General features: G+C 65.8%; 46 protein-coding genes (1 of these 46 running past the window's edge). 17 read left to right on the top strand and 29 right to left on the bottom strand.

The window, feature by feature from the left end; all coding sequences use genetic code 11:
* Positions 1-958, bottom strand: partial view of a DUF6541 family protein gene (locus BJG92_RS07045; RefSeq protein ID WP_269461803.1) — the start only. It extends 998 nt beyond the left edge of the window; 958 of the gene's 1,956 nt are visible here — the first part of the coding sequence; its start codon is at positions 956-958; its stop codon lies off the left edge, out of view.
* 241 nt (positions 959-1,199) lie between these two features.
* Between BJG92_RS07045 and BJG92_RS07040 the strand changes: the two genes are divergently transcribed.
* The 6 genes from BJG92_RS07040 to BJG92_RS07015 all read left to right on the top strand — a co-directional run bounded on the left by BJG92_RS07040 (position 1,200) and on the right by BJG92_RS07015 (position 6,066).
* Complete coding sequence (locus tag BJG92_RS07040; protein ID WP_232083312.1) at positions 1,200-2,303, top strand: substrate-binding domain-containing protein; 1,104 nt, start codon at positions 1,200-1,202, stop codon at positions 2,301-2,303.
* A gap of 65 nt (positions 2,304-2,368) precedes the next feature.
* Entirely contained in the window at positions 2,369-3,922 is a 1,554-nt protein-coding gene (locus tag BJG92_RS07035) for a DUF2142 domain-containing protein (protein ID WP_232083311.1), read from the top strand.
* A 135-nt stretch (positions 3,923-4,057) separates the two neighbouring features.
* The gene (locus BJG92_RS07030) at positions 4,058-4,210 is read left to right on the top strand and encodes a hypothetical protein (RefSeq protein WP_232083310.1); all 153 of its coding nucleotides are present in this window, start codon (positions 4,058-4,060) and stop codon (positions 4,208-4,210) included.
* A 142-nt stretch (positions 4,211-4,352) separates the two neighbouring features.
* Complete coding sequence (locus tag BJG92_RS07025) at positions 4,353-4,598, top strand: hypothetical protein (RefSeq protein ID WP_232083309.1); 246 nt, start codon at positions 4,353-4,355, stop codon at positions 4,596-4,598.
* A gap of 226 nt (positions 4,599-4,824) precedes the next feature.
* Positions 4,825-5,319: a hypothetical protein gene (locus tag BJG92_RS07020; RefSeq protein ID WP_232083308.1), complete on the top strand. Its 495-nt coding sequence runs from the start codon at positions 4,825-4,827 to the stop codon at positions 5,317-5,319.
* A gap of 288 nt (positions 5,320-5,607) precedes the next feature.
* Complete coding sequence (locus BJG92_RS07015) at positions 5,608-6,066, top strand: ATP-binding protein (RefSeq protein ID WP_232083307.1); 459 nt, start codon at positions 5,608-5,610, stop codon at positions 6,064-6,066.
* A 465-nt stretch (positions 6,067-6,531) separates the two neighbouring features.
* On the opposite strand, the gene BJG92_RS07010 is transcribed toward BJG92_RS07015, so the two are convergent.
* Positions 6,532-6,960 carry a GtrA family protein gene (locus BJG92_RS07010; RefSeq protein ID WP_232083306.1) on the bottom strand — a complete coding sequence of 143 codons (429 nt, stop codon included), beginning with the start codon at positions 6,958-6,960 and terminating at the stop codon, positions 6,532-6,534.
* 219 nt (positions 6,961-7,179) lie between these two features.
* Between BJG92_RS07010 and BJG92_RS07005 the strand changes: the two genes are divergently transcribed.
* Positions 7,180-8,799, top strand: coding sequence for a DUF2142 domain-containing protein (locus BJG92_RS07005; RefSeq protein ID WP_232083305.1), 1,620 nt, complete (start codon positions 7,180-7,182; stop codon positions 8,797-8,799).
* A 254-nt stretch (positions 8,800-9,053) separates the two neighbouring features.
* Here the strand turns inward: BJG92_RS07005 and BJG92_RS07000 are convergent, their stop codons facing one another.
* The 5 genes from BJG92_RS07000 to glf all read right to left on the bottom strand — a co-directional run bounded on the left by BJG92_RS07000 (position 9,054) and on the right by glf (position 14,914).
* Positions 9,054-9,278: a hypothetical protein gene (locus tag BJG92_RS07000; protein WP_232083304.1), complete on the bottom strand. Its 225-nt coding sequence runs from the start codon at positions 9,276-9,278 to the stop codon at positions 9,054-9,056.
* 836 nt (positions 9,279-10,114) lie between these two features.
* Positions 10,115-10,867 (bottom strand): ABC transporter ATP-binding protein, encoded by a 753-nt coding sequence (locus BJG92_RS06995; RefSeq protein ID WP_232083303.1) that lies wholly within the window; start codon positions 10,865-10,867, stop codon positions 10,115-10,117.
* A gap of 1 nt (position 10,868) precedes the next feature.
* Entirely contained in the window at positions 10,869-11,738 is an 870-nt protein-coding gene (locus BJG92_RS06990) for an ABC transporter permease (RefSeq protein WP_232083302.1), read from the bottom strand.
* On the bottom strand, positions 11,739-13,730 hold the full coding sequence (locus BJG92_RS06985; RefSeq protein ID WP_232083301.1) for a glycosyltransferase: 1,992 nt from the start codon (positions 13,728-13,730) through the stop codon (positions 11,739-11,741).
* The gene (glf, locus tag BJG92_RS06980; protein WP_232083300.1) at positions 13,727-14,914 is read right to left on the bottom strand and encodes a UDP-galactopyranose mutase; all 1,188 of its coding nucleotides are present in this window, start codon (positions 14,912-14,914) and stop codon (positions 13,727-13,729) included. The genes BJG92_RS06985 and glf overlap by 4 nt, the downstream gene beginning before the upstream one ends.
* A 240-nt stretch (positions 14,915-15,154) precedes the next feature.
* On the opposite strand from glf, the gene BJG92_RS06975 reads away from it, so the two are divergent.
* A complete protein-coding gene (locus BJG92_RS06975) occupies positions 15,155-19,141 on the top strand; it encodes an FtsK/SpoIIIE domain-containing protein (protein WP_232083299.1) in 3,987 nt (1,328 codons plus the stop codon).
* Between the two features lie 22 nt (positions 19,142-19,163).
* Here the strand turns inward: BJG92_RS06975 and BJG92_RS06970 are convergent, their stop codons facing one another.
* The gene (locus BJG92_RS06970; protein WP_374199766.1) at positions 19,164-19,730 is read right to left on the bottom strand and encodes a hypothetical protein; all 567 of its coding nucleotides are present in this window, start codon (positions 19,728-19,730) and stop codon (positions 19,164-19,166) included.
* A 239-nt stretch (positions 19,731-19,969) separates the two neighbouring features.
* On the opposite strand from BJG92_RS06970, the gene BJG92_RS06965 reads away from it, so the two are divergent.
* Entirely contained in the window at positions 19,970-20,218 is a 249-nt protein-coding gene (locus BJG92_RS06965; RefSeq protein WP_003804966.1) for a WhiB family transcriptional regulator, read from the top strand.
* Positions 20,219-20,343: 125 nt separating this feature from the next.
* Here BJG92_RS06965 and BJG92_RS06960 read toward each other — a convergent pair whose 3' ends face one another.
* The 4 genes from BJG92_RS06960 to BJG92_RS06945 are packed head-to-tail and all read right to left on the bottom strand — an operon-like array spanning position 20,344 to position 28,794.
* Entirely contained in the window at positions 20,344-21,813 is a 1,470-nt protein-coding gene (locus tag BJG92_RS06960; protein ID WP_232083298.1) for a sensor histidine kinase, read from the bottom strand.
* Positions 21,814-21,853: 40 nt separating this feature from the next.
* The gene (locus BJG92_RS06955) at positions 21,854-26,749 is read right to left on the bottom strand and encodes an NAD-glutamate dehydrogenase (RefSeq protein ID WP_232083297.1); all 4,896 of its coding nucleotides are present in this window, start codon (positions 26,747-26,749) and stop codon (positions 21,854-21,856) included.
* A gap of 60 nt (positions 26,750-26,809) precedes the next feature.
* Positions 26,810-28,153 carry a chromosome partitioning protein gene (locus BJG92_RS06950; RefSeq protein WP_232083296.1) on the bottom strand — a complete coding sequence of 448 codons (1,344 nt, stop codon included), beginning with the start codon at positions 28,151-28,153 and terminating at the stop codon, positions 26,810-26,812.
* Positions 28,150-28,794, bottom strand: coding sequence for a hypothetical protein (locus BJG92_RS06945; RefSeq protein ID WP_232083295.1), 645 nt, complete (start codon positions 28,792-28,794; stop codon positions 28,150-28,152). Before BJG92_RS06945 ends, BJG92_RS06950 begins: the two co-directional genes overlap by 4 nt.
* 150 nt (positions 28,795-28,944) lie before the next feature.
* Here BJG92_RS06945 and BJG92_RS06940 point away from each other — a divergent pair, with 150 nt between their 5' ends.
* Complete coding sequence (locus BJG92_RS06940; protein WP_232083294.1) at positions 28,945-29,160, top strand: helix-turn-helix domain-containing protein; 216 nt, start codon at positions 28,945-28,947, stop codon at positions 29,158-29,160.
* An 83-nt stretch (positions 29,161-29,243) separates the two neighbouring features.
* On the opposite strand, the gene BJG92_RS06935 is transcribed toward BJG92_RS06940, so the two are convergent.
* Positions 29,244-29,816, bottom strand: a complete 573-nt coding sequence (locus BJG92_RS06935; protein ID WP_232083293.1) for a hypothetical protein — start codon at positions 29,814-29,816, stop codon at positions 29,244-29,246.
* Between the two features lie 107 nt (positions 29,817-29,923).
* Between BJG92_RS06935 and BJG92_RS06930 the strand changes: the two genes are divergently transcribed.
* Together BJG92_RS06930 and BJG92_RS06925 are read left to right on the top strand one after the other, a co-directional pair.
* Positions 29,924-30,763, top strand: a complete 840-nt coding sequence (locus BJG92_RS06930) for a LysM peptidoglycan-binding domain-containing protein (RefSeq protein ID WP_232083292.1) — start codon at positions 29,924-29,926, stop codon at positions 30,761-30,763.
* Positions 30,764-30,839: 76 nt separating this feature from the next.
* Positions 30,840-31,328, top strand: a complete 489-nt coding sequence (locus tag BJG92_RS06925; protein ID WP_232083291.1) for an Rv3235 family protein — start codon at positions 30,840-30,842, stop codon at positions 31,326-31,328.
* A 156-nt stretch (positions 31,329-31,484) separates the two neighbouring features.
* Here the strand turns inward: BJG92_RS06925 and secA are convergent, their stop codons facing one another.
* From secA to mtrA, 7 genes are all read right to left on the bottom strand, one after another.
* Positions 31,485-34,223, bottom strand: a complete 2,739-nt coding sequence (gene secA, locus BJG92_RS06920) for a preprotein translocase subunit SecA (protein ID WP_232083290.1) — start codon at positions 34,221-34,223, stop codon at positions 31,485-31,487.
* Between the two features lie 70 nt (positions 34,224-34,293).
* A complete protein-coding gene (locus BJG92_RS06915) occupies positions 34,294-35,547 on the bottom strand; it encodes a winged helix-turn-helix domain-containing protein (protein WP_232083289.1) in 1,254 nt (417 codons plus the stop codon).
* A 32-nt stretch (positions 35,548-35,579) separates the two neighbouring features.
* Entirely contained in the window at positions 35,580-36,311 is a 732-nt protein-coding gene (gene hpf, locus BJG92_RS06910) for a ribosome hibernation-promoting factor, HPF/YfiA family (protein WP_232083288.1), read from the bottom strand.
* 143 nt (positions 36,312-36,454) lie between these two features.
* Positions 36,455-37,513 (bottom strand): ComF family protein, encoded by a 1,059-nt coding sequence (locus tag BJG92_RS06905; protein ID WP_232083287.1) that lies wholly within the window; start codon positions 37,511-37,513, stop codon positions 36,455-36,457.
* Positions 37,514-37,627: 114 nt separating this feature from the next.
* Complete coding sequence (locus BJG92_RS06900; RefSeq protein WP_232083286.1) at positions 37,628-39,343, bottom strand: LpqB family beta-propeller domain-containing protein; 1,716 nt, start codon at positions 39,341-39,343, stop codon at positions 37,628-37,630.
* Positions 39,340-41,109, bottom strand: coding sequence for an MtrAB system histidine kinase MtrB (gene mtrB / locus BJG92_RS06895; protein ID WP_232083343.1), 1,770 nt, complete (start codon positions 41,107-41,109; stop codon positions 39,340-39,342). The genes BJG92_RS06900 and mtrB overlap by 4 nt, the downstream gene beginning before the upstream one ends.
* 250 nt (positions 41,110-41,359) lie before the next feature.
* Positions 41,360-42,034 (bottom strand): MtrAB system response regulator MtrA, encoded by a 675-nt coding sequence (gene mtrA / locus BJG92_RS06890; RefSeq protein ID WP_232083285.1) that lies wholly within the window; start codon positions 42,032-42,034, stop codon positions 41,360-41,362.
* Positions 42,035-42,209: 175 nt separating this feature from the next.
* Between mtrA and BJG92_RS06885 the strand changes: the two genes are divergently transcribed.
* Complete coding sequence (locus BJG92_RS06885; RefSeq protein ID WP_232083284.1) at positions 42,210-42,923, top strand: DUF4166 domain-containing protein; 714 nt, start codon at positions 42,210-42,212, stop codon at positions 42,921-42,923.
* A gap of 3 nt (positions 42,924-42,926) precedes the next feature.
* Here the strand turns inward: BJG92_RS06885 and BJG92_RS06880 are convergent, their stop codons facing one another.
* From BJG92_RS06880 to mnmA, 7 genes are all read right to left on the bottom strand, one after another.
* Entirely contained in the window at positions 42,927-43,970 is a 1,044-nt protein-coding gene (locus tag BJG92_RS06880; RefSeq protein ID WP_232083283.1) for a hypothetical protein, read from the bottom strand.
* Between the two features lie 2 nt (positions 43,971-43,972).
* Positions 43,973-44,422 (bottom strand): chorismate mutase, encoded by a 450-nt coding sequence (locus BJG92_RS06875; protein WP_232083282.1) that lies wholly within the window; start codon positions 44,420-44,422, stop codon positions 43,973-43,975.
* A 169-nt stretch (positions 44,423-44,591) separates the two neighbouring features.
* On the bottom strand, positions 44,592-46,295 hold the full coding sequence (locus tag BJG92_RS06870; protein WP_232083281.1) for an ABC transporter ATP-binding protein: 1,704 nt from the start codon (positions 46,293-46,295) through the stop codon (positions 44,592-44,594).
* Positions 46,292-47,311: an ABC transporter permease gene (locus BJG92_RS06865; RefSeq protein ID WP_232083280.1), complete on the bottom strand. Its 1,020-nt coding sequence runs from the start codon at positions 47,309-47,311 to the stop codon at positions 46,292-46,294. Before BJG92_RS06865 ends, BJG92_RS06870 begins: the two co-directional genes overlap by 4 nt.
* Positions 47,312-47,313: 2 nt before the next feature.
* Complete coding sequence (locus BJG92_RS06860; RefSeq protein ID WP_232083279.1) at positions 47,314-48,405, bottom strand: ABC transporter permease; 1,092 nt, start codon at positions 48,403-48,405, stop codon at positions 47,314-47,316.
* A 131-nt stretch (positions 48,406-48,536) separates the two neighbouring features.
* The gene (locus tag BJG92_RS06855; protein ID WP_232083278.1) at positions 48,537-50,165 is read right to left on the bottom strand and encodes an ABC transporter substrate-binding protein; all 1,629 of its coding nucleotides are present in this window, start codon (positions 50,163-50,165) and stop codon (positions 48,537-48,539) included.
* Between the two features lie 230 nt (positions 50,166-50,395).
* A complete protein-coding gene (gene mnmA, locus BJG92_RS06850; RefSeq protein ID WP_232083277.1) occupies positions 50,396-51,538 on the bottom strand; it encodes a tRNA 2-thiouridine(34) synthase MnmA in 1,143 nt (380 codons plus the stop codon).
* A gap of 172 nt (positions 51,539-51,710) precedes the next feature.
* Here mnmA and BJG92_RS06845 point away from each other — a divergent pair, with 172 nt between their 5' ends.
* Entirely contained in the window at positions 51,711-52,955 is a 1,245-nt protein-coding gene (locus tag BJG92_RS06845; RefSeq protein WP_232083276.1) for an NAD(P)/FAD-dependent oxidoreductase, read from the top strand.
* On the opposite strand, the gene BJG92_RS06840 is transcribed toward BJG92_RS06845, so the two are convergent.
* Positions 52,934-54,199 (bottom strand): cysteine desulfurase family protein, encoded by a 1,266-nt coding sequence (locus tag BJG92_RS06840; protein WP_232083275.1) that lies wholly within the window; start codon positions 54,197-54,199, stop codon positions 52,934-52,936. The two genes, BJG92_RS06845 and BJG92_RS06840, sit on opposite strands and share 22 nt — an antisense overlap.
* A gap of 49 nt (positions 54,200-54,248) precedes the next feature.
* Here BJG92_RS06840 and BJG92_RS06835 point away from each other — a divergent pair, with 49 nt between their 5' ends.
* The gene (locus BJG92_RS06835) at positions 54,249-55,124 is read left to right on the top strand and encodes a DMT family transporter (RefSeq protein WP_232083274.1); all 876 of its coding nucleotides are present in this window, start codon (positions 54,249-54,251) and stop codon (positions 55,122-55,124) included.
* Positions 55,125-55,126: 2 nt separating this feature from the next.
* Here BJG92_RS06835 and BJG92_RS06830 read toward each other — a convergent pair whose 3' ends face one another.
* Positions 55,127-55,837, bottom strand: a complete 711-nt coding sequence (locus BJG92_RS06830) for a transcriptional regulator (protein WP_232083273.1) — start codon at positions 55,835-55,837, stop codon at positions 55,127-55,129.
* Between the two features lie 200 nt (positions 55,838-56,037).
* On the opposite strand from BJG92_RS06830, the gene BJG92_RS06825 reads away from it, so the two are divergent.
* Both BJG92_RS06825 and BJG92_RS06820 read left to right on the top strand, forming a co-directional pair.
* Positions 56,038-57,012, top strand: a complete 975-nt coding sequence (locus BJG92_RS06825; protein ID WP_232083272.1) for a J domain-containing protein — start codon at positions 56,038-56,040, stop codon at positions 57,010-57,012.
* 21 nt (positions 57,013-57,033) lie between these two features.
* Complete coding sequence (locus tag BJG92_RS06820) at positions 57,034-57,501, top strand: tRNA (cytidine(34)-2'-O)-methyltransferase (RefSeq protein WP_232083271.1); 468 nt, start codon at positions 57,034-57,036, stop codon at positions 57,499-57,501.
* The last annotated feature ends 170 nt before the right edge of the window (positions 57,502-57,671 follow it).

Genomic DNA, 57,671 nt, shown 5'->3' with positions numbered 1-57,671 from the left:
CCCCGCGCCGGCGTACGCCCGCACGGAGAGACAACCACCACCGGAATAACGCTGCCGGGGCGAGGAACGCGAGGAGCGCCATGATGGAACTCGGGTGGGCCAGGGCGAGTCCAGGAAGCGTCAGGACTAGCGAGATCAGGGACAGCGCCCTGCCTTCCCCCGGCGCTGTACCGAGGCCCAACGCCTGCAGGCCCAACGCGAACGCAGCCGGGAGGATGCTTATACCCAGGAAATTCGGATAGAGCACGCCAAAATCCACCATCAGGAGCGGGAACGCGCCGAACGCCGCCGAAAGCACAGCTGCAACCCACGTTGCGGCCAGTGTCGGCCCCAGGACGACACGTGCGAGGAAGATGCAGGACAGCGGCCAAACGAGCGCACCGATACAGACATTCACTAGGTTGACGGCAACGGGGATTGGCAGGCCCGTCAGTTGGACCGTCAGGGACGCAATATCGTGCCAGGCCGTCGGGTAGAACCCTCCGCCCGTCATGGCGCCAACAGTGAGCGCAGAGCCAGAGCCGGTGTCCAAAATGTAGCGGATGGCGTTGAGATGGAAAACATTATCGAAAGTCTGCGAGAACGCCTCCGGCGCGCCAAAAGCTCCGACAAGCCGTGAACCGACAGTCACAGCGGCCAAGCCGACCGCGGCGGCCACCGAGAGTGTGACACTCCACTTGACCGGCCAAAGCCGCACGTCCGCGCGACTCCGTCGGAATCCCGGAGGCCGATTCTCGAGCCACCCGCGGCAGATCAACAAGACTCCCACCACACACAGGAACGTGCCCAGCACGACCGGCCAGATCGACCATGGGATTCCGGCGAAATCAGCCAGAACGGCCGACACGGCAATGACAGTGACGGAAAATCCCGGAGCCAGGGCCGCCAGAGCGAATCGCCCCAGACCTGCCGAAACTCCGATCAGCAGACCTGGCCCGAAGAGGATCACGACTGCCATGATGAATTCCGGAACCACAGACCACCAGGACATTCAAACCTTCCGGGAGCGGCCAGCAGCTCCACCTTCATCAGATCAAGGCATCAGTGTGCCAACCGCCTCACGCGTTCCAGCCTTGCATATTCTACGCGACAGCGGAGATTGTCGTGCGGCAGGTAGAGCCCGGATTGCGGTTTGGCTTGTCTAAACCTGACGTGAAGCGCGCGGGGAGTCAGACGAGCCGCATTCAGCCAAGTAGGCTATGAGCGTGCGAAATTCCTGTACCTCCTCCTCCCGTCCTTCGCGAGCTTCGCGTCTCCGGGCTCTATCCGCGGCGAGTGGGCTGGCCATCGTTCTCTCCGCGTGCGCAGGGCAAACACCAGCCGGAACTGTTCAAGGCGCCCTGATCGGCATCGGTACAGTTTCGCAGCAGGGCGCGGTCGCCGCCTGGGCGAAGAGCTGGAAGAACGCTCACTCTGGCGTGTCAATCGCTTATTCCCCGGACGGCGCGGAGGTCGGCAAGACAGCACTGACGAACGGGCTCTCCTACTTCGCCGCCGGAGATGTGGCGCTCGACTCCAGCACGGCGTCCAACGGGCAGTCGGCCTGCGGCCGCGATGGACTCATTTCCGTGCCCGTCGCCGTCGTGCCCGTCGGAGTTGCATTCAACTTAGGTGAGATCCGGTCCCTGCAACTTAATGGATCCCTTCTCTCAGGCATCCTGCAGGGAAAGATCACGAAATGGAACGATCCTGAGCTTGCGGCGGCCAATCCGGGAGTGCCCCTTCCCTCCATTGACGTGGTCCCCATTCTTGAGAAGTCACCCTCGGACGTGACGCGCGCTGTTAACAAATACCTGGCCACCGAGGCGCCGGGTTCGTGGCCTGATTCCAGCGGAAGTGAATGGCCCAGCGGTACGGTCAGGGCCAACGAGGACAAAGTCACCGACGTAGCCCGCAAGGTCGATGACACTCAAGGGGCAATCACGGTCCTCGATACAGCCATAATCGGTTCGCGGTTTTCCGTGGCCCGCCTTCAGTTCGGCGGCGTTTATCAGGATTTCGGAAATGAGTCCACGATGGCGGCGATTGCCGCGGGAGAGACCGTGCAGTCCGTCCCCCGCGTCGTGGAGCAGCGACTCGACGGCAGCAAGGGGTATGCCCTGGCCGTGCTTGAGAACCAATACTTCTGCACCCGGTACGGCAACGATGCCACGGCTAGCCTTGTTCGATCGTGGGGCGAGTCTGTCCTGAGCAGACAGGGCCAGCGGGATGCCGTTGTCTACTCCAGCTCATTGCCGCCAAGCGAACCGACAACCGCGGCGGCCCTGAAGCAGGTCCGGGCCATCACTTCGGACAAAAGGTAGCGGCAATGGCGACGGTTTACATACACAACCAGGACAGAACTCCAGAGATAGAGGGAGGAGAGCCTGTGCCAGCAAGAACGGCCTCCGGTTCTTCGGCGTGGACATTGTTCGGAAAATTGTTCCTGCTGATATTTTCAGCGGTTTCGCTGTGGTCACTTGCAACGCCGCTTATGGCGGTTCCCGACGAGCCCGCGCACACCATCAAGGCCGCCGCTGTGGTCCGCGGCCAAATCACCATTGAAGAAGGAACGTCCTTCGGTCACGGCGTTCACGTACGCGTGCCGGCCTACATCGCCAATCTTCACGCCCAGGACTGCTACAAATTTCGCCCGGACACCGCAGCGAACTGCGCCCCCGTGATCCCCTCAGACGCCAACGACGAAGCCATTGGCGTCACGTCAGCCGGGTCCTATAATCCGATGTATTACTGGATCGTTGGGCTGCCAAGTTTAGTCCTTACCGGACAGCCAGCGTTGTTCGCCATGCGAATTCTCAGTGCCCTGCTGTCGGCAGCGTTCTACTCGGCTGGCTTCACGGCCCTTGCGCAGTTGCGGCAAGCCCGGATTCCCGTGCTCATGGCTAGCCTCGCGGTGACTCCGATGGTTCTCTTCCTCGCCGCGGGCATTAACCCAAATTCCCTCGAGATCGCGGCCACCATGGCGGCGTTCTGCGGCTTCGTCGTCACGCTCGATAACGCCCATCGGGTGAGACACGTTCTGCCCGCAGTAATTACCGTCATTGCGTCGACCATAGTGCTCGCCAACACCCGTCAAGTATCACTGGTCTGGCTGCTTTGCGCATTGATTGCCGGTGTGCTTCTATTCCGGGGTACCGAGATCAAGGCCGCCTTCCGCAGCCGGCTTGTTCTCACCGGGGCGGCCTTCACTGTGCCGGGCGTCTTACTGGGGATCTACTGGATCTACTTAATGCTGCACGCACCCGCCAACTCCGGCGTGGCACCGGAGGGCATCGCCAACCCCCAACCTGGCGTTTCGATCTATCGTGCGTTCCTGACCATGGTGGAGAAAGCCCCCGAGTTCGTCCAGCAGTACATCGGAGTCATGGGTTGGCTTGACACGCCCGTGCCGATGGCCGTCGTCATGTTCTGGAGCACGGTCTTCGTTGTGGCTGTCCTTCTCCCACTGCTCATCAAACCCTTTAAGACCACGCTTGGCGCCTGGGCAGCATTGGCGATGCTCATTGTCGTGCCGGCAATCCTTCAGGCATCCATCTGGAAGTCCATGGGATTCGTCTGGCAAGGAAGATACAACCTGCCACTTGTTGTCGTTCTGCTCATCGCGGTTGGCATGACGGCCCGCAGAGTACATTTCCCTCAGTCGGCCGGCGCCCAAAGTGTTGCCCGTGTTGTCCTCTGGGCCGCTGCATTCTGCCATCTTCTGGCCTTCGCCTTTGTTCTCCGACGCTACGTCGTGGGGACGTTTGGCGGCGGAAACTGGCATGCCATGATCAACGGCGTGCAATGGCAACCGCCGCTTGGCTGGTTCCTACTCACCCTTATGTACCTTGCCGTGGTGGTGACCGCAGCCTCCTGGCTTTTCCGGCTCCTGTTTCCGGGGGCCGTACTGGTACAGCTGCGTCGGACACTGAGCCGTGGCTGATAGCCGGACTTGGCACGGGCAGTCCACCTAGTTGGTAATGCTTTCCCTGTAGTTGGTACTGCGGTCATTTTTACGTGTTCCTCTTGCGAACGGCGACACAGTGGGTGTTGCTGATTCCTGATGGAGGAGGTATCGATGGCGAGCTTCAAGGCGATGATGGCTTCGGTGTTTGAGGGCCGCAACTACGACGAGATTGTGGGCAGGGGTGTTCACGCCGGGACATTCGGTGGTGAAGAAGACCGTGGCGGCCAGGGGCTTGACGGCCTTGCGGGCTGCCTCGATGGGTGAGGCCCAGTGGGCGGACTTGTTCCCTGATGGGCGCCGGAATGTGTCCGGATCCTTTGACCAGCCTGACTTTGCGCAGGCGTTGAAGTCGATGAAGTGCAACAAGCATTTCACGGTGCAGTAGACGTGGCGGAGGTATGTGTGGGTGCCGTCGGGGCAGGGCAAGAAGCACGGGTATTCGCTGTACTCTCAGCTGTTCACGGAGTTCGTGGCCACCCATGATGTCGTGGCTACGCTGCACCACGAGCCGCGCCGGGCACTGCTGGTGGACTGGACTGGGGACTCGCTGCCGGTAACGGATACGGTCACCGGTGAGATCCGCGAGGCCTACCTGTTTGTTGCGTCCTGCCGTTTTCGGGGCCCGTGTTCTGCCAGGGGTTTGGCAACATGAAGCAGAATGGGTGGATCAGCGCGCATGTTCAGGCGTTTGAAGTCTTCGGTGGGGCCCGCCAGATCGTCGTCCCCGATAACCCGACCACGGCTATGCATCGAACCGTCAAGGGTGATGGCGCAGGGCTGTCCACGCCCGGTATCAGGAGCTCGCCGACCACTACTCCACCGCGGTGGTGCCGGCCAGGGTCCGGAAGCCCTGCGACAAGGCCGCGGTGGAATCGCCGGTGAACACCAACAACAAGCGCGTGATTGGCTACCTTGCCGAGGAGCTCTGGACCACTTTCGCGGAGCTGAACGCCGCGATGGAACAGCGGATGGTGGAGATCAACGAGCAGATGCGCCGCGCCGACGGCACGACAAGGTATGAGCGGTTCCTGGCGGAGGAAGCCGGGCCGCTGCCTGCTGAGAGGTTCGATACGGCTGCGTGGAAGCAGTTAAAGCTGACGGAACTACCACGTCACTGCCGATCACCAGCACTACTCGGTGCGCTAACGGCTGACCGGGCAGATTCTGCGGGTGCGCCTGACCAGGGTCACGGTCAACATGTTGATGGCGAGACTTTCGTGTGTGAGCATCCACGCAACGCCGGACGGAAGGGTCAGTACTCCACGCGCGCAGAGCACGCGCCGAAGCAGCGCCAGGACATTGACGGGCTGGTCACGGCAGTGGTTCGTGCACCGGGCAAGGAGTTTCGGGCCGGCGAACACTGCGGTGATTGAGATACTCCTGGACCGCTCTGCTAGGCGCAAGCCTATCTGGACTGCCAGAACATCCTGATGACCCCTGGGCAAGAGCGACAAGCAGCGCCTGGAGGCGGCCTGCCAGGAGATCATCAACCAGCAGGGCTACCCGACCTACACCACGCTCAAACGCATCATGGCGACCGTCACCGGCGACAAGCAACGCACCGGGCCACTGGTTGCACCTGCCCGCCGGGGCGCGGCATCACCCCGGTGAGGATGAAACGATACGCCAACCACGACTGACGGGCGGATCCGACGAACCTGTTGATCATCTCCCCGACCGGAGGCGGCAAAACCTACCTTGCCTGCGCGGTCGGCGTCGCCGCCTGCCACAACGAGCACACGGTTCACTACACGCGGATGGATGTATTGCCACGCCCCCGGTCATCGCCCGGGGGGGACGGAATCGACCACCAAACCATGCTCAACAAGCTCGGCGACGTTGACGTGCTCTTCATCGATGACTTCCTCACCGCTGGTATCGACCCGAATACTGCCAGCGACCTGTTCTCGGTCCTGGCCAACCGTGACCGCCAGCTGCCGACCATCATCGTCAGCCAATCCGGTTGGGCCTACTGGCTGGAAGCCCTGCCCGACAAGGTGGCCGCCGACTCCACCGTGAACCGGCTCGCCAACCAGTCCCGCACTCTCAACCTCGGCGAGGTGGACATGCGACGGCTGCGCAACCAAGAAGCCAAAGCAACCACCGGCGGCTGGGGATAAGCCCTCACTCGACCCGCGGCAACAACGAATACCGGCCGGGTCGTCCAGGCCGACAACCCGGCCGGTACCGGGTCTCCGGAACAGCAGTACCAACTACATGGACGACCCGTACCGAATAGTCCTATCCGCTAATCCGCCTGGAATTCCGCTAAGCCGCCTGGAATCATAGTTTTGATCAGTGGAGGATGGGTCCCGCCTGCAGCCTTGCTACGACGCCCACAGCCGTCTCCTGACTCGAGACTCTCTCGTTGCGAACCTCAGGACCCAAAGTCGACCGCGGAACTGGTTCCGGCTTGTTCTCACTAGTCGAGTCCGGGACGAGGCCCGGCCCGGGCGGGGGGATCTATCGGTGGTGCCCTCGATCCGCCGGTGGCGTGGCGCCAATAGCGGACACTATATAGCGGGCCACCCGCCGAAGGCGTCGGCGATCCGCCAAGGCACGACCGGTGGGGCTTGACGAAGTGCTTAGGGCGCCGGCTTGGCGTCCGGGGCAAGTTCAGTATCCCGGACAGGCTCATGACGGAAAATCCAGTGGCGATAGAGGAGGAAATTCCACCCGGTGGTCAAAACGGTGGCCACAACCTTGCCGATTCCGTAGGCCCAATCCAACCGGTCGAATCCGGTGACGATCAAGTCTGTGACCACCACATTCACGACCACCAGGGCGATGTACTTGGCAGCACTGACCGTCCGGCTGTTCATCGCCCTGAAAGTAAACGACCGTTGAAGGGCAAAGTTGAAGACGAGGCTAGTGAGAAAAGCGATGGGCGTTGCAATCACCAGATCAACATGGAAGCCCTCATGCAGGACTACAAGAAGTCCTAAATCAAGCGCGAAGGACAACACCCCGACGATCAGAAACTTCAGAAACGGGCTGCGGTGGAGAAACTCCATGATCCGTTGGCCCGCCTGCTTTCGGGAGGTCGTCTTTTCGGGGCGGAGTGCCATAGCGTTCGCGGGTCTCTCTTTGCTTCTAGTCATGGAATGCATGGGCAAGCGGGGAAACAGAGTCCATCCCGTCGCAGCTAGTTTACCGTTCAGTGTGTCGCCGCTGGCCAGCTTGGGGCGCATACGGCGGCCATCACCTAGTAACCTGAAGCTACCATGATACCTGTGCCTTCCCTTGTGACTCCCCCTCACCGTGAACAAAACCCCCGCCGGGGCCAGCTGCCCGTTTTCGTCGTCGCGTTTGTGATTTTGGGGCTACTGACAACGATATGGTCTCTGGCTTCCCCGATCATGTCGCTACCCGACGAGCCAGCGCACACGATCAAGGCAGCCGCCGTCGCCCGAGGGCAGTTCAGCGGGGAATCCACGGGCGTCCAGGGTGAACTGCTAAAGGTGCGGGTCCCTGGCTACATCGCCGACATCAGATCACAGCAATGTTACGCTTTCAAGGTATTTGAAACGCCGGCCTGCGCGCCAAAAGTGGACCCAGCGGACCGCGGTCTGACCACCGGAGAAACGAGCGCCGGTAACTACAACCCGGTGTATTACATCCTTGTAGGTCTGCCCTCGCGGGTCATGGGCGGGGAGGGCGCCATCTACACAATGCGCATCATTAGCGGCCTGCTCAACGCCGCAATCCTTGCTTCCGTCTTCGCGGCCGCCTCGGCCTTGCGCCGCCCACGTATGCCCCTAATTGCGGCCGCGGTGGCCACTACGCCTGGCGTGTTGTTCCTTAGCGGGGGTATCAACCCGAACGCATTGGAGATCACTACAGCCGCCGCCGTCTTCATGCATCTGTGCGTCATCCTTGAGGGAGCCGAACACCTAAGGACCGTCCGGTGGAATATCGCGGCTCTGGCCGTTGCGGCTTCCCTCCTTGCCAACACTCGACCGCTTTCCTTACTTTGGCTGGTCCTTGCAGTCGGAGCAGCCACGGCAGCTTTCGGAGTCCGTCGGTTCGTCCTGATCTTAAAGGACAAGTTTGTGTGGCTGGCCGCTGGCGTGACCGCACTTTCCTGCGCATTCGCCCTTTATTGGCTATTGACCGCAAAGAGTTTCGACAGCCTGTTGGCCAGCCCCACTGAGATCGCTCCAGACCAGGCCTTCGCCACCATGCTGGACCGGACATTCAACTACGTCATCGAATATGTTGGCGTCCTTGGCTGGCTTGACACCCCCGCGCCCGCCGCCGTGCAGATGACGTGGGTAATGGCCTTTGGGCTGTTGCTTCTGGTGGGGCTGACATCCCGCCCTGTCAGGGGCCGTTGGGGACTCGCCCTTCTTGTACCCCTAGTCATCGTTCTTCCTGCGGCGCTGCAGGCGTCGACGATTCAGAGCCTCGGCTGGATCTGGCAAGGCCGCTATCTGATGGCCCTTGTGGTAGTGCTGTTACTGGCCGCGGGAGTGGCGGCCCGTTTCATCCCTTTCAGAATCACCCCCTGGAAAAAGTCTGCAGTTCGCTGGTCGCTGGTACTGATGGGGCTGGCCCACCTTTACCTGATGCTCTTCGGATTCCGGCGCTACACGGTCGGCATCATCGAACGGACAAACTGGACTGAGATGTTTGATCCGACGTGGCAGCCACCCTTCACATGGCAGATCCTTACCGTTGCTTATATCGCAGTTCTGGCGGCTGGCGGATTTGTGCTTTACCGCTCGCTCGTCAGTAGCCCAGCGATACTTCGGCGGCGCCCATCGTTGGAAGTCGCCGTTCGGACTGCCCCCGCCGGCGGATCCCGTGTGCCAGAGCCCGTCGATTCTCAGGGCCCCGCCCGTTCCGGTTAATCGAACAGCTGTTCGAGGGCGGCAAGCTACTCGTCGCTCTGACCCGGGATAGACCCATGACGACCGGTGGGTCAGTCGACGTTGTCAAGCAGCATGAAGGCTGCATACTTTCGCAGGAGCCCCCAATACGACTTGCCCGACCCGGTGAACCCCTGCAAGACGACGTTCTGCTAACTGGCCACGAACGAGCAGGTGCCTACCTGGGTCAGCAGCTGCCGGTCAGGACCGCGCTCGTCGAAAAGATCGATGCGGCGCTACTCCGCGTTCGGGTAACGCGGGGATGCCCGCCGGACCAGGCCGGTGACCTTTGAATGAGTGAATAATGAGTAGGCGTCATCAACGACGAGCCGGACGCGATCTTCAAACGGCAAGCTGATACTCAGTGTCTCGACTTGGGTATCGATCGCCTCCAGCAAATCGCCCGCGTTCATCCCGCGCAGCTTGCGTTTGTCGCGGCATCCAGACCGCTCATCGAGCACCTCCGGAGTAGTGGGCGTTGCCCCGCACGTATCCGCCATCATCGCCCTCAGGCTCAGCGGGGACGTGCCTGGTTTTGTCTTGCCCGGTGTCCAGGATCGGCCGCAGGTGGGCGTAGACCGGCGACCGTATTGGCCCGCACAGCGCGAGCTGGCATGCGGCCTCCACTCAGGCCGGGGAGAAACGGCGAGACAGGCGCAGGACCTCCTCGCCGGGGTCGTATCCGGTCTCATCCATCGGCACGGACTCGCAGATCTTGCCGATCGCCGTCACATCGTCGCCGCTGGCAGCAGCGGTGGCTGGTCAGGAGCTTATCGCTGCGACAAAGGTCGACATGCGAGCCGATGTGGGTGAAAGGGACGGAGCAGAAAGGCTTCGCCCAGACCACGTGGCCGTTCCGCCCGACTTCCGCACATAGGTAGGTGCTGATCCCGAACGGCACCGCCGGCAACGGTTGCGACATCGGCTTCTCCTCGGCCGTGACGACGCTCAGCCAGGAGCCCTCCGGCGGCTGCCGGTTGTAGGAGTCGATCTGCCCGAATCCGCTTCCGCGACTGCACCAGGCTCGTAAATCCTCAACCCGGCAACGACCCAAGTGGCGACGTGCGAGACGGTGTTTTCGACACTCGATTTGTCTTTCTGGTGCCTCACTCGGTCCGGCAGTACAGCCGCTGGGTAGTGCGCCGCCATCTCCCGATAAGCGTCGTTGAGCACGACCTAGCCGTCGAGCGGGTGGGAAATCACCCCGGTCTTGAGGTTGTCGGGCACGAGCCGCGGACCGTGAGGCCGACGAAGGTAGACATCTCCGCATGTTCCCACAACCACGAATCCTGCCGAACTAAACCGTCGCTGATCGGCGCCGTAGTTCCCCAACCACCTCGTGCACGTCCCCGTCCATCACAATCTCGCCGTGCTCGAGGAGCACGCCGCGCTCACACACCGTCGCCACCAGATCAAGGTCGTGACTGACCACGAAGAGCGTCTTGCCCTTCTCTGCCAGCTCTTTAATCTTCGCGATGCACTTTCGCTGGAACGGCTCGTCGCCAACGGCTAGGATCTCGTCGATGAGAAAGACCTCAGGATCGGTGTGCACTGCAATGGAAAATGCTAATCGCAGGTACATGCCCGAGGAGTAGAACTTCACTTCGGTGTCGATGAATTCACCGATCTCAGAGAATTCCACGATGGAATCAAACATCTCATCGATCTGTTTTTCCGACATGCCAAGAATGGCACCGTTGAGGTAGACGTTGTCCCGCCCGCTGAGATCGTGGTGGAAGCCGGCGCCAACCTCGATGAGACCGGCGACGCGACCCCGCGTCCGCACCGTGCCGCCGTCGGGCTGCAACACTCCGGAAATCAATTTCAGGAGGGTGGACTTGCCGGAACCGTTAAGGCCGAGCAGTGCGACGGTTTCGCCTTGCTTGACCTCGAGGGACACATGGTTCAGTGCCTGGAACTTCTTCGACAGGTCGCCCTTACGGCCCTTCACCAGCCACACCAGCGCCTCTTTCAAGGAACGGGTATGGCGCAGGACGAACTGTTTGCGGACACCGATACAGCTGATGGCAACGTGGCCGTGCGACGTCATGTCAGAGCTCCTGTGCGAAGTGGACGGAAAGCCGGCGGAACATCAACTGACCAATGAACAAGATGGCGACGGAGATGATCATGGAGACAGGCAGCCAGAAGTTCAGCAGGTCCGGGGGCATGGTATCGCTTACGGGCTGATTCGCCTTCAGCGTCGGTTCCCAGAAGGTCCAGTGGAAAACTTCGACGGCGACTGTCATCGGGTTCAGCATGTAGACCCAGAACCACTCTCCCATGACCCGCTCGACCATGGTCCAGACGTAGAGGACCGGTGAGGCCCAAGTGACAACCATGACGATCATGTCCACGATGTTCTCGGAGTCACGGAAGTAGACGTTGACGGCGCCGAACATCAGGCCAAGACCGGTACCCAGCACCGCCACCATGACGAAGATCAGAATGGCGGCGGCGATCTGCAGGATCGACGGGGTCCAACCCACAAAAAGGCATGCTCCAATCAGCACCAGCAATTGCGGGAGGAAGTGGGCGGCCGAGACCCACACCGTTGCCACCGGAAACAGCTCCCGCGGCAAGTAAATCTTTCGGATGAGGTCGCGGTTGTCAACGATGGACCGGGTGGCATTGGATAGAGATTCCGTGAAGAAGTTGACCAGCACAATGCCCGAAAAAAGGTAGATCGCGTAGTTGGGCGTCCCGCGCTCAAGATTCAGGAAGATGCCCAAGGCGATGAAATAGATCAGGAACTGCATCAGTGGCTTCACATAGGACCACATCAGTCCGAGTACCGATCCTCGGTAGCGGATCTTAATTTCCTTGCGTACCAGCAGCTTCAGCAGGAATCGGTCGCCGTAGACGTCGAGCAGCCCCCTGCCGATTCCGGGTTTGACGAGCTGATCCGATTGTCCGGCCATCTAGTTGCTGTCCTTGGTGTCGGCGTCGAACGTCCATTTCCAGGCTGCCATCGACGTAATCTCGGGAACGGCGTCACGGTACTGCTCGGCCAGCCTGTCCCATTCGCGGTAAAGCCGCAGATGCAGGCGTGTGGCTTCGGCCAGCATCGACTTCAGCATTTTGGGGTCACGCCGGTACCAGGAGGCCCCCGTGCCCTCTGCATTGGACACAATAACGCTGTCGTAGTGCGCAAGCCGGAACCAGCGGTTGTCGCGGTGCGCCAGGAAGCCCTGCGGACGTTCGGCGCTCTCCGGCGCAGGAGTTTTGACTAGCTGACGCGACACTGTCTTGATGCCCCAGGGAACCAGGTCCTTCTTGCGCGGCATCCCGATCGGGGCGCCCCCCATCGGGCCGCGGCCCAACTTCGGTGCAGGGAAGTCGTCGACGTCGTCCTTGAGCTGGGCGTCCGTGTACTGGGATTTGAGAGCATTAATCTCCGGAAGCCTGGACGCCAAGACCTGATGAAGGCCTTCCGGCCCCTTGAAGATGTCTTTTAGCGCCTCGATGCGGCCATGCTCGGTAAAGTACTGCATCGACACAAGGTGCTTGACGTCGGCCTGGACCGATTCCCGCAGCACTCGCCCACCCTTCGGGAACGGGCTGTGAACGAGCGTGGCTATCAGCCTGTTCCGCTCGTGGAAGTAAGACTGCCAGCCGACCATGTCATCTTTGTCGGCCCAAGACACATGCCACACCGCAGCACCCGGCAGCGACACCGTCGCAAACCCGGCTTCCCTCGCACGAAGACCATACTCGGCGTCGTCCCATTTGATGAACAGCGGGAGGGAAAGTCCGATTTCCCCGATCACCTTCGTAGGGATCAGACACATCCACCAGCCGTTGTAGTCAACGTCCACCCGGCGGTGCAACCATGCGGTTTGCCGCAGGTTGGCCACACTAAAGTCGTGACGGAGTTCCATGTCAGCATGAGGCTGTGCCGGGACAAACCGGTAGGGGTCGACGACCTCACCAAAGGTGTGAAGGACACTGCGGTTGTACAAGTCGAACATGTGGCCGCCGACGATGGTCGGCTTGCGGCAGCTGTCGGCAAATCTGAGCAGCCGAACAATGCTCTCAGGCTCGACGACGATGTCGTCGTCGAGCAGCAGGACATAGTCGCTTCCGTTCTCGACGGCCTCATACATTCCGCGGGCAAAGCCGCCGGACCCACCCAAGTTCGCCTGATTGATGACCCGAAGCTTGCCTCCGAGTGACGCTTCAACCTCGGCGAACCCTTCCTGGTCCTCGACCTTCTGCGTGCCCTGGTCCACGATCAGGATTTCCTTGACGTTGCTCAGCACGTCCGGGTTCTCAGCGAGGATTCGGGCATTATTCAGGCAGAAATCCGGCTTGTTCATTGTCGTGATTTCCAGGGTCACCTGGCCGCTTTCACGAGCGGCTTCGTGAGTCTCCCAGTGACCGCTCTGAAGCAGTAGGTCAGTTGAGCTGGCCGCAAGATCAAACCAGTACCAGCCGCCGTCCCCGAACGGCTTGAGCGACAGCTCGAAAACAGACGTGGACTCCCCGTCTACGTGGCGACCATCAACCCGCTGCACGGAGCCCCGGGCATTGGACTTATAGACGGTGACCGCACCGCTGCCACTGGTCTTCACGACCAGTCGGATGTCCCGGACGGAAGTCCACCGGCGCCAGTAGCTCGCCGGAAATGCGTTGAAGTAAGTGCCGAACGAGATCTGCTCGCCGGATCGAACCCGCATGGACTGCCGTGTGAGCAGGTCCTCGAAGCGCGCCTCGCTTCCGCCCGAACTAAACATCTGCAGTTTGTCTTCAGGGAGCTTGGGCGAGCGCGCCAGTTCGTCGTTCTCCCGCAGCCGGATACCGCTGGCGGGACCTGCGTCTACGTAGAGGGGGATGGTGTCCGTCTGGTCGGCGGACGGGAGGATCACCCTCTGAAGAGCGCTCCATGAGGACGACTCTTCATTGGTTGTCACGCGTCCACTCCCCCGCTTTCAATCTTGGCGCCGTCATCAAAATGCGGGCGGATTTGGTTGTCGAACATGGTCAGCGCGGATCCGATGGCCATGTGCATGTCGAGGTACTTGTAGGTACCAAGGCGTCCGCCGAACAGGACGTCCCTCTCGGCCGCAGCCAGGTCGCGGTACTTGAGCAGGCGTTCGCGGTCAGCGGCGGTGTTGATCGGGTAGTAGGGCTCGTCGCCCTTCTCCGCAGCGCGGGAGAACTCGCGCATGATGACGGTCTTGTCCGACTGGTAGCCGCGCTCCGGGTGGAAGTGGCGCGGCTCGATGATGCGGGTGTAGGCCACATCGGCGTCGTTGTAGTTGACCACGGACGTCCCCTGGAAATCGCCGACGTCGAGGACTTCCTGCTCGAAGTCGATGGTGCGCCAGGAGAGGTCGCCCTCGGCGAAATCGAAGTACCGGTCGACGGGTCCAGTGTAGATGACCGGGATATTTCCGACGACCTTGTCCTTGCTGTACTCGTGCGACTCGTCGAAGAAGTCTGTGTTGAGCCGAACCTCGATGTTCGGGTGGTCCGCCATCTTCTCGATCCACGCGGTGTAGCCGTTGGTCGGCAGGCCCTCGTATTTGTCGTTGAAGTAGCGGTTGTCGTAGTTGTAGCGCACCGGGAGCCGGGAAATAATACCCGCGGGCAGGTCCTTGGGATCCGTCTGCCACTGCTTGCCGGTGTAGTGCTTGATGAAAGCCTCGTACAGGGGACGGCCGATGAGCTGGATGCCCTTGTCGTTGAGGTTCTGCGGATCGGTACCGGCAAGCTCGCCGGACTGTTCCTTGATCAGTTCCTGTGCCTCGCCCGGGGTCAGGTTGGCGCGGAAGAACTGGTTGATCGTGGCCAGGTTGATCGGGAGGGAGTAGACCTCGCCCTTGTGGACTCCGTAGACCTTGTGCACGTAGTTGGTGAACGTCGTGAAGCGGTTGACGTACTCCCAGACGCGCTCGTTCGAGGTGTGGAAAAGGTGCGCCCCGTACCGGTGGACTTCGATCCCGGTCCGCTCCTCCTTTTCGCTGTAGGCATTGCCGCCAATGTGGTGGCGGCGGTCGATGACGACGACCTTCAAGCCCAGCTCAGTGGCGGCCTGTTCTGCGATTGTCAGGCCGAAAAAGCCCGACCCTACGATAACGAGGTCAGCGGTCACAAAATCTCCTGGTTCGAATGTGGGCAGCGCAACGTTGTCCATTGTCTGCTGTTCTAGCCTACCCGAGACGGGGCGCGGACCGGCGAATCGAGACTCGGGGCAGGACGCCGGAAAGGCTGAATTCCGCGCGACCCCGCGGCCTCAGCGCGGTTGTCCACATAGGCCGCCGGGCACCTGCCGGACGCGCTCCTCAGGCCTAGCGTGGATGTTAATGGACACGGCAGGAAAGGACTTGACTCGATGATGCTGCACTGCACTTTGGTCGCGGCTCCGGGCTCCAGCCTTGCCACGGGGCCGCTGGAACTTGCCGTCCAGCTCCCTGCCTCCTGCCCCGGCCTGGCGCTTGAGACGGCGGTGGCGCTGCGCTACGGCACCGGAACACTGACGGTGGACGGAGCCCCGCTGGTCACCCTGACCGCCGGGGAACCGCCCCTCGTCTCCGGCGTTGTCCTGGTGGACGGGTTTGGACCCGAGTCCGGAACCGCGCTTGGCGAGCCCGCCTCGGGGCCGTCGCCGCTGCTGCTCACTGTTGGTAGCGGGCCGGGCGCCGGCATGGTCATCCCGTTGCGGCGCGGACGGTACCGGATCGGGCGGAGCGGAACGGAGATCGTCATCCCGGATGCCGAGTTATCCCGGGAACACGCCCGGCTGGACGTGTCGAATTCCGCCGTCACAATCGTCGATCTCAACAGCGCCAACGGGACCACCGTCGACGGCCGGAGGGTGCACACCATGTCGGTGACTACGGCGTCTTCAGTCCGGTGCGGCAATTCCTCGATTTCCCTGATATTCACCGGTTCCGCGGACACCGGAGTCCCGGCCACGGCCGGGTGCAGCGTCGCCGATCCCATCACGGTGGCCACCACTTCGGCGACTGCCCACCGCGGGGTCCTCGTCGCGACTGCCGTTCTGCCCCTCGCCATCGGGATTGGGCTGGCCGTGATCACCGGGATGTGGATGTTTCTGGCCTTCACGGCCGTTTCCGCCGTGTCCGTGCTAGTTCCGGTCGTGTCGGGGCGAAGGCAGCGCCGCGAACTGAGGTCCGCCGTCGGGGCGGCGGTGCGCGAGGACAGGGAACGACGACGGCGGTCCGCGCCGTCCGCCGCCCAGCTGTTGGTCCGAGGTGCGCCGGGGCCCTTCCCGGTATCTCCGGCCGGCCCAGGACGCGTGTGGCTGCGCCTCGGACTGGCGGAACAGACGGCGAATATCCGGCTGGAACCACCCGATTCCGCTTTCCGGCGGCCGCCTCTGGGCCTGATGCCTGTGACCTTGGACCCTGCCCCTGCAGCCACCACGGTCCGCGGCCCGCAATCCGCGGTCGCCGGGCTGGTCCGTTCCTTCCTCCTCCAACTCGCGGTGTACCCCGTTGCCCGGCGCACCCGCGTCCTCATTCATGGCCCGCTTGGATCCCTCCCCCTGAACGCACGTTTCCTGGCTGCAGCAACTCTGTCCTGCGATGAAGCCGCGACCCTGGCAGCCCTGGAAGCCGGGCCGGGCCACGGCTACGACCGCGGTCTGCTCATGATCCTGGCCGGCGCCGGATCGTCCCTCTTGTGCGCGGCAGCCGCGCGCAACGGTTGGCAGGTCATTGATTGTTCAGCGACGGAGCCCGCATCCCACGCCGGCCCGTCCACCGGCCAGTCCGTCGTTCTCGGCGAGCGCACCGGCCGGCTGAGTTCGGACCACGCGTCGCTCGAATTCATCCCTGATCTCGTTCCGGATCCGGTCTTCGACAGATTCTGCCGCGGGTCAGGGAGCGCAGACGTGCCGGAAGAGGCTGCTCCGCCGGCCGCTATCCCCGACGCCTGTTCCCTCTCGGATGTCCTCACCCTGTCGGCGACCGCTATTGCCCGGCGGTGGTCAGAGTCGGCACTACACCCTGGCCTTCCGGCCGTGGTCGGCATCAGTGGTTCGGGGCCCGTCCGGCTGGACCTCCAGTCGGACGGTCCGCACTTCCTGGTTGCGGGCACAACAGGTTCCGGTAAATCGGAGTTCCTGCGGACCCTTGTTGCCTCGCTCGCGGGCAGCCACCCGCCGGGCCGCCTCAATCTGTTGTTCATTGATTTCAAGGGCGGCTCCGGCCTTGGGCCGCTGACCGGCCTGCCACACTGCGTCGGGTTGCTCACGGACTTGGGCACGAAGGACATCGGCCGGACCCTGGTTTCCCTCCGCGCCGAAGTGCGCCGCAGGGAGGAGCTGCTCGGCGCTTGCCGGGCCCCGGATCTCAGGGCCTACGAGTCCCTCGACGGTGCCCAGCTCCAGCTCCCCCACCTGGTGCTTGTCATTGACGAGTTCAGGATGTTGGTGGAGGAAGCGCCGGAAGCATTGGCCGAGCTGATGCGCATCGCGGCGATGGGGCGCTCACTCGGGATTCACCTGGTCATGGCCACCCAGCGCCCGCAGGGCTCCATCACGGCAGATATCCGTGCGAACGTGACCAGCTCTATCGCCCTGCGGGTTCAGTCCGAGATGGAATCCCTGGACATCATCAATTCCAAGCTCGCGGCAGCCATCCCCATCACGGTCCCGGGCCGTGCGTACGTGGTACGTGGCAACGAAGCCCCGGAGGAATTCCAGACCGCCACCGTTCTTCCATCGGCTGCTCGGGAGGAACCCGTGATCGTGGCTGTCATGACCGCCGCCGAGTTTCTGTGCCGGACGCCCGCCAGCGTTTCCGTGGACCCTGAGCCCACCGCTGGCTCTTCTTCATCCCGGGCTCTTGCGCCCCTCATAGAAGCGACAACGGCACTGTGGGAATCCCTCGGCGGCAGCCCACCACGCAGGCCCGTTGCCGATCCCCTCCCCGCCCGCCTCGCGTTCCCCCTGGACGCGTTGCCCGCAGACGTGGGCCACGAAATGGTCCGGCTGGGGAGACTCGACCTGCCCGAAGAACAACGCACCACCGAGTTGCGCTGGTCTCCGTCCCGGCACGGCCATCTAGGACTCGTCGGGGGCGGCCCCGGCGGAACCGATGCAGCCCTGGCCCTCGCTGTGGACCAACTGCTGTCCGGGCAACAGGAAACGCACCTGTATCTCCTCGACGCCGCAGGTTCGTTCGGCGGCGGCCCGCTGTCGGCCAGGGTCGGGGCCGCGGTGGGTCCGCACGAACTCCGCAGGGCCGCAAGGGTCCTCGAACGGCTTGCGGAAGAGATGACGCTCCGGTTGAGCGCCGGGGATGCCGGCGACTCACCGAACCTCGTGCTGATCCTGAACGGCTGGGGTTCCTGGGCCTCGGCTTTCCGCGCCGGACCGCTGGCCGGGGCCGAGGACCTCGTCCACGACCTCGTGTGCGATGGGGCGAAGGCAGGAATCACGGTCCTTGCTACCGGCCAACGCGAACTCGTGACGGCAAGGTTTTTCGCGGCCATTCCCAACCGCGCGTTCTTTCCGGCCGGTTCCACCGAGGAAGGCCGGCTGGCGTGGCCACGGCTGCCGTCAACGGAAGCGCTCCCCGGCCGGCTGGCGGCTTTCGGCCCCTACGTGGAAGGGAGCTCGACGGCCGGGCACGCCGGGCAGCTCTTCGATCGTCCTACCCCCGCTGTCCAGAATCCTCTCTGCCGAAACCCCGAGCGCCGGCCGTTCCGGATCGAACAATTACCGCCGCTGGTGACAGTCGCGGAGGTTCTTGGCCGCGGCGTCCATCCGCCGTTTTCCGGACAAGGGCGCCTGTGCCTCGGCGTTGGAGGGGATGAACTCCTGCCCACCAACGTCGTGTTGCCACGCGCAGGTGTCCTTGCCGTCCTCGGAGCCCGGGGGTCGGGGAAGAGCTCCCTGCTCTGCGCGCTTCCTGCCCTCAATCCTTCCGTCCCCTGGCTTCGTCCGCCGGCGGGGGCGGACCCCGGTGAGTACTGGTCCCGGATCCAAGCCGAAGCCCTGGCCGGCAGCCTGGACCGGGCGGCCATCCTGCTCGCCGATGATCTGGACCTGCAGTCCGCCGATACCAACGGCCGGCTGCTCGCCCTGAACAGCCTTGGCTGGAGAGTGGTACTGACGGCCGGATTCAGCCAGGTACTTCTGCAGCGCGTTCCCCTGGCAGTCCACGCGCGTAGCCACGGACAGGGAGTGCTGATCGCGCCGCGAAGCCTGCTGGATGGAGACGTGTTTGGCGTCCGGTTCGACGTCGACCCCAGCCCTCCGCCGGGGCGCGCCGTCGTGATCTCCGACGGACGTGCCACGACGGTACAGCTGGCCATCGACCCCTCAACCGGCACCATGCGTCCGCCATGAACGCCGGACGCTTCCGGGCAGGCTAAAGGGCAGGAGGAGTGCCGCCGGCACGGGACGCAAAAGCGATAACACGCTTGTCGAAGAGCAGCACTATGGCGACGGCGGCCGGAAGCAGCATGGCCAGACCGGCTAGAGTGTAACCGCCGGTCACGGTGGGGAATCCGATGGTCAACGTGAAGAGCTGGGTAACCAGGGCACCGGCCCTCGGCCAGCGGTAGCCGCGGAACAGGAACCGTGCCACGGCGAAAAGCCACGTGGAAAAAGCCAGCAGGAGTCCCAGCGTAAACACCGCACCCCAAAAGGAGAGCACCGGGGCTCCGGTCAGGAGTTGGCCACCGTACCAGGCCGCGGCAACCAACAACGCGGTGGCCTCGAGCGCCACAATGACGGCTATCGCGAAGATGCCTGCCGGCCTTGCAATGGATTCGGACTCGTCCCTGTCGGAGCCGTCCCGGTAGCTTCCGGCAGCGCCCGCACGTGCGCCCGGAGGATCGGCAGCTGCACCGCCCGAAGGATCCGCAGGTGCGCCGGCGGGATCAACCGGAGGATTCTCATCGCGCTCGGACGGTTCTTCAGAGGCTCTTGACACACTGGCACAGTACCGGACATAGTCGTCTAGATGTGAGGGCGCCGCCAGCAAATGTGATGCATCGCTCACGATCCCGCGGCATATCGCAGCCAACTACCCCTTGTTTACGCGGCGTTAACATGACACGCTTAATCCAGTTGACCGAGGGGGCCCCAGAGGGCCCCTTTCTTATGTAGCCTCTAGTGAATAATTTCACAAAGGCATTTAATGTGTGCCCAGGAATGGAGTGACTGATCAGCATGGATTGGCGTAACCGCGCAGCGTGCCTTGACAAGGACCCGGAGCTTTTCTTCCCGGTAGGAAACACCGGTCCTGCCCTGCTGCAGATCGAGGAAGCCAAGAGTGTCTGCCGACGGTGCCCCGTTGTCGACACCTGCCTTCAGTGGGCTCTCGAGTCCGGCCAGGACGCCGGAGTTTGGGGCGGCATGAGCGAGGACGAACGCCGCGCCCTGAAGCGCCGCGCCGCGCGCGCCCGCCGCGCCTCCTGACCCAGTTTCCCAAACGCCGGTGAACGCGGTGACCCGCTATCACCGGCTGGACAGCAATGGCCGCAGACCTCCGTCTGCGGCCATTGCCCGTTAACCGCCGGCGGGACAGGCCGGCTGCAAGCCAGCTAGCGCGTCGCCAGGCTCAGGACAATCTGGACGGCGGTGCCGCCGCCCTCCCGGGCCTTCCACTGGATGCTCCCGCCGAGCTCGCTCGTCACCAGGGTCCGGACGATCTGCAGGCCGAGCCCCTCCACATAGGGCGTCACCGGGATTCCGACGCCGTCGTCCGCCACCGTCACGGTGAGCAGCTCCTCGCCGTCCTCGCTCTCGGAGCGGTCCGCGATCAGCCAGACCGTACCGGCCCGGCCTTCCAGCCCATGCTCGACGGCGTTGGTCACGAGCTCGTTGATCACCAGCGCCAGGGGGGTGGCGAAATCGCTCGGCAGCTCGCCGAACAGCCCCGAGCGCTGTGTCTTCACCTGCTGCGACGGTGAGGCCACCTCCGCGGAGAGCCGGAACTGGCGCCCGATGAGCTCATCGAAGTCCACGCTCTGGGTCAGCCCCTGGGACAGCGTCTCGTGCACGAGGGCAATCGTGGCCACCCGGCGCATCGCCTGCTCGAGACCCTGCTTGGCTTCATCGCTGACCATCCGCCGGGACTGCATCCGCAGCAGAGCCGCGACGGTTTGCAGATTGTTCTTCACGCGGTGGTGAATCTCGCGGATGGTCGCGTCCTTTGTCACGAGTTCCAGCTCGCGCCGGCGCAGCTCGGAGACATCGCGGCAGAGCACCAGGGCTCCGAAGCGCTGGTGTTCGTCGCGCAGCGGGATGGCGCGCAGGGACAGGCTCACCCCGCGCGACTCGATTTCGCTGCGCCACGGCATCCGGCCAGTGACCACCAGCGGCAGCGTTTCGTCGACCAGCCGGCGGTCCTTCAGGAGTCCGGCCGTCACCTCCGCAAGGCTCCTGCCCTCCAGCGACTCGCCGTCGCCGAGCCGGCGGAAGGCGGAGACGCCGTTGGGGCTCGCATACTGGACGATTCCCTCGGCGTCGAGCCTGATCAGGCCGTCGCCGACGCGCGGCGCACCGCGGCGGGAGCCGGTGGGCGAGGCAAAGTCCGGCCACAGCCCCAGCGTGCCCATCCGCAGCAGGTCGTAGGCGCACTGGCGGTAGGTCAGCTCGAGCCGGGACGGCATCCGGGAGCTTGAAAGGTCCATGTGGGTCGTGACAATGGCCAGCGTCCGGCCGTTGCGGACCATCGGCACAGCCTCGACCCGCAGGGCCATGTCGCTGCTCCAGCTGGTCTCGTTGGAGCGCTCGATGCTGCGGCTCTCCCACGCCTTGGCGACCAGCGGCAACAGGTCCGACCTGATCCCCTCCCCCACAAAGTCGGCGTGGAACACCGTATGAGAGGTGGAGGGGCGGACGTGGGCGAGCGCCACGTACCCGAGCTCAGGATGCGGAAACCACAGTGCCAGGTCCGCGAACGCCAGGTCCGCGACCATCTGCCAGTCGCCCACGAGCAGGTGCAGCCACTCGGCATCCCCCGGCCCGAAATCAGCATGCTCCCTGATAGGGTCCGTAAAGATTGCCACAGCACCTCCATTGGCGACGCGGGCAGCTGGGGAAGCTGCCTCAGCGTCGAACGATTGACCTCAAGAGCCTCAATGCTACCGACAGCGAGGCCATGTCATCGGCTTCGAGGGCGTTGACCTCGTCAAACATGCTCTTCGCGCGGTCCAATTGCTCGACGTTCTGGTTCTCCCAGGCCATCAGACGTTCCTCTGCCGGCATCCCGGGCGGCGTCGTCTCCAGGACCGCCGTCGTCATGTCCGAGATGGTGGAGTAGAGATCATCACGCAGTGCCGCTCGTGCCAGCGCCTGCCAGCGGTCGTTCCTGGGGAGCTTGGTGATGCGTTCCAGCAGGGAATCCGCGTGGAAGCGGTCAAACACGGTGTAGTAGACGTGGGCGATGTTTTCCACGGGTTCCGGGCTGACGTGGACAATCTTGGCGATGTCCAGCAGGACGAAGCTCTCGAACAGCTCGGCCCAGCGGTGCGCCAGGTCCTCCGGCAGTTCCCAGCCGCGTGCCTTTTCCAGCCATTCCGATACCCGCGCGCGGTCGTCGCCGCGCAGGTACTCGAGCAGGCGGGCGCGCATCGGATCCATCAGCGGCTTGAACTCTCCGACGATGTCGGCGATCGGCCGGGAGGCGTTGCTCTGGCCCAGGACCCACCGCACGGCACGGTCCAGGAGCCGGCGGATATCCAGGTGGACGGTGCTCCAGTGCTCGGTCGGGAAGGACGCCGGCAGCTCGTTGAGTTCGCCGACCATGATGTCCAGTTCGTACACGTCGCGCAGCGCCACGAAAGCCTTGGCGACGGCGGCCTCGGTGGCCGACGTCTCCTCGATGGCCCGGAACGCGAACGTGATACCGCCCATGTTGATCATGTCGTTGGCGACCACGGTCGCGATGATTTCCCGGCGCAGCGGGTGGGTGTCCAGTTCGGCGTCGAACCGTTCCCGCAACTGCTTCGGGAAGTAGTCCCGCAGCGTCTCGCGGAACCACGGGTCGTCGGTGAGATCGCTGTTGCGCAAGGCCGAGGCAAGCTCGATCTTGGCGTAGGCAGCCAGCACCGCCAGCTCCGGCGAGGTCAGACCCTGCCCCTGCGCCAGCCGCTCCCGCAGCGTGTCAGTGGTCGGCAGTGCCTCCAGCTCACGCTTGAGCCCGGCATTTTTCTCTAGCCAGTCCATGAGCCGCTCGTAGCTGGGGCTCCACTCGGACACCCGCATGCGGTCGTTGAGGAGGAGGATGTTCTGGTCGATGTTGTCCTCCAGCACCAGCCGGCCGACCTCGTCCGTCATCGATGCCAGGAATTCGGCGCGTTCGGCGGGGTCCAGCTTGCCGGCGGCGACCATCCGGTCCACGAAGATCTTGATGTTGACCTCGTGGTCGGAGCAGTCCACGCCCGCGGAGTTGTCAATCGCATCCGTGTTGAGGATGACGCCCTGAAGTGCGGCTTCGATGCGCCCGCGCTGCGTCAGGCCCAGGTTTCCGCCCTCGCCGACAACCTTCACGCGCAGTTCCCGGCCGCTGACGCGGATCGAGTCATTGGCCTTGTCCCCGACGTCGGCGTTGGTTTCCGTGCTCGCCTTGACGTACGTGCCGATGCCGCCGTTGTAGAGCAGGTCGGCCGGGGCCAGCAGGATCGCGCGGAGCAGTTCCGGCGGGCTGAGCTGTGTGGTCCCCTCGGGCAGGCCGAGCGCGGCACGGACCTGTGCGGAGACCGGGATGACCTTGGACTGGCGGGCAAACACGCCGCCGCCTTCGCTGATGAGCGACTTGTTGTAGTCGTCCCAGGACGAGCGGGGCAGCTCGAAAAGCCGCTCGCGCTCGGCGAAGGAGACCGCCTCGTCCGGGGCGGGATCCAGGAAGATGTGCCGGTGGTCGAAGGCTGCGAGGAGGCGGATGTGCTTGGAGAGCAGCATGCCGTTGCCGAAAACGTCACCGGACATGTCCCCGACGCCGACGACGGTGAACGGCTCGGACTGTGTGTCCAGGTCCAGCTCGCTGAAGTGGCGCTTGACGGATTCCCAGGCGCCGCGGGCGGTGATGCCCATGGCCTTGTGGTCATAGCCCACCGAACCGCCGGAGGCGAACGCGTCGCCGAGCCAGAAGCCGTATTCGGCGGCGAGCCCGTTGGCGATGTCGGAGAAGGACGCCGTTCCCTTGTCAGCCGCGACGACGAGGTAGGAATCGTCGTCGTCGTGACGGACGACGTCGGCCGGCGGGACGAGAGTCTCGCCCTCCGGCGTCGTGACCAGGTTGTCGGTGATGTCCAAGAGCCCACGGATGAACGTCTTGTAGCTCTCGATGCCCTCGGCCATCCAGGCCGTGCGGTCCGCGGCCGGATCCGGGAGCTGCTTCGCGTAGAAGCCGCCCTTGGCACCGGTGGGGACGATCACGGCGTTCTTGACGGTTTGCGCCTTGACCAGGCCGAGGATCTCGGTGCGGAAATCCTCCCGCCGGTCCGACCAGCGCAGGCCGCCGCGGGCCACCTTGCCGAAGCGAAGGTGCACGCCCTCGACCCGGGGCGAGTACACCCAGATTTCGTACATGGGCGTGGGGAACGGCAGTCCCTCGATCTGGGCGGGGTTGAGTTTGAAGCTCAGGTGCGGCTTGTTCTGGTAGTAGTTGGTCCGCAGTGTGGCTTGCATCAGGTTCTTGAAGGTGCGCAGCACGCGGTCCGCGTCGAGGGTGGCGACCTGTTCGATGGCGGCGTCCAGTGCGGCGAGGACCTCGTCGTACTTGGACGGGCGGTCAGCCTCGGCCACGGCCGGGTCGAAGCGGGCCTGGAACAGGGCATTCAGGCAGCGGGTCACGTCCGGGTTGGCCAGCAGGGTGTCCGCCAGGAAGCCGTAGGAGTTGGTGTTGCCCATCTGGCGCATGTACTTGGCGTAGGCGCGCAGGACGATGACCTGGCGCCAGTGCATCTTTTCGCGGAGCACCAGCCGGTCGAAGCTGTCCGATTCCACGGCACCGGACACGGCGGCGCCGAAGGAATCCGCGAGCAGCCGCCCGGTGGCCTCCGGGTCCACCCCGGCCGGGTACTTGAGGCCGAGGTCGTAGAGGAAGAAGTCCCGGTGGTCCGCCGTCTCGATTTCGAAGGGGCGTTCATCCAGGACCTCGAGCCCGAGGTTGTGGAAGAAGGGCAGGATCTGGCTCAGGCTCTTGGGTTCGAGCATGTAGAGCTTGACGCGCGCATCCTCTTCCAGCGTGGCCCCGGCGCCTTCCGGCAGGTACACGTGGACGCCGGGACGTTCTTTGACGCTCTCCCCGGCCCGCTCGGCGGCCGCGCCGTACATCTCGAAGCGCGCGATGTCCTGGAGCGCATCTTCGACTTCGTAGTCGATGCGGTAGTTCGCCGGGAAGGCCTCCGCCCATTCGGCAGCGAGGTCCTCGGCGGTCGTCTGCCCCGCGGCGGCCTCCACAGCACCGGCGGCGGCGCCGCTCCCGGCCCCGGCACGCAGGACCTCGGCGATGCCTTCGCTCCACGAGCGGGCCGCCCGGACCAGCCGCTTCTCCAGCTCTTCGGTGTTGATGTTGCTGACGTCCGCGTTCTTGGGAAGCCGGATCCGGAAGAACAGCCGTGCCAGCGCGGATTCGGTCATCCGGGCTTCATAGTCGATGGACATGGCATCGAACGTCTCGCGCAGCTCCTGCTCGATGCGCAGCCGAACGTTCGTGGTGTACCGGTCACGGGGCAGGTAGACGACGGCGGACATGAACCGGCCGTAGATGTCCGGCCGGAGGAAGAGCCGGGTCCTGCGGCGTTCCTGCAGCCGCTGGATGCCGGTCGCGATAGCTGCGAGATCGGGGATCTCGATCTGGAAGAGTTCGTCGCGCGGGTAGGTTTCGAGGATGCCGAGGAGGTCCTTGCCGGAGTGGGAGTCCGGCGGGAAACCCGCGTCGTTCAGCACAGCGGCGACCTTCTCGCGGACCACGGGGATGTCGCGGACGGAGCCGGAGTAGGCGGTGGTCGCGAAAAGCCCGATGAAGCGGCGTTCGCCGTTGACGTTTCCAGCCGCGTCAAAGCTCTTGACCCCGATGTAGTCAAGGTAGGCCGGACGGTGCACAGTGGAGCGGGAGTTGGCCTTGGTGATCACCAGGGCACGCTTTTCGCGGGCTTTCTTCCGCCCTGCCTCGGTCAGGTGCTGGATCTGGTGACGGGTACTGGCGCTGCCGCGCAGCAGCCCCAGGCCGCTGTCCTCCCTGGGCTCCAGCACGTCCTCGTCGGATTCGGTCTTCAGGTCGTATTCCCGGTAACCCAGGAACGTGAAGTTTCCTTCGTCGAGCCAGCGGAGCAGATCCTGGGCCTGGCGGAGTTCGGCGATCTGCGCGGGGTTGGCGACCTTGTCGAGGTCCTCCGCGATCTGGTGCGCCTTGTTCCGCATCTTCGGCCAGTCCTCGACGGCGGCCCGGACGTCCCGGAGCACCCGGCCGATGCCCTCGATCAGCTGCTGGCGTTTTTCATCGTCCACGCGGTCGATTTCGACGGCGATCCAGGACTCCATGTGGGAGGCGTTGTCGCCTTGGGCGATCAGGTGCGACAGATTGGGCATCGCAGCCGTGTCGCCGCTGGAGATGCCCAAATGGGAGGGGACGCGGGCCACTTTGACCAGGTCACCGGTCTCGCGGTTGCGCGTCACGACGAAGAGCGGGTGCATGACAAGGTGGATCGGGGATTTTTGCCGGACCAGTTCGGCGTTGACGGAATCCACCAGGAACGGCATGTCGTCCGAGACGATGTACACGACGCTGCAGTCCGGTTCGTCGAGGATGGAGATGCTCGGGATTCCGGGCTGCCGTTTCGCGGCCGCCTGGCCGTGCGTTTCGGCCCTGGCGGTCAGGACATCGTGGGCATACCCCCGCGCGTCATCGTCCGCAAGGTGCTCGTAGTAGTCCCCGAAGTAGCCTTCTCCGGCACTGATCGAAACGGGTTGATCCTGCACGCTGGACCCAGACGACATCGACAAACGCCTCCATCACAAAAAGTTCACGGCCGCATCTTTGCGGCCCTCATGGCGAGCCTAACGCTTTAGCCGGCGGTCCGCTGTGGAAGAAAATACAGAGGATCTACGATTCCGCTGGGCAGGTGCACAAACCAATCCGGCAATGGCTTTGCGCAGGCCCGAGTCGGGGGCCGTCTCCAGCAGCAGGGACCCGGACAGAAGCGCAGCGTCGCATACAGCAGCGTCGGCCGGCAGGAAGGCCGAGAGTGCCGCGGCCGGACCGTACCGCTCCCAGGCGTCCCGGAGCTGGCGTTCCGGGGAACGTCCGACGGCGGCGGACCGCACCTTGTTGAGCACCACCCGCGGCGACGCCTCCGGAACTGCGGCGTGAAGCTCGGCCAGGCCCCGGACCAGCCGCGGCACTCCGATCGAGTCGGCGGCCCCGACGGCGAAGACCGTGTCTGCCAGTTCAAGGCTTCGCAGTGTCGCGGCGTTCCGGCGCGGCGCCATCGTGTCAAAGCTCAGCTCTTCATCAGATTCCAGGCAGAAACCGGTGTCGATCACAGTGACGTCGGCGGCCTGCCGCGCGAGCTCCAGCACCCGCGAGAGCGCCGCGGCGCGGAGCTCGGTCCAGCGCTCGGCGCGGGTGATCCCGGTCAGCACGCGGAACGTGCCGGACCTCGTGGCGACCGGGGTGGCGATCCTGAGCAACGCCTCGCCGTCGAGCAGTCCCTGGTCTGCCAGCCTGCAGGCTTGGGCCAGACCCGCGGCCTCGTCCAGCAGGCCGAGCAGGGCTGCCACACTGGCGCCGTAGCTGTCGGCGTCCACCAGCAGCACCGATTTTCCCTCGGCGGCCAGCTCCCCGGCGATGTTGGCCGCGAGCAGGGTCCTGCCCGGGGATCCTGCCGGACCCCAGACCGCGATGATCTGACCGGTCCCGGCCAGCTGCGGCCCGCCGTCGGACGGCTTCCGGGTGGTGCCGGCGTCGTACTGGGTGTCGTCGTACATGGTTTCGGCGTCGGCCGTGCCGGCATAGGCGAGATCGACGCCGGGCCCAGGCCGCGAGCCGGCGCCGCCGAGCCGGGCCACCGCGGCCGTGATGCGGCCGGCCAGCGCGGCGGCCCCGACGCCGGGGAGTTCGGCGGCAACTCCGATCCCCCGCAGCCGCGCCATCTCCTCAGGCCTGTCCGTCAGCGCCAGGACGGCAACCCCGACGGCGGAGAGCCGGTCCACGAGCGAGGCCGTGAGCTCCTCGCTGCCCTCGGCCACGACGGCGGCGCGGGCCAGCCCGCTCTGGCAGGCGGCCAGGAGTTCGGCGAGTTCCCCGCACCGCCTGACCACCGAAACCGGGCCGTGAAGCCGCTCCAGGCCGCCGACGAGGTCCTCGCTGGAGTGGCCCACTGTCACCACGGGAATGCTCATCGGGACGTCCCGCCCGGATTCCAGACGACGGAGATCTTCGCCTTGTTCGCCTGTGCTCCCAGCAGCTTGGGCATCTGTTCGTCCGGAACCAGTACCATCACCACCGTGGACCGTGCGGACCCAAGCGCCGTGCTGCCCGGCGTGATCTGCGCTATTTCAGCCCCCGGCAGCAGCAGGGCCGGTTGGCTGAAGCCGTTGCGGGCGTCGGGAAGGGCCACCCAGACGTCCACCCGCGATCCGGCAGTGGCCTGGGCGGGCAGGGCTTCATCAATGGTCACCGCCACCGGTTTGCGGTCCAGCGCATCAAGCCGTCCGAGGCTCCCGCGCGGCACCAGCTGGTCCTTGCCGATCCGTTGGACGGCGACGAGCCCTTCAGTCAGCCCCGACTCGGGGGCCAGGTAGTGCTGCTCAACATCGCCGAGGCGGACTTTGACCCGGGTCAGTTTGTCCGCGGTCACGTTCTCCCCGACGGCGATCGGCTCCCGCGCCGCGAAGGCTTCCGTGGTCTGGTCCGCGGCCCCCAGCAGCGAGATGACCCCGACAACGGAGGCCAGGACAAGCAGGATTCCGATCAGGAGCCGGGGGTCTTTCCAGGATGGCTTCTTCAACCGCGGCCCGCCGGCCCCCGTGCTCACGCTCATGCGCCTGCTCCCCCTGTAGTCGCCGCCCGGCTGTGAGTGCCGGGCACCTCATTGTTACGTCTCTGTGGCCGGACGGGAAGATGCGCAGGCAAACAAGTGCAAAGTGTGGATAACGGCACCAGTCGGCGCCATCGGTGGCAAAATGGGATCATGCCCCGATTCCTGACGCTAGCAGACGTTGCCGAGCAGCTCCAGATCAACGCCCCGGCTGCCTATGCGCTGGTCCGCAGCGGAGAGCTCAAGGCGATCCAGGTGGGGGGACGGGGCCAGTGGCGCGTGGAGGAGAAGATGCTCGAGCAGTACATCGAGGAGCGCTACGCGGAGGCAAGCCGCATGATTGCGCAGGCCAAGTCCAAGTCGGTCTGAGACCGGCCGGCAGGCGACCCACGTAGCGCCCCGCGCGGCCCATCAGCCCGGTCCACCGGTCCCTGTGCACACGTCAGTACGCGCTAGTCCTCCCGGGAGCGGGCCGACTTGAGTGCCGCCAGCGCGGCAAAGGGTATGGTTGCCACCTGCCGGACGTTGGCCTCCCGCCGGTCCTCCCCGTCCGCGGTCACGGCCAGGTCCAGATGATCGCGCCCGACCCTGTCGATCACGCCATGGAGCGTGGATTCCCCGGCTGACCCCCGGGAGACAAGCACGGCCAGGGCCGCCCGGTCCCGTGCCAGCGCCCGCAGGGCACTGGCGAGCCCGAGCCCCTGCCGGACTCTGGACGGCTCGGTCACGGCCAACCGGGACAACCCGAGATACCGCACGGCAGCCGCATAGGGAATCAGCAGCTGGTGCCGCGGCTCCGTCAGGACCAGCGCCTCGCTGCCCGCATGGCTCAAGGTCCCCTCGAAGGCGGATCCGGACGCGAGGTAGACGCCGATCCTGCGTCCCAGCGAACCCCGGAGCCGGTCCGCGAGCTCCACCGCGGCAGTCTCCGCCCGCGCCCGGTCCACGATCTCAGCGTCGAGCTCCAACCGTTCCGAGGCAGCCAGCTGTGCCTCCATGTCATCGAACAGGGCATCCCAGCGCATGGCGCCAGCGTAGGCGGGCCCTCCCCCGCGGTCAATCCACACCCGGAGCAGCTGACCCCTAGACAAAAGATATCAATCAGGTCCAAGCTGTCCTCAGATAGATTAAAATGTATCAAACAGCATCAAACGACGTGAAAGCGCAGGCGATGATGATGGTCGAAGCAGAGGTACACGCCCCCGGCGCACGGCGCCTGTTGCAGGCTGACGCGGCCATGTCCGCGGTCATCCTGGCGCTGGGCCTCTTCCTTGCCGGAACCGGCAACGCGCTGGCGCAGCACTGGCGGTCTTCCTCGGCCCGGCAGCAGTCTCTCGGGTTCGAGGGCCAGCTCGGAATCGTGGCGAACACGGCGGGGCTGATCGTCACGGTGTGGTGGATGATGTCACTGGCGATCGCGGTGGCCGCCGCCGTGCTCGAGCGCCGCGGTTGCAGCCGCGCGGCGTCGGCCGCCGGAGCGTTCGCCCCCGCATTCATGCGCCGCCTGGCCCTGGCCGCCGTCGGACTCCAGCTCCTCACCGCGCAACTGGCCACCGCCGCCGTTCCCCCGGTGCCCGACGCCCCGACGGCTCCCCCGGCGCTGGCCGCCGCCTGGGCCCCGACGGCAGTCCCGACGGCGGCCCCGACGGCAGTCCCGACGGCGGCCCCGGCCCCGGCCCCGCCGGCGGACGTCGATCCGCGGTGGAAAGTGTCCAGTCCGGTGGTCGAGCCCGGCCTGCTCGCAGGGGGCCGGCTGCGCAGCAGGGAGCCTGCAGAGGAGGGAACCGAAGTGACCGTCCGCGCCGGAGATTCGCTGTGGAGCCTTGCGGCTGCGCGGCTGGGACCGTTCGCCTCCGACGTCGACGTCGCGCGGGAATGGCCCAGGCTGTACCAAGCCAACCGGGAGGTCATCGGCGGGAGCCCGCACCTGCTGCAACCCGGAATGGTGCTCAGGTTCCCGTCCGGAAGCTGATGGCACCCCGCGCAAGCGAAGCAGCGGAACAAGACCCAGCAGCAACCCAACACCAGCCCACAGCAAAGGAAAGATCATGAGCGCAATGACCGGGATCCGCGAAACCGCGGCGCCGCCCCTCCCCACCGTCCCGCCTCTCCGCCTCGTCACCGGTCCGGCCGGCACGCCTGCCGGGGAGGCTGTCCGGGTGGCTGGACCGACCCTGCGCGTGGTCGATGAGGGGCACGAAATCTGCCTCATTGCGCGCAGCACCGTCCAGGCCGCGATCGAAGTGCTCGCCGGCACCCGGCCGGCGCAACAGCTGGCCCGGCGGCTTGACCAACGCTGCCTCACGGCGCTTCAGCACCGGGCGGCCCTGACCCGCAGGGTGCCTTCCGGCAGTTCACCGACCGCCGGACGCCTGCACCGGAACCCCTCGGTCCGCTCCGTCCGCGCCTGCCGGGTCTCTGAGGATGTCTATGAGGCCAGCGCGGTGGTGGTCGAGGAATTGCGCGTGCGCGCGGTCGCCCTGCGGCTGGAGCGCAGCAGGCTGGTCTGGCGGGTCACTGCACTGGAGATCGGCTGACCTGTCCCCGCCGGGGCCATTAAGGAACGAGCTGGGGGGCTACGAAAGGAGGAGCACTTACGGAAAGAGGACCGGAACATTTGTTCCGGTCCTCTTTCATACGATCAGCAGACCGTGTGCCGAAAGCTGTGCAGCGAGCTGTGCGGCAGGTGCGGGCTAGCGCCGTTTCTTCTTGCTGGCACGGCGCGGGGCCTCCTGCGCCGCTGCCCTGGCCGGGTTGCCCGAGCGTGCGGAGCTCTTGGTCTCAATGCGGGTCTCGGCGGCGCCGTCTTCGCCGGGAGCCGTGTACTGCAGCTGGGCGGGCTTCTCCGGGGCCTCGAGTCCTGCGGCACGGATCTGCGGCTCGTGGTGTTCGGTGTGCTGGCCCGCGGCGTCGGCAATCACCACGTCCTCGGCCGGGGTCACCTCGACCTCAAGGTTGAACAGGAAGCCGACGCTCTCCTCGCGGATTGCCTCCATCATGGCCTGGAACATGATGAAGCCCTCGCGCTGGTACTCCACCAGCGGATCCCGCTGGGCCATGGCGCGCAGGCCGATGCCTTCCTTCAGGTAGTCCATCTCATAAAGGTGTTCCTGCCATTTGCGTCCGATCACGGAGAGGACAACCCGGCGCTCGAGTTCGCGCATGCTGTCCTGGCCGATGGCCTCTTCGCGCGCCTCGTAGACCAGGCGGGCGTCGGAGAGGATCTCTTCGCGGAGGAATTCGACGGTGATCCGTGACTTTCCGCCGGCCTCGTCGATGAGATCGCGCGGAGTGACGGTCACCGGGTACAGGGTCTTGAGGTTGGTCCAGAGCAGGTTGAAGTCCCAGTCATCACCGGTACCTTCGGCGGTGGCTTCGTCGATGAAGGCGTTGATCGTGTCTTCGAGGAAGAACTGGACCTTTTCGTGGAGGTCATCGCCTTCCAGGATGCGCCGGCGGTCACCGTAGATGGCCTCGCGCTGGCGGTTCAGGACGTCGTCGTATTTCAGGACGTTCTTGCGCTGCTCGGCGTTGCGGCCTTCCACCTGGCCCTGGGCGGAGGCGATGGCACGGGAGACGAGCTTGGATTCGAGCGCGACATCATCCGGGACTGAGCTGTTCATCAGCCGCTCGGCAGCACCTGAGTTGAACAGGCGCATCAGGTCATCGGTCAGGGACAGGTAGAAGCGGGACTCACCCGGGTCGCCCTGGCGGCCGGAACGGCCGCGCAGCTGGTTGTCGATGCGGCGGGACTCGTGCCGTTCGGTGCCCAGCACGTACAGGCCGCCCAGGTCGAGGACTTCCTCATGCTCGTCCTTGACGGACTGCTTGGCGGCCTCGAAGGCAGCCGGCCAGGCCGCCTCGTACTCTTCGGAGTTCTCCTCCGGGTCCAGCCCGCGGCTGGCCAGGTCTGCGACGGCGGTGAACTCGGCGTTGCCGCCGAGCATGATGTCGGTACCGCGGCCGGCCATGTTGGTGGCAACCGTGACGGCGCCCTTGCGGCCCGCCTGCGCCACGATCGCCGCTTCACGGGCGTGGTTCTTGGCGTTCAGGACCTCGTGGCGGACGCCTTCCTTGGCCAGCAGCCGGGACAGGTATTCGCTCTTCTCGACGCTCGTGGTGCCCACGAGGATGGGCTGGCCCTGTTCGTGCCGTTCGGCGATGTCCTTGACGACGGCGTCGAACTTCACGGCCTCGTTCTTGTAGACGAGGTCAGCCTGGTCCATCCTTGTCATGTCCCGGTTGGTGGGAATCGCGACGACGCCGAGCGTGTAGGTGCTCATGAACTCGGCGGCTTCGGTCTCGGCCGTGCCGGTCATGCCCGCAAGCTTCTTGTACATGCGGAAGTAGTTCTGCAGCGTGACCGTGGCGAGCGTCTGGTTCTCGGCCTTGATCTCGACGCCCTCTTTGGCTTCGATGGCCTGGTGCATGCCCTCGTTGTAGCGGCGGCCTGCCAGGATACGGCCGGTGTGCTCGTCCACGATCAGGACTTCGCCGTCGAGGATGACGTAGTCCTTGTCGCGCTTGAAGAGTTCCTTGGCCTTGATGGCGTTGTTCAGGAAACCGATGAGAGGGGTGTTGGCGGACTCGTACAGGTTATGGATGCCGAGGTAGTCCTCGACCTTCTCGATCCCTGCCTCGAGGACGCCGACGGTCCGCTTCTTTTCGTCGACCTCGTAGTCGACCTCGGGCTTCAGCCGCGTGACGACCTTGGCGAACTCGCTGTACCAGCGGTTCGTGTCGCCCTGGGCGGGCCCGGAAATGATGAGCGGCGTGCGGGCCTCGTCGATGAGGATGGAGTCCACTTCATCGACGATGGCGAAGTGGTGGCCGCGCTGGACCAGTTCGGACTTGTCCCACGCCATGTTGTCGCGCAGGTAGTCGAAGCCGAACTCGTTGTTGGTGCCGTAGGTGATGTCGGCCGCGTACTGCTGGCGGCGGACCGCGGGATCCTGGTTGGACAGGATGACGCCGCTGGTCAGGCCCAGGAAGCGGTACACCCGGCCCATGAGGTCCGACTGGTACTCGGCAAGGTAGTCGTTGACCGTGATGACGTGAACACCGTTGCCGGCCAGGGCGTTGAGGTAGGCCGGAGCGGTGGCCACCAGGGTCTTGCCTTCGCCGGTCTTCATCTCTGCGATGTTGCCCAGGTGCAGGGCCGCGCCGCCCATGAGCTGGACGTCGAAGTGGCGCATGCCAAGGGTACGGGAGGAGGCCTCGCGGACAGCGGCGAACGCCTCGGGCAGCAGGTCATCGAGCTTCTCGCCGTCCACGTGCCGCGCGCGGAGACGGTCCGTCTCTTCGCGCAGTTCGGCATCGGTGAAAGTCGTGAAAGAGCTTTCCAGGGCATTAATGGAATCAGCATAGCTCCGCAGTTGCCTCAGGGTTTTCTTGTCACCCGTGCGGAGAAGTTTTTCGATAAGTGATGCCACGTGAAGTTGCTCCCAGTCTCAAGCTGCCGAATTCTGGCGTTTTTAGTCTACGGGAGAGACGCAGCGCAGGTTACGCCTGTTCCCTCAGGGCGGATACACCGCTTCTTGTCGCGGCCACGGCATCCGCCAGGGCCGGCGCCAGGTCCCCCACGGGGGAGACAACCACCCGGTCCAGTTCCAACCACTCTGCCATGAGCTGCAGTTCAGCGGCGAGTTCGACGGCGGTATCGGCCGGCGCGCCGCGCTCGGCGTGGGCGGCCCGCGCGAGGAGCAGACCCGCGGCACGGTCGGCCTTGAGGTCGACGCGGGCAACGATCCCGTCGCGGAGCAGGAACGGCAGCACGTAGTAGCCGAAGCGGCGTTTCGGCTCGGGCGTGTAGATCTCGATCCGGTAGTGGAACCCGAACAGGGCCTCGAGCCGGCGCCGCTCAAAGACAAGGGAATCGAAGGGGCTCAGCAGCGCCCGGGCGGTGGCGGCGCGCGGGAGTTTCGCCTCGACGTGCCGGTACACGGGTTTGTCCCACCCCGCCACCGCGACGGGCCGCAGCCGTCCGGCCTCCACGAGCTTGCCCACCGAAAGGGCTGCGGCCCGCAGCGGGACCCGGAAATAGTCCGCGAAGCACCGCACCGTCCCGATCCCGTGGGCCTGGGCGGCGGCGTCGATCAGCCGGTCCATCGCGGCTGCCGCATCGGGCTCGATGCCGGCCCCGGGTGCCGCGCCGGCATCGGGCAGCACCCTGGCGGTGAGGGTGTAGCGGCGTTCAAAGGAGTCCGTGCGGGAGGCTGCCGAGATGAGGCCTTCCTCGAAAAGGTGCTCCAGGACCCTCTTCACGGCGTTCCAGTTCCAACCCCAGTTGTCCTGCTGCTTGTCCTCCACGTGTCCCAGCCGGGCTGTCAGCTCGGCGGCCGTCATCGGTTTCCCCGCGGCGAGTACGTCCAGCACCCGGGACGCGACGCCGGTCCGCAGTTCGGGGTCCATGGCGTGCGCGCCCACCCATTTCCGGCTCTGCCACTGCACTAGGTCCTGGAAGTGGTCCGGCCGGATGAAGCTGGCCTCATGGGCCCAGTACTCCATCATGCGGCGCGGGTGGGCGCCGGCCATCCGCTGGAGAATGCCGCGGTCGTAGTTTCCCAGCCGGGAAAAGAAGGGCAGGTAGTGGCTTCGGGACAGGACGTTGACGGAATCGATCTGGACCAGGTGCAGGCGGGCAAAGGTACAGCCCACCGCCCGTGCAGTCACGGGTCCGGCGGGCCGTACCTTGTCCAAGCCCTGGGCTGCCAGTGCGATCCGCCGTGCCTGCTGCAGGCTTAGCGAATCGTGCACCTCAGTCCTTTCGTCGGTTGGTCAGCACCAGCTTAGGTGCTGGCAGGTTCGCTTTCGGCGCGGTAGGCGAGGATCTTTTCCTGCATTTCCAGCTCGGCCCGACCCGGTTCGCAGGTCTGGTCCAGGGAAATCACGCCGTATGTCCACCCTTCGCGGCGGTACACCACCGACGGAGCTTTGGTCTCCTTGTCCACGAAGAGATAGAAGTCGTGACCGACGAGTTCCATGTTGTCGACGGCGTCGTCGAGCGTTAGGGATGCCGCGGTGAAGACCTTCCGCCGGATAAGCACGGGCGAGTCTCCTGCCGGGATGTCATTCTCAACCTCGTAGGGCGATTTCTCCGCTGGGGCCTCCTTGGGCTCAAGCCAGTGGTTCGCCTCCTCGTAAATCGGTTCGCTGGTGCTGGCCGGCTCGAGGGTTGCGGTCGCCTCGGTGACCGACTTGGGGGTGTGCCTGCCGTGGTGGACCTTTTTGCGGTCCTTGGCCCTGCGCAGGCGTTCAAGAAGCTTGTTGTACGCGAGGTCGAAGGCGGCGAATTTGTCTGCGGCACTGGCTTCGGCACGGATCACGGGGCCGCGGCCGAGGACTGTCAGCTCGACTGTGAGCATCTCATCAGTCTGCCGGGCCTTGGTCTCCTTGGAAACCTTTGCGTCCACCCTCTGGACCTTGTCCCCCAACGACGCGATCTTCGAGATCTTCTCGTCGGCGTACTCGCGGAAGCGGTCTGAGACCGTCAAATTACGTCCGCTAATCATGAACTCCATGGTGCCCTCCAAATGACTTCGGTGACACGACGGCGGCACTTCCCGGGGCCGATCTGACTGACAGTCGAGCCCCTTTCCGAGCCGCTATCGACAGGTACATCTGTTCTTGGTACCCATCATCGACGTTAGTTCATGGCCTGCTCTTATTCATCCTTTTTTGGTTTATTTTTTTCCTGCGCGCCTTTCCCTCCTGTCACACTGCGGTCTGCGGCGCCGAGGTGGTTTACGACGGGCGGGCGTGTCGCAGCGAGGACGACCGCGCCGACCACGAGTCCGCCGGCAGCCCGCAGCGCCCTGGCGGCTTCGGCCAGCGTTGCCCCCGTGGTGAGCACATCGTCGACGATGATGCACGGGCGGCCCCTCACAGCAGGGCTGAGTCCGGTCTTAGCCCGCATTGATCCCCGCACGCGCTGCGCCCGGGCTCCACGCCCCAGTCCCTTCTGCCCGGCGGACAGGCCGCCCCGCGCCAGGGCCGTGGCCCCGGCCGGCGAGTAGGGCCACGCCGCCGCCCGCAGCCGGGTCAGCGGGCCGGCCTTGCGCAGGACATCGACGACGGCGGACCGGCGGCTGTCCCCGGCTGCGGAGGTGCTCCGGCTGCCCACGCGGGCCAGGAGGAGATGCACCGGACTGAAGCCCCTCCTGCGGTAGGCGCTGCTGCTCGTCGGCACCGGGACCAGCAGCAGAGCCTTTGACTCCCCCGCGGCGGCACTCAATGCCCGGCCGAGGCCCTTCGCCAGGACGTCCGCGAGTTGGCCCTCACCGTGGCTCTTGAAGGCCAGCAGCGCCTGCGCCAGTTCCCCGCGGTAGGCCCCGGCAGCGACGACGGGAAGGAGGACTGTGCCGTCCTCGTCCATGAGCGCCGGAGCCTGCGCCTCCGCGCGGAACGGCACCCGGGTCAGCACCCTGACCTGCCGCTCGCAGGCTCCGCACAGGGCCAGATCCTCCGCACCGCAGCAGACGCAGTCCACGGGCACAGCCAGCGCCAGTAGCTCGGCCGCGCCCGCTGCAGCCCGGTCCGCCAGCCGCAGCAGCAGCCGGCGGTAGTCGCCCCGGTGTTTGGCCGCCGTCAGCGGCGCGGGAGCCAGGTCCGGATCCGCGGCGCGCCCGGCACGGCCGGGACTGCCGGCACGGCTGGGGCTGCCGGCACTGCCGCACGCGTCGCCTGCACCGATCCCGGAGTGGGCAGCATGGGGGGTTTTCATCCAGCAAGACTCTCCTGGCGCCGGGCACTCCGGCAGCTTCATCATCGCCTATGTGGAAAACCCGCCCGGCATGATTTTTGGCGTGGTCACCAGCCCGGAGAGACCGCCGGGAAGTCAGCCCGGGAAGGAGGGATCGATGGGGCCCTTGAGCTGGGGAGACCAGCCGTTTCCCAGGCGCTGGAAGACTCCTTCAGCGGACTGGGCGAAGATTTCCTCCGGACCGTTGCCTGCGCTGAGGGCCGTCAGCCCGGGCCACGGCGCCAGCTGCTGGGGCTGGGCCGAGGTGAGGGACAGCAATTCGGGGGTGACGCTCTCCCCCGCGGAACCCTTCATCACGGCGAACGTGGTGTCGTCCACCCACACGCCCTGGTCCGGATCGCGCGTGGTCAGGAGCGTCATGGGGACGGTGAGGTCCTTCGGCGTGCCGTCCGCAGCCCGGACGATTCCGGTGACCTGGACCTTCGTTTTGCCGTTCTGCACGGTGATGACGAGGGCACGGCTGCCCTCGCGGGACACCCTGAACTCCTTGACGGTGCGGCCGGCCAACCAGGCGGGCGCCAGCGTCACGGTTGGCACGGCCCCAGTTTCGGCGACGCCGGCGGGACGGAAAGCCGTCACTTCTGCGGCGCCGCTGGCCCCGGGACCGGCCGCCCAGACCCAGTCGTACCGGTCGAAGGAGGGCCGGGTCAGGCTGGCCCGGGTGGTGAGCGCCCTGGCAGGCTGGCCGGGCACGATGGAATATAGGGTGGTCCGCGCCGCATCGAGGAAGGCTGCCGTTTGTGACTGGGCGGATTCGGCCGGGGCACGCGGCGCGAGTCCGGCGACGGACCGGATGTCCGGGAGCGGCGAAATCCGGTTGTTTTCGTAACGGACGAGGTCGTTGTTGCTCACGGCGATCTGGTGGGCCGGGACGTTCTTGTCACGGATGGGCGGCAGGACCGACCCGTTGTCCTCGACGCGGACCAGATCCTGGTTGGCGCGGAGTTGGACGTTGATAACGTCCGGCTGGCTGCGGAAGGTCAGGGCCAGCTGCGTCTGCATCCGCAGCCGGTCCTCGTTGGAGGCCTCCACGAGGTCCTTGGCCGTGAGGTCCACCTGGGCGGCGCCCGAGACCACGGGCACCGACTCGCGGGCCAGTTTGATGCCGGACGGGAATGAGCTGACGACGGCGCCCTTCAGGTAGGGCGCGGGGCCGCCCAGGAGCGCGCTGGTCATCGCTTTGACAGTCTTCTTCTTGATGAACCAGCGGACATCGGGCACAGCGTAGGTGAACGTGGGGTCGTAGAAATAGATCGGATAGGCGCCGTAGATGACCTTGAAGGTCTCCTCCGGAATAGCCGTCCCGTCCGGAATCTGGGCGATCCGCCATTCTCCGTCCACCTGGGTCAGCGTCGCGGGAATGTTCTCCTTGGTTCCCTCCGGCAACTGGGTGGCAACCCCGTCCGCATCCACGGAGTAGGAGAGGTCGAGCTCGTAGTTGAAGACATTTTCGACGCCGGTGGGCACCACGCGCGCGGACCGGAAAACCAGCGCCCGTTGGTCCGGTTTCCAGGTTACGGAAGAGGCCTGGGTGAGGTACTGGCGTGCCACCGCGTAGTCGTCCTCGTAGCCGCTGCCGGCGAGGTAGAAGTCCTCGATTACCGTCTCGGGTCCTGCGCCGGGGCGCGGCGCGGACGGGAAGAATACGGGGGCGTTTTTGGGGTTTCCCGCGCTCTCGTCGGTGCTCTTGCCAACAGGCCCGGAGCGCGGGATCTGCGCACACGATGCCAGGAGCAGGACCAGCACAGCCAGCATCACGGCGACGGTGAGCTTCCTCGAGCCTGCGCTCATGACCCCTCCTTCGTTCCGGCGCCGGCTGTCCCGGGCGTTGCGGTGGTTCCTGTGACGGGCGTCCCCGCGGCGCCGCCGCCGTCGTGGTCGATGTCAGCGGCCCTGTTCCCGGCGTCCGGGCCCGGCGCCGGAGCCGGCGAGGGGCCCAGCAGCACCATGGTCCGTTCCCGTCCGGCGCCCGGGATGCCGACGTCGGCCGGCTCCAGCTGCAGCGGGGACTTGGTGATGGTCCCGCCCCGGCGCAGGGGAAGCGTGAGGCGGAAGTTGGAGCCGCTCCCCTTCTTGCCCCACGTCTGCAGCCAGCCGTTGTGGAGTTTGGTGTCCTCGGCGGCGATGGACAGCCCCAGGCCGCTGCCGCCCGTGGTCCGTGCGCGGGCCGGGTCGGCGCGCCAGAACCGGTCGAACACGCGGGCCGTCTCGGCCGGGTTCATCCCGATGCCGTGGTCCCGGACGGCCACGGCCACGGCAGAGTCATTGGCGGCTACGGAAATATTCACCGGCCTGCCCTCGCCGTGTTCCAGGGCGTTCAGCACGAGGTTACGCAGGATCCGGTCGATCCGCCGGTCGTCCATCTCCACGATGATGCTCCTGGCCGGGGCGCTGAGGGTCACCTTGGAGCCGTACTCGGCGGCGACCGGGCCGACGCCTTCCATCACGTGTGAAATGAGCTGGACAATGTCCGTAGGCTCGGCGTCGAGCACGGCGACGCCGGCGTCGAAGCGGGAGATCTCCAAGAGGTCCGCCAGCAGGGACTGGAAGCGCTCCACCTGGTGGTAGAGCAGCTCGGCGGAGCGCTTGTTGATGGGGTCGAAGTCCCCGCGCGCGTCGTAGAGCACCTCGGCGGCCATCCTGACGGTAGTCAGCGGGGTGCGCAGTTCGTGCGAAACGTCGGACACGAAGCGCTGCTGCATCTGGGACAGGGTCGCGAGCTGGGTGATCTGCTCCTGGAGGCTCGCGGCCATGTGGTTGAACGAGGCCCCGAGCCGGGCCACCTCGTCCTCGCCCTTGACTACCATGCGCTCCTGCAACTGGCCGGCGGCGAGCTTCTCGGAAACCAGCGCGGCATGACTGACCGGGCTGACCACGTTCCGGGTCACGTACCAGGCGACCGCGCCGATCATGAGCACCAGGGCCGCACCGCCCGCGAGCAGGACATTCTGGATCTCGGCGAGGGTTTTTTGCGCTGTATTGAGGTCGTAGATCAAGTAGAGCTCGTAGACGGTGCCGTTGAACGTGACCTTGTTGCCGACGGCGATGCCGGGCCGGTCCTCGGTGCCCACCGGAAACTCGTTGGACGCCCAGAACTGTTCCTTGCCCGAATCCTGCACGGCTTTGCGAAGTTCCGGCGGGATCACGCTGATGGTGAGCTGGTCCGAGGCACGCGATTCGACCCAGCGGTTGCGCGGCTTGGTCTGTTCCGGCATGGCCTCGAAGACGTAGCGCCGCTGGATCACCGATCCCCGGCCCTCGACGGCGTTCAGGGTGTCGTACACGAGGGTGATGACGCTGGACTGGTCTGTGACCTGCGCGCCGTCGAACGTGTCCTGGATCTGCTTGACGTTGTAGCGGGTCTCCGACTCCGCCTGGACGAGCCGTTCCTGGAAGAGGTTGTTCGCGATCTGGTTTGACAGGTAGGCACCCACCACGGCGAAAGAACTGATGGCCAGCATCAGCGTGGTCAGCACCGTGCGGAACTGCAGGGAACGGCGCCATTTTCGGTGCACCGAACGCACCAGGAAGCGCAGGCCCGGCAGCAGCCGTGACATGCCGATGCGCACCAGACGCGAGACCCGCACGATGACAATGCGGGCGCGCCGGACCCAGATCCGGGAACGGAACGCTACGGACTGCCCGACGGCGGGCTCCGCGGCGTCAGGCTCCCCGGCATCAGGCTCCACGGCGTCAGGTTCGACGGATCCGGCTGGCGGCGGGGCACTGTCATCCGGGGCTCTGGTCACCGGGGACTGTTCCGGCGGTGGACCTTCCGCCAGTGCGTTGGACCCGCCGTCCGCGGGGTCAGGACCCTGCTTTGTATCCGACACCACGGACCGTCAAGACAACTTCGGGGGCTTCCGGGTCGCGTTCGATCTTCGACCTCAGCCGCTGGACGTGGACGTTGACCAGCCGCGTGTCGGCGGCGTGGCGGTAGCCCCAGACCTGTTCCAGGAGGAGCTCCCGGGTGAAGACCTGCCAGGGCTTGCGCGCCAGGGCCACCAGCAGGTCGAACTCCAGCGGAGTCAGCGAGATCCGCTCCGTACCGCGGCTGACGAGGTGGCCGGCGACATCGATCGTGACGTCCGCAATGCGCAGGGTTTCCGGTGCCTTTTGATCTCCCGGGCGCAGGCGGGCCCGGACGCGGGCCACGAGCTCGGCGGGTTTGAAGGGCTTCGGCACGTAATCATCGGCGCCGGATTCCAGCCCGCGGACGACGTCGGACGTGTCGGACTTGGCGGTCAGCATGACGATCGGCACGTCGGATTCTGCGCGGATCTGGCGGCAGACTTCGATGCCGTCGATGCCGGGAAGCATCAGGTCGAGCAGCACGAGATCCGGCTTCGAGGAACGAAAAACGTCCAAGGCCTGCCCGCCGTCAGCGCAGAAGACGGGTTCGAACCCGTCGTTGCGCAGCACAATACCGATCATCTCGGCGAGCGCCTCGTCATCGTCCACTACCAGAATGCGTGCCTTCATAGTTATATATTCCCCTATTGACTTGGCTTTGTCGTATCGGGCGCTTCCCCGGCATGGCGTGAGCCTCCCCTGGCGCGCGGCGAACGCGCCGCCTGTGACATTCGGCGCCTTGTCCTGCATGCTGTGGACAAGGCACCCGTCCGGCCCCGACGTCCGGACTGACGAGGAGGATCCCGTGAGCACCCCTATCTATGAGCTGGCCCTCGGTAGCGATTTTGCCCGGCTGCAGCCGGAACTGCAGGACTACTTCGCGCTCGCCCCGGGCTCGGGCCACTTCGGCGTGGGCGAGGGCGTGTTCGACGTCGTCGGCTGCAGGCAGCCGTGGCTGCGCCCGCTGCTGCGGCTCGCGGGCAGCGAGCAGGCCTTCTTCCCCGAATACGGCGAGGGCATCCCGTTCCGGATCGAGAACCACGCGCATCTGGATCCGTTTGGCCGTTCCAGCTTGACGGCCCGGCGGGAAATTTTCTTCCCCGGCACCACCCGGCTCTTCCACGACACGACGAGTTTCGATGATTCCGGCAGCCTGCCCGGACTGCTCGACTATGTCGGCCGGTACCGCCGGCTCGTCACGGACCTGAACCTTAGCGTCACCCCCGGCGGCAGGCTGCGCGGTGTCTCGGAGGCGTCCCGGCTCTTCCTGGGGCCGCTGCGGATTCCCTTGCCGGACGCCCTCGATGCCAAGGCCTACGCCGAGCAGTGGTGGGACCCTGCCCAGGGCCCGGAGGGCAAGCACCGGATCCAGGTCAAGGTCATCCAGCCGCAGCTCGGCCTGGTCCTGGTCTACGCCGGCCACTTCGACTACCGCCTCCAGCCCTACCCCGAAGGCATCACCGCCCCCGGATACCTGCCGGGGTACGCACGTCCGGACCGCTGGGAGCGCCGCGTCTGACGCCTAGCCGAGGGCGAGCTGGTTGAGCCCGTCGGCGAGCTGCGCCAGCCGGGTGAGCACGGCCGTCGCCGACGACGGCGAATGCCTTTCCAGGCCCTCCGAAGGCGTAACCCGCAGGGCACCCAAGGTGGAAGCCGGCAGGCCCAGCTGGCGCCAGGGCCGCCAGACGGTCTCGACGACGTCGGCGACGCGGGGCAGCTCCGCGCCGGGCCGTGACACGTCCAGGGCGCCGGCCCAGAGCCGTTTTCCATTTTCCACGGCCCCGGCAAGCTGTTCCCACTGGCGGGAGGTCAGGGCACGGAGCGGCACGGCGATCCCGTCAGCGCCGGCGGCGAGGATGCGCTCAAAGGGCGCCTCGACCTCCGGGACCGCTATGACGACCTCGTCGGCGCCGGCTTCCCTCAGCGCGTCGATGACCAGCCGCCAGGAATCGGCGGCTTCCTGGCCGGGAACCGAGCGCAGGGTCCGGTAGCCGCTGGAGGTGGGGATGGTGCCGGCCAGCACGGACGCGATCTCCGGCTCGTCGATCTGCACCAGAATGCGGGCACCGGGGGCCGCAGCGGACACCCGGCTGAGGTAGCTGCCGGCTCCGGCCGCCAGGGAGGCCGCGAGGTCCCGCCGGGCGCCGTAGTCGATCAGCGCGCGCTCACCGTTGTGAAGGTGCAGTCCGGCGGCGAGGCTGAGCGGGCCGCGCAGCTGGACCTTGAGATCCGTGGCCGAGGTGTCCTCGACGCCGATCACGTCGGCCAGGATGTTGATGTCGGTGGCGAGCGCCGAGCGCGCCCGCTTGAGGTCTTTGCCCGGCCGGTCCACGATCCGCCAGCCATAGGGCTGTACATCCACCGACAGGTCCACCAGCAGGGAAGCTGTCCGGCCCAGGGCATCTGACCCGACGCCGCGGTCGGGCAGCTCGGCAAGGAACGGAACGTGCGGGCTGCCGAGTTCGCCGCGGATGATCCGTGCGGCCTCGACCGGGTCTTCGCCGGGCCAGGTGCCAAGGGCGGTGGCCGTGACCTCACCGGGCTGCGCACGCGCGTGGCCGGCCATGGCTAGGCGCCTGCCGGGACGGCTGGGTCCGCGGAGCCGTGCGCCGGGGAACCGGCGTCGCGGGCGTTGGACGCCTGGGCTGCGGCCGCGTGGTCTTCGGCGATGGCCTCGTGGTGGCGGATGACCTCTCCGATGATGAAGTTCAGGAATTTCTCCGCGAAGGCAGGGTCCAGGTGCGCCTCGGCGGCGAGCCGGCGCAGACGTGCGATCTGGGCGGTTTCCCGGCCGGGGTCGCCGGCGGGAAGCTTGTGGTCGGCCTTGAGGAATCCGACCTTCTGGGTCGCCTTGAAGCGCTCGGCGAGGAGGTACACAAGGGTGGCATCGATGTTGTCGATGCTGGAGCGGATCGACAACAGCTCCGCCATCACCGCCGGATCGACCTGACCGGCCAGCGAACTGGCCCCGGGGTCATACGAGTCGGCGTCGGGAGGGGTCTGGTTCTGCTCGGTCATTGACCCAGTCTAGGGGCACGGTGGCTCATCGCTCCTGCTGTTAAGCGGCGCCGGGAGTGCCTCCGCACCGCCCCGTTCCTGCGCGCCGTCCTGTCCGCAGCTCCAAGGGACATGCCCACCGTTCGCGTTGAACGGTGGGCATGTCCTTCCGGCGTGCGACAAAACCGGGCTAGCTGTGGAGCACCTCGCGGAAGGCCTCCCGGCGCCGGGCCTGTTCGTCCGGATCCGGGACCGGCAGGGACGCGATGAGCTTCTTCGTGTAGGCGTGCTGCGGGTTGCCCATCACCTGGTTGCCCATACCCTGTTCCACCATCTTGCCCTTATAAAGCACTCCGACCCAGGGGGAAAGGATGTCCACCACGGCGAGGTCATGGCTGATGAACAGAGCGGCGAACCCGAACTCCCGCTGGATCTCCTTGAAGAGCTCCAGCACCACGGCCTGCACGGAAACATCCAGCGCCGACGTCGGCTCATCGGCGATGAGCAGCTTCGGGTTCAGGATCAGCGCCCGCGCCAGGGAGGCGCGCTGCCGCTGGCCGCCGGAGAGTTCGTGCGGGAACCTGTCAGCGTACGACGCCGGCAGCTGCACTGACTCGAGCAGCTCGCCCACGCGCTTGCGTGCCTCGGCCGGGGTCGGGTTGCCGTGGATGATAAGCGGCTCGGCGACACAGTCGCCGATGGTCAGCTGCGGGTTGAAGGATGCTGCCGGGTCCTGGAAAACGAAGCCGATATCCTTGCGGAGCGGTTTGAAGGTGCGCTCCTTGAAATTCAGCATTTCGTAGCCCAGTACCTTGAGGCTGCCGCCCGTGGTCCGGTTGAGGCCGGCGATTGCCCGGCCGATGGTGGTCTTGCCGGAACCCGACTCCCCCACGAGACCAAAGACTTCCCCTTCGGAAACCGTGAAACTGACGCCATCGACCGCTTTGAAGGCCGGAGTGCCCAGCCTTCCCGGATACTCGATGGTCAGGTTCTTGGCCTCGACCAGTACTTTTCCGCCCTGATGGGCGCGTTCGGTCATGCCTTCGGACGCAGAGTTCCGGCCCAGGTGCGGGACGGCGGCGAGGAGTTTCTTGGTGTATTCCTCCCGGGGCTGGGCGAACAGGACCCGTGACGGAGCTTCCTCCACGACGTCGCCCTGGTACATGACCACCACACGGTCGGCGAGGTCCGCCACAACGCCCATGTTGTGCGTGATCAGCACAATGGACGTCCCGTAGATGTCCCGCAGGTCCCGCAGCAGTTCCAGGATTTCGGCCTGGACGGTGACGTCCAGGGCGGTGGTCGGCTCGTCGGCCACGATCAGGCCCGGGTTCAGGGCCAGCGCGGCGGCAATGACGACGCGCTGCTTCTGGCCGCCGGAGAACTGGTGCGGATAGTAGTTGACCCGGGTTTCCGGGTCCGGGATGCCCACCTTGCCGAGTGCTTCGACGGCCCGCGCTTTGGCCTCTTTGGCCGAGATCTTCTTACCGCTGACGGCGTCGGCGTGCGCCCTGATGCCTTCGGCAATCTGCCAGCCCACGGTGAAGACGGGGTTGAGCGCCGTGGACGGTTCCTGGAACACCATAGCGACATCGCGGCCGCGGATCTGCTGCAGCTTGGCTGCGCTGACGCTGATGATGTTGTTTCCGTTGATCAGGACGGCGCCCTGGCTGGTGGCCGTTTCCGGCAGCAGCCCCAGGATGGTCTTGGCCGTCACCGTTTTGCCGGATCCCGATTCGCCCACGATGGCGACAACCTCGCCGGGATTGACCTCAAGGCTGACGTCCCTGACGGCGTACACGTCCCCGCCGTCGGTGGCGAACGTGACCTTGAGGTGGTCGATGTCCAGAACGGGGCCGGAGACGGGGCCCGGCCGGTCGATGTTCGTGGTCATAGCACTCTCGATTCTGCTTCAAGGGCGGCCTGCGCGCCGGCGGTGGAGTCCGGGCCTCCGGCCGGCGTCTTTCCGACGGACTTCCTGCGGCCCCTGAGCCGTGGATCGTTGAGATCGTTCATGCTCTCACCGACCAGGGTCAGCCCGAGGACTGTCAGGACGATCGCCGTACCGGGGTAGACGCCCGTCCACCAGATACCCGAGGAGGCGTCGGCTATGGCCTTATTAAGGTCGAAGCCCCACTCAGCGGCGGAGGTCGGTTCGATGCCGAACCCCAGGAACCCGAGTCCGGCCAGCGTCAGGATCGCCTCGGACGCATTCAACGTGAAAATCAGCGGCAGCGTACGGGTTGCATTCTTGAAAATGTGCCGGCCCATGATGCGGATGCTGGAGGCACCCACCACCTTGGCTGATTCGACGTACGGTTCTGCCTTCAGCCGGATGGTTTCGGCACGGATCACCCGGAAGTACTGCGGGACGAACACCACCGAGATGGAGACGGAGCAGGCAACGATGCCGCCCCAGAAACTGGACTGGCCGCGGTTGATGACGATTGACATCACGATGGCCAGCAGGAGCGACGGGAAGGCGTAGATCGCATCGGCGATCACCACGAGTACCCGGTCCAGCCAGCCGCCGAAGTAGCCGCTCAGCAGCCCGAGTGCGACGCCGAGGAAGATCGACATCACCACGGCGACGACGATCACCACAAACGCTGTCTGGGCACCCCAGAGCACGCGCGAATAGACGTCGTAACCGCCCACCGTGGTGCCCCAGATATGGGCTGCGCTGGGGGGCTGCTGCGCCGGGAAGGTCCCCGACGCGTCGCTGAGCTGGGCAAAGCCGTAGGGGGCGATGACCGGGGCGAAGGCCGCCGTCAGCAGGAAGACGACGGTCAGCACGAGTCCGGTGACGAGCATGCCGCGCTGCAGCCCGACGCTCGTCCGGAAATGCGAAATCACCGGCAGCCGGTAGATGAAGGGCTGCTTGCGCCCGCTTTCTGTGGTTGCAGTCATGGCTAGTACCTCACTCGCGGGTCGATCAGGGCTGCGGCGACGTCCACGATGAAGTTCGTGATGGCCACGATGACTGCCAGCAGCACGACGATGCCCTGGACGGCGACAAAGTCGCGTGCATTCAGGTATTGCACCATCTGGTAGCCGAGTCCCTTCCACTCGAACGTGGACTCGGTGAGGACGGCACCGCCAAGCAGCAGCGCAATCTGGAGCCCCATGACCGTGATGATCGGGATGAGGGCAGGCTTGTAGGCATGCTTGGTCACGAGCCGGAAATTGCTGACGCCGCGGGACCTGCCGGCCTCGACGTAGTCCTTGCCCAACGTGCCGATGACGTTCGTTCGGACCAGCCGGAGGAACACGCCTGCCGTCAGCAGGCCCAGGGTGACGGCCGGCAGGACCGAGTGGGATGCGATGTCGCCGAACGCGGCCATGTTGCCGCTGCGCAGCGCATCGAGCCAGTAGATCCCGGTGGGGGACGCCAGGCCTCCCATGGCCAGTTCGGTCCTGGTGGAGGCCCGTCCTGCGACGGGGAACCAGCCAAGCCAGACCGAGAACGTCAGCTTCATCAACAGGCCGGCGAAGAACACCGGCGTGGCGTAGCAGAGGATGGCGAAGAACCGCAGGACGGCGTCGGGCGCCTTGTCGCGCTTGTAGGCGGCGATAAGACCCAGCGGGATGCCGACCAGGAGCGCCACGATGAGGGCGTTGATCGCCAGTTCCAGGGTTGCCGCGCCGAACGTTGCGAGCATTTCGACGACGGGCCGGCGGTCGGTGATGGTGGTGCCGAAGTTGCCGGTTGCCACCTGGCCAAGGTATTCGAGGTACTGCACGATGATCGGCCGGTCATACCCGGCGTCGCGGATGCGCTGCGCCAGCGCCTCTGGCGGAAGCCTGCCGCCCTGGGCGGCGGTGATGGGGTCCCCGATGACCCGCATCAGGAAGAAGACCATAGTGACCAGGATGAATATGGTCGGAATGATCAGGAGGAACCGGATCAGGAGGTACGTCCCCAGCCCTCCTCCTGAGGATTTTTTCTTCGACGGAAGGAGTCCGTCGGCGTCGCTGGGCGGCGCCTCAATCAGTGTTGTCATGGGTACCTAAAATTCTATTTCGCGGCCGTGGCCGGCCCCGTGAACTGCAGGGTGCGGCAATGACCAGGAAAGGCGGGGCGCCTCGCGGGCGCCCCGCCTCCCATGCTGGTCAGAACTGCAGGGATGCAGCCTTACTTGGAGACAGTTCCCAAACGGAACTTGAAGGAAGCATCGAGGGTGGTGTCGACACCCTTGACGCCGCTGCCGGAAACGGCAACCTGTGCGCCCTGGAGCAGCGGAAGCGTGGAGATGTCCTTGGCGAGGGCATTCTGGGCATCCTCGATCGCGGACTCGCGTGCGCTCTTATCCACGGTGGTGAGCTGCTTGTTGATCAGGTCATTGACCGTGGGGTTGTTGTAGTGGTTCTTCAGGAAGCCGCCCTCCGGGAAGAACGGGGTGAGGTAATTGTCGGGGTCGCTGAAGTCAGGGAACCAGCCGAACTGGAACTCGGGGTACTCGTCCGCCCTGCTGGCCTTGCTGTACGTGACCCATTCCGTGGACTGCAGGTTGACCTTGAACAGGCCGGACTTCTCCAGCTGGTCCTTGATCATGGCGTATTCGTCACCCGAGGACTTACCGTAGTGGTCCGGGTTGTACTGCAGGTTCAGGGACACCGGGGTGGTCACGCCGGCATCGGTCATGACCTTTTTGGCCTTGTCCAGGCTGGGCTTGCCGCCGTCGCCATAGGCTTCCTTGAACGATTCGTTGGCGCCAAGGAATCCGCTGGGAACGTTGGAGTACAGGGGCAGGTAGGTGCCCTTGTAGACCTGGTCCGCGACCGCCTGGCGGTCCACGAGGTTGGCGATGCCCTGGCGGACGGCGAGCGCCTTGGCCGGATCCGCATCTGCGGCCTTTGTGCCGTACGCCATGGTGTCAAAGTTGAACGTGATGTAGCGGATTTCGCCGCCGGGCCCGACGTTCACCTTGACCTTGGAATCCTTTTTGAGGTCATCGATGTCCGTGGCGCTGAAGCTGCGGTTGGCCACGTCGATGTTGCCCTGCTGGATGTCCAGCTTCATGTTGGTGGGGTCCGCGTAGTACTTGATCGTGGCGGCGTCGTTGGCCGGCTTGCCCAGCGCACCCTTGTAGTCGGGCCAGGCCTTGAAACTGATCAGCTCGTTCTTCTTGTACGTTTCGATCGTGTACTGGCCGTAGAAGGCCTTTGCCTTGGCGATCGAGTCGTCGTCGAGCAGTTTGTCGGCCGGGAAGACCTCGTCGTCCACGATCGGCGCGGCAGGGCTGCTGAGGATCTGGGCGAAGGTCTGATCATTGGCCAGCTTCAGCTTGAACACGACGGTGTTCGCATCGGGGGCAGTGACGCTGTCAACGTTGGCCAGCAGGCTGGCGGGGCCGGCGGGATCGTTGATCTTCGTCTGCCGGTCAAAGGAGAACTTGACGTCCTTGGAGTCCAAGGTGTGGCCGTTGGCGAACTTCAGTCCGGGCTTGAGCTTGACCGTGTATTCGGTGGGCGTCGTGAAGGAGCTGGACTCGGCCAGGTCCGGCACGGGATCGGCGCTGCCCGGCTTCGAGTTGAGCAGGAAGGAGTAGATCTGGTTCATCACCATGAAGGAGCCGTTGTCGTACGCGCCGGCGGGATCCAGGGCCGTGACCTTGTCCGTGGTGCCGTAGGCGATGGGGCCCGTGGCCGCAGCCGATGACCCGCCACCGCCACCGGACGGCCCGGTGCACGCGGTCAGCGCAAAGGCGGATACCCCGACGAGCGCGATGGCGCTCTGGAGGGCTTTCTTATTAATTGCCATCTGTGAACTTTCTGTTCGATGAGTACTGGGGCGCCACCCGGACATGATTTTGGTCACGACTCGGCGGGCAGCACACTGTCCTGATCCCTTGATTCAACCAGAACACCTCATGGTGAATCGTTACATCTAGTGAGATGAGACACAATATTTACACGAACAGGCCGATCGCAGCGCAATCTTCAGGTTTCGCCCCGGGAATCCGGCAGGGCGGCCGGTGGCCGCCCTGCCCCCTAGAGGGCTGCGCGCTGCAGCGAACGGGCCGCGTCGATGGTGGCCTGCCCCAGGACGCGGCTGCCCTGGTAGAGCACCACCGTCTGGCCTGGTGCCACGCCCCGCAGCGGCTCCGTCAGCGTCACCACAAGGTTCCCGTGTTCGCCGGCGCCGGTCGGAACACCGGAGCGCTCGATGCGCGCCGTGGCGGGCACGGGATCGCCATGGGCGCGGACCTGGGCGTAGCAATCGAATTCCCCGCCGGTGTGCACCTCGGCGATCGGCAGCCCGGCCCAGGAGACCTTGATGCCGCGGATCTCGTCGATGGCCAGGAGGGCCTCGGGCCCCACCACCACCTTGTTTTCCTTCGGCCGGATCTCAAGCACGAAGCGCGGCTTGCCGTCGGCGGCGGGCGTGCCCAGCTTCAAGCCGCGGCGCTGGCCGACGGTGAACGCGTTGGCGCCCGGGTGCTCGCCGACCTTTGCGCCGGCCTCGTCCACGATGTCGCCGGTGGTCATCTCGATCTTCTCCGCCAGCCAGCCGGCCGTGTCGCCGTCGGGGATGAAGCAGATGTCGTGGCTGTCCGGCTTGTTGGCCACGGAGAGCCCCCGGCGCTCGGCTTCGGCGCGGACCTCGGCCTTGGACGGCGTGTCCGCAAGCGGGAACATCGAGTGCTTCAGCTGTTCGTGCGTGAGGACGCCGAGCACGTAGCTCTGGTCCTTGGCCCAGTCCGCGGCGCGGTGCAGTTCGGGGTTGCCGTCGGCGTCGGTGATCACCTTGGCGTAGTGGCCGGTGCAGACGGCGTCGAACCCCAGGGCGATCGCCTTCTCCAGCAGGGCGGCGAACTTAATGCGTTCATTGCAGCGCATGCACGGGTTGGGCGTGCGGCCGGCGGCATATTCGTCGATGAAGTCCTGGACGACGTCCTCCTTGAACCGCTCGGAGAAGTCCCAGACGTAGTAGGGGATGCCGAGCACGTCGCAGGCGCGCCAGGCATCGCGGGAGTCCTCGATCGTGCAGCAGCCGCGGCTGCCGGTGCGCAGAGTGCCGGGCATCCGGGACAGCGCCAGGTGGACGCCGACGACGTCGTGCCCCGCTTCGACGGCGCGGGCGGCGGCAACGGCGGAATCAACGCCGCCGCTCATGGCTGCTAGAACTCGCATACTGGCTTTCTTTTGGGGTTCGGGGGCGCAGGAATAACACAAGGCCTGCCGCGCTATTCTATCGCCACGCCGATTCCTCCCCCAAAATCCCTTGACTGCGCCCCGCGGCGCTTCTAACGTCAGGATTACCGGTTTTAGAAGAGAAGCAGGCACACGCAGGAGGCGGGCGGACATGGCTGTTGAGGGCATCGTCATCGTGGGCGGCGGGCTGGCCGGCGCCACCGCCGCCAAGACCCTGCGCGGGGAGGGCTTCACCGGACCGGTGACCCTGATCGCGGAAGAGAGCCACCACCCGTACCTGCGCCCGCCGCTGTCCAAGGACTACCTGCTGGGCAAGGCCGGGGACGAGACCCTGCCGGTGGTACCGGAGGGCTGGTACCGGGAGAACGGCGTCGAACTGCGGCGGGGCACTCCGGCCGCGGAAATCGACGCGGAGGCCCGCTCCGTAACCCTCCGCGACGGCACCCGGCTGGAATATGCCTCGCTGCTGCTGGCCACCGGCGCCCGCCCGAGGACATTACCCGTACCCGGCAGCGGGCTCGGCGGGGTCAGCACTTTCAGGACGCTCGGGGACAGCCGCCGCCTGCGCAAGAGCCTCTCCGCCGGCGGCCTCAACGTGGTGATGATCGGCTCGGGCTGGATCGGGATGGAGCTCGCTGCCGCCGCGAGCGCCTACGGAAATACTGTCACCCTCCTGGGCCTCGAGGAGGTGCCGTTGGCAGCCGCGATCGGACCGGAACTCGGAGGCTTCTTCCGCTCCCTGCACGAATCCAAGGGCATCGGCTTCCGGCTCCCCGCCTCGGCCGCCGAAATCACCGGCCACGCGGGCCGCGTCACCGGTGTGGTGACCAACTCGGGCGAGATCCTGCCGGCGGACGTGGTGGTGGTGGCCGTGGGCGTGGTCCCGGAGGTGTCACTCGCCGAAGCGGCAGGCATCACACTGCAGAACGGCATCCTCACGGATGCCTCGCTGCGGACCTCTGTCCCCGGGATCTTCGCGGCCGGCGACGTCGCCAACGCCCTGCACCCCTTCACCGGGCAGCACCACCGCAGCGAGCACTGGTCCAACGCCCTTAACGCCGGCAAGGTCGCGGCCAGGTCCATGCTGGGCCAGGACGCGGCTCTGGACACCGTCCCCTACTTCTATACCGACCAGTTCGACGTCAGCATGGAGTACTCCGGATTCCCGTCGCTCGTCTCGGGACCACCTACGATCCGAGGCTCCCTGGCGGCGAGGGAATTCCTGGCCTTCTGGCAGCACGACGGAAAAGTAGTCGCGGGAATGAGCGTGAACTGGCCGCGGTCCGACAAGCCGCAGAAGGTCATCAAGGCACTCATCGCGTCGAGGTCGACGGTACCGCCGGAGGTCCTGGCAGACCCCGCCGTCCCCCTGGATCAGCTCTTGCCGGCGGCCTGACGGTCAGCCTGGCCCGCACGCTCGCCCGCACCCTGGCGCGCGAGGGTTCCGGCAGTCTGGATGGTGGATTCGTGTCCCGCCATACCGGCCTGCCGGGCGCGTGAGTAGGCGCCGGGCAAGGCGGCCAGCAGTGCGTCAACGTCTTTCCCGCTCGAGGAATGTCCCAGGCTGAACCGCTGGGCACCCCGGGCCGTGTCCTCGTCCAGGCCCATGGCCAGCAGGACGTGGGACGGCCGGGGCACGCCCGCCGTACAGGCCGACCCTGTGGACGATTCAACCCCCGCCAGGTCCAGCAGGAAAAGCAGCGAATCGCCCTCGCAGCCGGGGAAGGTGAAGTGCGCATTGCCCGGCAGCCGTCCGGCGCCGGGGGCACCGCGAAGCCGGGCCTCGGGCACCGCCGCCAGGACGCCGTCGATCATCCGGTCCCGGAGCGCCGCGATGCGCGCCGCTTCCTCCGGGAGTGTGGCGGTGACGGTTTCGGCCGCCGCGGCGAACGCGGCGATGGATGCCGTGTCCAGGGTCCCGGAGCGGACATCGCGTTCCTGTCCCCCGCCGTGCTGCACGGGAGTCAGTCTCACGGCGCGGCCCAGGAGGAGCGCGCCGACGCCAACGGGGCCGCCAATCTTGTGTCCGGAGATGGACATCGCGTCCAGTTCGATGCCGCGGAAGTTCACGGGCACGGACCCGAAGGCCTGCACGGCGTCGGAATGCACCGGGACGCCGGCTGCGTGCGCCAGCCGGACGATCTCGGCGACCGGCTGGACGCTTCCGACTTCGTTGTTGGCCCACATGACGGTGACCAGGGCGATCGACGCCGGATCGCGGGACAGTTCGGCGTCCAGCACCGCGAGGTCCACGACGCCGTCGGCGTCCACCGGCAGCCAGCAGACCTCGGCACCCTCGTGCCGCTCAAGCCACTCGACGGTGTCCAGAACGGCGTGGTGCTCGACGGCGGAGCACAGGACCCGCGTGCGGGCCGGGTCTTCGGCGCGCCGGGCCCAGTACAGGCCCTTGACCGCGAGGTTGTCCGCTTCGGTGCCGCCGGAGGTGAAGATGACTTCCGAGGGGTGTGCGCCGGCGGCGGCGGCCAGCATCTCGCGGGCATCCTCCACGGCGCGGCGCGCCCGCCTGCCGGAGCCGTGCAGCGAGGAGGGGTTGCCGGTCCGGGACAGTTCGCGCGTCAACGCGGCCAGGGCCTCCGGGGAGATAGTGGTCGTTGCGGCATGATCCAGATATACGGGCACAGGGCAATTCTACCCGCGGGCGGCGCCCGGGCTGGTGTACATTCAGGCGGTGAAAGCGCCCCTCTACCTTGTCCTGGCCACCGTGTTCTGGTCCGGTAATTTCGTCGTTGGCCAGGCCGCTGTCGCCTCGATGACCCCTCTGGACCTGACCTTCTGGCGCTGGATGCTCGCGGCCGTGCCGCTGCTGATCCTGGCCCAGGTCATCGAAAAGCCGGATTGGCGCGCGGTCCTGCGCAGATGGCCGGTGCTCCTGCTCCTGAGTGTGCTGGGCATGAGCGGCTACACGCTGCTGCTCTACGGCGCACTCGGGTACACCTCGGCGATGAACGCTTCCCTGATCACGGCGGCCAACCCGGCCCTGATCGTGCTCATGGCCATCGTGCTGTTGGGCGAGAGGACCACACGCCTTGGCTGGCTCGGCATCTGTCTTGGCCTGCTCGGCGTGCTCCTGGTGCTGACCACGGGCGATCTGGGGCGGATCTTCAGCCTCTCCATCAACACCGGCGAACTGCTGATGATCGGCGCCACCGTGGTCTGGGGCTTCTATACGATTATCGCCCGCAGGCTGGACGTTCCGCCGGTCGCTGCCACCGCCGTTCAGGTGGTCATCGCGGCGGTGATGCTGGCGCCGTTCGCCGTCGCCCTGAACGTGGAGTTTCCGGACACTCCGGCCGAAGGCTGGTCCCTGGCCTACATTGCGGTCTTCCCGTCCCTTGGCGCCTACCTCTTCTGGAACCTGGCGCTGAAGACCACCCCGCCCGGCACCGCCGGGAACTACCTCAACCTGATGGTCGTCTTCACGGCCGCCATCACTGTGGCCCTGGGCACGCCGCTCACGCTGGTGCAGGTAGTGGGCGGCCTCCTGGTGATCGCGGGGGTCCTGCTGACCGGGATCAAGGGGCAGGCGAAGCTCAAAGTGGCGTGACGTCAGGGCCTGATCCGGGCGCAGCATTGCGCCGGCTGGGCTGCGCCCTGAGCCCTGAGGCCTTCGATGTCGAGTGCCTGGACGCGGTCCGGGTCAATGCCGAAGCCCGCAGCGGCGCCGCCCAGGAAGGCGCCGTTCATGGCGCAGACCACCGCTGCATGGCCTTCGGCGATCCGGTGGAAGGGGCAGTTCAGGAGCACTAGGCCGCCCTCGCCGTCGCTCTCGGGGCGGTACCCCTCGGAGGTAAGGAACCCGGCGAAGCCGGCCCCGCCGGTCGCCGCCCCGCCGGTCGCCGCCCGGGCGGTTGCCTGCCCGCGTGCGCAGGCCGCCCGGACCAGCGCCTCCCGGGCGGAGCCGCCGGCCGCCGACTCTTCGATAGCGGAGACCATCAGCTCTGCGGCAAGATCGTAGTTGCGGTCCGGCACGGAGGCGGCCACTTCGTGGACCGCGGCCCGGTAAAGCTTGGCCGGCCGCCCCGAACCGGGCCCTCCCCTGCCCCCGAGCTTCCGGAACTCCACCACCAGCAGGCCGTCCTGCACCAGCCGGTCCAGCTGGAAGGAGGCTGTACTCCTCGGCAGGGCAAGGGCTGCGGCGGCGTCGTCCCGGCCGACGGCTTCCCCGGCGGAGGCCACGAAATCAAACAATCTCCGGCGGCTCTCATCGCCCAGTGAGGCGACGGCCGCAATCCTGCGGTTCCAGGGGGCTCGGATCATGGAATCAGCCTATCGCTTGGCCCAGACCACGATCGGGCCGGACCCACCACAGCTAAGAGCCACAGCCGGTTCAGGCCAGCCGCAGGGAACCATCCGTGCCGTCATGGTCGTTGTTCCCCTACCCGGTTAAACTGGCCATGCCGTCGTCCGGAAGGGACCGGTACGATCAAACCGGCACCTTCAACGCAAAGGACTCTTGCTTGACGCAGGGCAACAGCTCGCATTACCAGGTCCTCCGGATCCCAGTGACGGCGACGGAGAAGGAAATCAAGGTGGCCTACCGCAAGGCCGCCCGGAAGTCCCACCCAGACCACGGCGGCGACGCGGCCGCTTTCCGGCGGGTGACCCTGGCCTACGAAACCCTCATCGATGCCAAGCGCCGCGCGGACTACGACCGTTCCTATGGGTCCCGCGACTTCGGCGCCGGTCCGGCGGGAGCGGACGCGCACTTTGATGCCCCGGCGGCCGGAAGCCGCGCCTCGGCCACTGTCCGCCGCCCCAACACGCCCCGCAATTCCGCGTCAGATGCCGCCGTCTACGTTCCGTCCTTCGAGGAGGTGCTGCTGGCGGGCGGGGTCCCGCTGATCCCTGCGGAACTGGCACGCCGGCAGGTGCACGGGATGCCCCGCAAGCGCGGGATCTTCGGGGCCGAAGCGAGGATCCAGCGGGAACTGCGGACGGTGCAGCTGCTCAGCCGCCAGATCCTCCCCGACATCCCGGCGGCGCGGCTCATCAACGGCCTGCAGTCCCCGGCGGACAACAGCCACATCGACCATGTGCTGCTCTCCGGTTACCGGATGGCGGTCATCGGCTCGATGCTCCTGCCGCCGGGAGCCTACGCCTGGAACGGCGCCGCCCTGGTCCACGGCAGCCGCTCCATCGCGCCGCCCCAGCTGGCGCATGTGGTCCGCCGGATGCAGGACATCTTCCCGGAGCTCAACGTGACAGGCTGGACCGTGGTCCACAGCACGGACGGCAACCTGCACCAGCCGGTCATCGACCAGCACCGCCGCTCTCCCGGAAGCACCAGCCGGGACAGCACCAGCCACGGACTGGTCCAGGTGGTCAACGCCGCCGGCCTGGCCCGCGGGCTCAAGCAGTTCCTGAGCTCCGGCCCGACGCCAAACACGGTCAACGTCCCGGTGCTCGCCCGGCTGCTGCGCGGGATGCACTAGCAGCCTCGCTAGGATGGGAGCGTGTTCCGCATCCTCTTCCACGCCCCCGAAATTCCCGGCAATACCGGCAATGCGATCCGTCTGGCCGCCATCACCGGAGCCGAACTGCACCTGGTGGAGCCCCTCGGCTTTGATTTTTCCGACGCCAAGCTCCGGCGCGCCGGACTGGATTACCACGACCTCGCCGTCGTGACCGTCCACCCGGACATGGACGCGGCCTGGCAGGCACTCCGGCCGGACCGGGTCTTCGCCTTCACCTCCGACGGCGAAGCCTCCTACACGGAAATCAGCTACCGGCCCGGGGACGTGCTGCTGTTTGGCCGGGAGTCGGCGGGGCTGCCGGAGGAGCTCAAGCACGACCCCCACGTGACCTCGCGCGTGCGGCTGCCGATGCTGCCGGCGCTGCGCTCGCTGAACCTGGCCAACGCCGCGTCCATCGCCGTCTACGAGGCGTGGCGCCAGAACGGATTCGCCGGAGCCAAGCTGTAGCCGGCGCAACTTTATCCGCGGGCCGCCCATCCGGGTCTGTCCTTGCCCCGAATTACTTCTGAAGCCCGGTTCAACCACTGGGCGCAGACAACGGGGAAGGGAGCGAGGAGCGGCAGGTGAGAACAGCGCAAGCGGAGAGACGCCCGTACCAAAGGCTTACGGCCCACCAC

It is taken from the genome of Arthrobacter sp. SO5 (assembly GCF_020532805.1).
GTDB lineage: Bacteria > Actinomycetota > Actinomycetes > Actinomycetales > Micrococcaceae > Arthrobacter.
Note: the sequence above shows the minus strand (reverse complement) of the source record. Positions and strands in the feature narration are given on the sequence as shown.

Coding starts and splice junctions, on each gene's coding strand:
- BJG92_RS07040 (WP_232083312.1), top strand. CDS start 1,200: ATGAGCGTGCGAAATTCCTGTACCTCCTCCTCCCGTCCTTCGCGAGCT.
- BJG92_RS07030 (WP_232083310.1), top strand. CDS start 4,058: ATGGCGAGCTTCAAGGCGATGATGGCTTCGGTGTTTGAGGGCCGCAAC.
- BJG92_RS07010 (WP_232083306.1), bottom strand. CDS start 6,960: ATGGAGTTTCTCCACCGCAGCCCGTTTCTGAAGTTTCTGATCGTCGGG.
- BJG92_RS06995 (WP_232083303.1), bottom strand. CDS start 10,867: ATGACGTCGCACGGCCACGTTGCCATCAGCTGTATCGGTGTCCGCAAA.
- BJG92_RS06990 (WP_232083302.1), bottom strand. CDS start 11,738: ATGGCCGGACAATCGGATCAGCTCGTCAAACCCGGAATCGGCAGGGGG.
- BJG92_RS06975 (WP_232083299.1), top strand. CDS start 15,155: ATGATGCTGCACTGCACTTTGGTCGCGGCTCCGGGCTCCAGCCTTGCC.
- BJG92_RS06965 (WP_003804966.1), top strand. CDS start 19,970: ATGGATTGGCGTAACCGCGCAGCGTGCCTTGACAAGGACCCGGAGCTT.
- BJG92_RS06955 (WP_232083297.1), bottom strand. CDS start 26,749: ATGTCGTCTGGGTCCAGCGTGCAGGATCAACCCGTTTCGATCAGTGCC.
- BJG92_RS06950 (WP_232083296.1), bottom strand. CDS start 28,153: ATGAGCATTCCCGTGGTGACAGTGGGCCACTCCAGCGAGGACCTCGTC.
- BJG92_RS06945 (WP_232083295.1), bottom strand. CDS start 28,794: ATGAGCGTGAGCACGGGGGCCGGCGGGCCGCGGTTGAAGAAGCCATCC.
- BJG92_RS06940 (WP_232083294.1), top strand. CDS start 28,945: ATGCCCCGATTCCTGACGCTAGCAGACGTTGCCGAGCAGCTCCAGATC.
- BJG92_RS06935 (WP_232083293.1), bottom strand. CDS start 29,816: ATGCGCTGGGATGCCCTGTTCGATGACATGGAGGCACAGCTGGCTGCC.
- BJG92_RS06930 (WP_232083292.1), top strand. CDS start 29,924: ATGTATCAAACAGCATCAAACGACGTGAAAGCGCAGGCGATGATGATG.
- BJG92_RS06925 (WP_232083291.1), top strand. CDS start 30,840: ATGAGCGCAATGACCGGGATCCGCGAAACCGCGGCGCCGCCCCTCCCC.
- hpf (WP_232083288.1), bottom strand. CDS start 36,311: ATGGAGTTCATGATTAGCGGACGTAATTTGACGGTCTCAGACCGCTTC.
- BJG92_RS06905 (WP_232083287.1), bottom strand. CDS start 37,513: ATGAAAACCCCCCATGCTGCCCACTCCGGGATCGGTGCAGGCGACGCG.
- BJG92_RS06900 (WP_232083286.1), bottom strand. CDS start 39,343: ATGAGCGCAGGCTCGAGGAAGCTCACCGTCGCCGTGATGCTGGCTGTG.
- mtrB (WP_232083343.1), bottom strand. CDS start 41,109: ATGTCACGGCTGCTGCCGGGCCTGCGCTTCCTGGTGCGTTCGGTGCAC.
- mtrA (WP_232083285.1), bottom strand. CDS start 42,034: ATGAAGGCACGCATTCTGGTAGTGGACGATGACGAGGCGCTCGCCGAG.
- BJG92_RS06880 (WP_232083283.1), bottom strand. CDS start 43,970: ATGGCCGGCCACGCGCGTGCGCAGCCCGGTGAGGTCACGGCCACCGCC.
- BJG92_RS06875 (WP_232083282.1), bottom strand. CDS start 44,422: ATGACCGAGCAGAACCAGACCCCTCCCGACGCCGACTCGTATGACCCC.
- BJG92_RS06870 (WP_232083281.1), bottom strand. CDS start 46,295: ATGACCACGAACATCGACCGGCCGGGCCCCGTCTCCGGCCCCGTTCTG.
- BJG92_RS06865 (WP_232083280.1), bottom strand. CDS start 47,311: ATGACTGCAACCACAGAAAGCGGGCGCAAGCAGCCCTTCATCTACCGG.
- BJG92_RS06860 (WP_232083279.1), bottom strand. CDS start 48,405: ATGACAACACTGATTGAGGCGCCGCCCAGCGACGCCGACGGACTCCTT.
- BJG92_RS06855 (WP_232083278.1), bottom strand. CDS start 50,165: ATGGCAATTAATAAGAAAGCCCTCCAGAGCGCCATCGCGCTCGTCGGG.
- mnmA (WP_232083277.1), bottom strand. CDS start 51,538: ATGCGAGTTCTAGCAGCCATGAGCGGCGGCGTTGATTCCGCCGTTGCC.
- BJG92_RS06845 (WP_232083276.1), top strand. CDS start 51,711: ATGGCTGTTGAGGGCATCGTCATCGTGGGCGGCGGGCTGGCCGGCGCC.
- BJG92_RS06830 (WP_232083273.1), bottom strand. CDS start 55,837: ATGATCCGAGCCCCCTGGAACCGCAGGATTGCGGCCGTCGCCTCACTG.